Source organism: Streptomyces sp. NPDC091272 (assembly GCF_044757485.1).
Taxonomy (GTDB): domain Bacteria; phylum Actinomycetota; class Actinomycetes; order Streptomycetales; family Streptomycetaceae; genus Streptomyces.
In genome coordinates, this window is sequence record NZ_JBIVVC010000009.1 from 196457 (window position 1) to 254127 (window position 57671).

General features: G+C 72.2%; 44 protein-coding genes and 1 pseudogene (1 of these 45 cut by a window edge). 31 read left to right on the plus strand and 14 right to left on the minus strand.

The features are described from left to right. Positions 1–263 precede the first annotated feature (263 nt). A pseudogene (locus ACIQM4_RS24700) lies at positions 264–445 on the minus strand (hypothetical protein); the annotation flags it as partial. 206 nt (positions 446–651) lie between these two features. On the opposite strand from ACIQM4_RS24700, the gene ACIQM4_RS24705 reads away from it, so the two are divergent. From ACIQM4_RS24705 to ACIQM4_RS24735, 7 genes are all read left to right on the plus strand, one after another. Continuing rightward, a complete protein-coding gene (locus ACIQM4_RS24705) occupies positions 652–2166 on the plus strand; it encodes a gamma-aminobutyraldehyde dehydrogenase (protein WP_401595450.1) in 1515 nt (504 codons plus the stop codon). Positions 2167–2346: 180 nt separating this feature from the next. Next, complete coding sequence (locus tag ACIQM4_RS24710; protein WP_401595688.1) at positions 2347–3498, plus strand: PotD/PotF family extracellular solute-binding protein; 1152 nt, start codon at positions 2347–2349, stop codon at positions 3496–3498. A gap of 200 nt (positions 3499–3698) precedes the next feature. Continuing rightward, positions 3699–4850, plus strand: a complete 1152-nt coding sequence (locus tag ACIQM4_RS24715) for an ABC transporter ATP-binding protein (protein WP_401595453.1) — start codon at positions 3699–3701, stop codon at positions 4848–4850. Next, a complete protein-coding gene (locus tag ACIQM4_RS24720; protein WP_401595456.1) occupies positions 4847–5770 on the plus strand; it encodes an ABC transporter permease in 924 nt (307 codons plus the stop codon). Before ACIQM4_RS24715 ends, ACIQM4_RS24720 begins: the two co-directional genes overlap by 4 nt. Continuing rightward, complete coding sequence (locus tag ACIQM4_RS24725; RefSeq protein ID WP_401595459.1) at positions 5770–6573, plus strand: ABC transporter permease; 804 nt, start codon at positions 5770–5772, stop codon at positions 6571–6573. The genes ACIQM4_RS24720 and ACIQM4_RS24725 overlap by 1 nt, the downstream gene beginning before the upstream one ends. A gap of 31 nt (positions 6574–6604) precedes the next feature. Continuing rightward, on the plus strand, positions 6605–8026 hold the full coding sequence (locus tag ACIQM4_RS24730; protein WP_401595462.1) for an NAD(P)/FAD-dependent oxidoreductase: 1422 nt from the start codon (positions 6605–6607) through the stop codon (positions 8024–8026). A 228-nt stretch (positions 8027–8254) separates the two neighbouring features. Next, entirely contained in the window at positions 8255–8728 is a 474-nt protein-coding gene (locus tag ACIQM4_RS24735; RefSeq protein ID WP_401595465.1) for a hypothetical protein, read from the plus strand. Here the strand turns inward: ACIQM4_RS24735 and ACIQM4_RS24740 are convergent. Continuing rightward, positions 8643–9275: a phosphatase PAP2 family protein gene (locus ACIQM4_RS24740; RefSeq protein ID WP_401595468.1), complete on the minus strand. Its 633-nt coding sequence runs from the start codon at positions 9273–9275 to the stop codon at positions 8643–8645. The two genes, ACIQM4_RS24735 and ACIQM4_RS24740, sit on opposite strands and share 86 nt — an antisense overlap. Positions 9276–9672: 397 nt before the next feature. Continuing rightward, positions 9673–11016, minus strand: a complete 1344-nt coding sequence (gene gabT / locus ACIQM4_RS24745) for a 4-aminobutyrate--2-oxoglutarate transaminase (protein ID WP_401595471.1) — start codon at positions 11014–11016, stop codon at positions 9673–9675. A gap of 240 nt (positions 11017–11256) precedes the next feature. Here gabT and ACIQM4_RS24750 point away from each other — a divergent pair, with 240 nt between their 5' ends. The 4 genes from ACIQM4_RS24750 (at position 11257) to ACIQM4_RS24765 (ending at position 18882) form a co-directional block, all read left to right on the plus strand. After that, positions 11257–13611, plus strand: a complete 2355-nt coding sequence (locus tag ACIQM4_RS24750) for an ATP/GTP-binding protein (protein ID WP_401595474.1) — start codon at positions 11257–11259, stop codon at positions 13609–13611. 125 nt (positions 13612–13736) lie between these two features. Then, positions 13737–15329, plus strand: coding sequence for a PucR family transcriptional regulator (locus tag ACIQM4_RS24755; RefSeq protein ID WP_401595477.1), 1593 nt, complete (start codon positions 13737–13739; stop codon positions 15327–15329). Between the two features lie 723 nt (positions 15330–16052). Further along, on the plus strand, positions 16053–17498 hold the full coding sequence (locus ACIQM4_RS24760) for an aldehyde dehydrogenase family protein (RefSeq protein ID WP_401595480.1): 1446 nt from the start codon (positions 16053–16055) through the stop codon (positions 17496–17498). 40 nt (positions 17499–17538) lie between these two features. Next, positions 17539–18882 carry an ROK family protein gene (locus ACIQM4_RS24765; protein ID WP_401595483.1) on the plus strand — a complete coding sequence of 448 codons (1344 nt, stop codon included), beginning with the start codon at positions 17539–17541 and terminating at the stop codon, positions 18880–18882. A 50-nt stretch (positions 18883–18932) separates the two neighbouring features. On the opposite strand, the gene xylA is transcribed toward ACIQM4_RS24765, so the two are convergent. After that, positions 18933–20102 carry a xylose isomerase gene (gene xylA, locus ACIQM4_RS24770; protein ID WP_401595486.1) on the minus strand — a complete coding sequence of 390 codons (1170 nt, stop codon included), beginning with the start codon at positions 20100–20102 and terminating at the stop codon, positions 18933–18935. A gap of 235 nt (positions 20103–20337) precedes the next feature. Here xylA and xylB point away from each other — a divergent pair, with 235 nt between their 5' ends. From xylB to ACIQM4_RS24820, 10 genes are all read left to right on the plus strand, one after another. Then, complete coding sequence (gene xylB, locus ACIQM4_RS24775; RefSeq protein ID WP_401595489.1) at positions 20338–21843, plus strand: xylulokinase; 1506 nt, start codon at positions 20338–20340, stop codon at positions 21841–21843. After that, a complete protein-coding gene (locus tag ACIQM4_RS24780; protein WP_401595492.1) occupies positions 21840–22037 on the plus strand; it encodes a hypothetical protein in 198 nt (65 codons plus the stop codon). Before xylB ends, ACIQM4_RS24780 begins: the two co-directional genes overlap by 4 nt. A gap of 190 nt (positions 22038–22227) precedes the next feature. Then, the gene (locus ACIQM4_RS24785) at positions 22228–24204 is read left to right on the plus strand and encodes an acyl-CoA dehydrogenase family protein (RefSeq protein ID WP_401595494.1); all 1977 of its coding nucleotides are present in this window, start codon (positions 22228–22230) and stop codon (positions 24202–24204) included. A gap of 67 nt (positions 24205–24271) precedes the next feature. Next, positions 24272–24991: a hypothetical protein gene (locus tag ACIQM4_RS24790; protein WP_401595497.1), complete on the plus strand. Its 720-nt coding sequence runs from the start codon at positions 24272–24274 to the stop codon at positions 24989–24991. A gap of 240 nt (positions 24992–25231) precedes the next feature. After that, the gene (gene dxr / locus ACIQM4_RS24795; protein ID WP_401595499.1) at positions 25232–26527 is read left to right on the plus strand and encodes a 1-deoxy-D-xylulose-5-phosphate reductoisomerase; all 1296 of its coding nucleotides are present in this window, start codon (positions 25232–25234) and stop codon (positions 26525–26527) included. Beyond that, positions 26524–27825, plus strand: coding sequence for a M50 family metallopeptidase (locus tag ACIQM4_RS24800; RefSeq protein ID WP_401595501.1), 1302 nt, complete (start codon positions 26524–26526; stop codon positions 27823–27825). Before dxr ends, ACIQM4_RS24800 begins: the two co-directional genes overlap by 4 nt. A 179-nt stretch (positions 27826–28004) precedes the next feature. Continuing rightward, positions 28005–29159 (plus strand): flavodoxin-dependent (E)-4-hydroxy-3-methylbut-2-enyl-diphosphate synthase, encoded by a 1155-nt coding sequence (gene ispG, locus ACIQM4_RS24805; RefSeq protein WP_401595503.1) that lies wholly within the window; start codon positions 28005–28007, stop codon positions 29157–29159. 236 nt (positions 29160–29395) lie between these two features. Continuing rightward, entirely contained in the window at positions 29396–30241 is an 846-nt protein-coding gene (locus ACIQM4_RS24810; RefSeq protein WP_401595506.1) for a GNAT family N-acetyltransferase, read from the plus strand. A gap of 24 nt (positions 30242–30265) precedes the next feature. Beyond that, complete coding sequence (locus ACIQM4_RS24815; protein WP_401595509.1) at positions 30266–30808, plus strand: GNAT family N-acetyltransferase; 543 nt, start codon at positions 30266–30268, stop codon at positions 30806–30808. Positions 30809–30899: 91 nt separating this feature from the next. Then, positions 30900–32594, plus strand: a complete 1695-nt coding sequence (locus ACIQM4_RS24820; RefSeq protein ID WP_401595512.1) for a proline--tRNA ligase — start codon at positions 30900–30902, stop codon at positions 32592–32594. A gap of 194 nt (positions 32595–32788) precedes the next feature. Here the strand turns inward: ACIQM4_RS24820 and ACIQM4_RS24825 are convergent, their stop codons facing one another. The 3 genes from ACIQM4_RS24825 to ACIQM4_RS24835 are packed head-to-tail and all read right to left on the minus strand — an operon-like array spanning position 32789 to position 34648. Further along, the gene (locus ACIQM4_RS24825; protein WP_401595514.1) at positions 32789–33688 is read right to left on the minus strand and encodes an aminoglycoside phosphotransferase family protein; all 900 of its coding nucleotides are present in this window, start codon (positions 33686–33688) and stop codon (positions 32789–32791) included. A gap of 31 nt (positions 33689–33719) precedes the next feature. Next, positions 33720–34154: a ferritin-like domain-containing protein gene (locus tag ACIQM4_RS24830; RefSeq protein ID WP_401595517.1), complete on the minus strand. Its 435-nt coding sequence runs from the start codon at positions 34152–34154 to the stop codon at positions 33720–33722. Then, complete coding sequence (locus ACIQM4_RS24835; RefSeq protein ID WP_401595520.1) at positions 34151–34648, minus strand: hypothetical protein; 498 nt, start codon at positions 34646–34648, stop codon at positions 34151–34153. The genes ACIQM4_RS24830 and ACIQM4_RS24835 overlap by 4 nt, the downstream gene beginning before the upstream one ends. A gap of 153 nt (positions 34649–34801) precedes the next feature. Between ACIQM4_RS24835 and rimP the strand changes: the two genes are divergently transcribed. The 9 genes from rimP (at position 34802) to ACIQM4_RS24880 (ending at position 46761) form a co-directional block, all read left to right on the plus strand. Next, positions 34802–35341, plus strand: a complete 540-nt coding sequence (rimP, locus tag ACIQM4_RS24840) for a ribosome maturation factor RimP (protein WP_401595522.1) — start codon at positions 34802–34804, stop codon at positions 35339–35341. A 2-nt stretch (positions 35342–35343) separates the two neighbouring features. Further along, a complete protein-coding gene (nusA, locus tag ACIQM4_RS24845; RefSeq protein WP_401595525.1) occupies positions 35344–36396 on the plus strand; it encodes a transcription termination factor NusA in 1053 nt (350 codons plus the stop codon). A gap of 120 nt (positions 36397–36516) precedes the next feature. Further along, entirely contained in the window at positions 36517–36807 is a 291-nt protein-coding gene (locus ACIQM4_RS24850) for a YlxR family protein (RefSeq protein ID WP_401595527.1), read from the plus strand. A 155-nt stretch (positions 36808–36962) separates the two neighbouring features. Continuing rightward, positions 36963–40118 carry a translation initiation factor IF-2 gene (infB, locus tag ACIQM4_RS24855; protein WP_401595529.1) on the plus strand — a complete coding sequence of 1052 codons (3156 nt, stop codon included), beginning with the start codon at positions 36963–36965 and terminating at the stop codon, positions 40116–40118. 177 nt (positions 40119–40295) lie between these two features. Further along, positions 40296–40589, plus strand: a complete 294-nt coding sequence (locus ACIQM4_RS24860; protein ID WP_401595532.1) for a DUF503 domain-containing protein — start codon at positions 40296–40298, stop codon at positions 40587–40589. 26 nt (positions 40590–40615) lie between these two features. Continuing rightward, positions 40616–41065 carry a 30S ribosome-binding factor RbfA gene (rbfA, locus tag ACIQM4_RS24865; RefSeq protein ID WP_401595535.1) on the plus strand — a complete coding sequence of 150 codons (450 nt, stop codon included), beginning with the start codon at positions 40616–40618 and terminating at the stop codon, positions 41063–41065. Next, positions 41062–41964 (plus strand): tRNA pseudouridine(55) synthase TruB, encoded by a 903-nt coding sequence (truB, locus tag ACIQM4_RS24870; RefSeq protein ID WP_401595538.1) that lies wholly within the window; start codon positions 41062–41064, stop codon positions 41962–41964. Before rbfA ends, truB begins: the two co-directional genes overlap by 4 nt. 125 nt (positions 41965–42089) lie before the next feature. Then, positions 42090–45725, plus strand: coding sequence for a trypsin-like peptidase domain-containing protein (locus ACIQM4_RS24875; RefSeq protein WP_401595540.1), 3636 nt, complete (start codon positions 42090–42092; stop codon positions 45723–45725). 85 nt (positions 45726–45810) lie between these two features. Continuing rightward, positions 45811–46761 (plus strand): bifunctional riboflavin kinase/FAD synthetase, encoded by a 951-nt coding sequence (locus tag ACIQM4_RS24880; protein ID WP_401595543.1) that lies wholly within the window; start codon positions 45811–45813, stop codon positions 46759–46761. Positions 46762–46887: 126 nt separating this feature from the next. Here the strand turns inward: ACIQM4_RS24880 and ACIQM4_RS24885 are convergent, their stop codons facing one another. Beyond that, the gene (locus tag ACIQM4_RS24885) at positions 46888–48840 is read right to left on the minus strand and encodes a flavin monoamine oxidase family protein (protein WP_401595546.1); all 1953 of its coding nucleotides are present in this window, start codon (positions 48838–48840) and stop codon (positions 46888–46890) included. A gap of 193 nt (positions 48841–49033) precedes the next feature. On the opposite strand from ACIQM4_RS24885, the gene ACIQM4_RS24890 reads away from it, so the two are divergent. Continuing rightward, positions 49034–49237 carry a CsbD family protein gene (locus ACIQM4_RS24890; RefSeq protein ID WP_401595549.1) on the plus strand — a complete coding sequence of 68 codons (204 nt, stop codon included), beginning with the start codon at positions 49034–49036 and terminating at the stop codon, positions 49235–49237. A gap of 105 nt (positions 49238–49342) precedes the next feature. Here ACIQM4_RS24890 and ACIQM4_RS24895 read toward each other — a convergent pair whose 3' ends face one another. The 6 genes from ACIQM4_RS24895 to ACIQM4_RS24920 form a co-directional block, all read right to left on the minus strand. Then, a complete protein-coding gene (locus tag ACIQM4_RS24895; RefSeq protein WP_401595552.1) occupies positions 49343–50356 on the minus strand; it encodes an oligopeptide/dipeptide ABC transporter ATP-binding protein in 1014 nt (337 codons plus the stop codon). Continuing rightward, complete coding sequence (locus ACIQM4_RS24900; RefSeq protein ID WP_401595691.1) at positions 50353–51573, minus strand: oligopeptide/dipeptide ABC transporter ATP-binding protein; 1221 nt, start codon at positions 51571–51573, stop codon at positions 50353–50355. Before ACIQM4_RS24900 ends, ACIQM4_RS24895 begins: the two co-directional genes overlap by 4 nt. Before the next feature lie 5 nt (positions 51574–51578). Beyond that, the gene (locus ACIQM4_RS24905; protein ID WP_401595554.1) at positions 51579–52505 is read right to left on the minus strand and encodes an ABC transporter permease; all 927 of its coding nucleotides are present in this window, start codon (positions 52503–52505) and stop codon (positions 51579–51581) included. Further along, positions 52502–53578, minus strand: coding sequence for an ABC transporter permease (locus ACIQM4_RS24910; RefSeq protein WP_401595557.1), 1077 nt, complete (start codon positions 53576–53578; stop codon positions 52502–52504). The genes ACIQM4_RS24905 and ACIQM4_RS24910 overlap by 4 nt, the downstream gene beginning before the upstream one ends. A 66-nt stretch (positions 53579–53644) precedes the next feature. Continuing rightward, positions 53645–55651: an ABC transporter substrate-binding protein gene (locus ACIQM4_RS24915; protein WP_401595560.1), complete on the minus strand. Its 2007-nt coding sequence runs from the start codon at positions 55649–55651 to the stop codon at positions 53645–53647. A gap of 303 nt (positions 55652–55954) precedes the next feature. Further along, positions 55955–57671, minus strand: partial view of an SCO5717 family growth-regulating ATPase gene (locus ACIQM4_RS24920; RefSeq protein ID WP_401595563.1) — the end only. It continues 1973 nt past the right edge of the window; 1717 of the gene's 3690 nt are visible here — the last part of the coding sequence; the start codon falls outside the window, past its right edge; its stop codon occupies positions 55955–55957.

A 57671-nucleotide genomic window follows, 5' to 3' on the forward strand; every position in this document is an offset into this window, starting at 1 on the left:
CGCGATCAGCCACGACGCGCCCGCGCGAAGGGAACGTCGCGAGAGGGGGCACGCGAAGGGGTGTGCTCCGCGCGAGGGGCCGCCCCCTTGCCCACCCGTCCCGCCCCCGGGGGGCGGCCCCGCTGCCCAAGGGAGCTGGGGGCGGGGAGCGTGAGAGAGCGACAGGAAGGGCGGCCCCGCTGCCCAAGAGGGCTGGGGCTGGGAGCGTGAGAGCGCGTTAGGAAGGGCGGCCCGCCGCCCAAGGGGCTGGGAAGCTCGCCTCACCAGCACCCAAGGTCGAAGTCGCGCACCAAGCGGCCCGCCCTCTTTGCCGCCGACGGTCCCCACTGGCTGAAAATGCTTGCGCTCAGGAGCCGTTCGGTCGCGGACCGTGACCCCAGAAATGCAGGAACTTGACCCGCTCGCCGCGGTCGACCTGCGCCGCGAGCTCTTCGATCACCCCCATGCATGCGAGTGTGTCATCCGCCACTGACACTCCGTACGGAATTTCCGCGCCAACTCGACACACGGTCGACCGAATTCGTCGCGTAACCAAAAGGCAACAACGGAATCACTTGTTGGCCGCGTACCGCTCTGTCAGGATCGGCAATCAAATCAAGCTGGAGCTACGCCGTCCTCCGTATGACGGGGTGAACGGCGGAGGAGAGCGTCATGGGCAACCGCTTCCAGGTGCGGGACCGCTTCGAAGGCGGCGCACAGTACATCGGCGGGCAGTTGCGGCCCGGTACGTCGGGTCGTACTCACACGGTCGTGAACCCCGCCACCGGCGAGGGGGTCTACACGTACGAGCTGGCCGGAAGAGACGACGTGGACGCCGCGGTGGCCGCGGCCAAGGCGGCTTTTCCCGGCTGGTCGGGGGCCACCCCCGGCGAGCGCTCCGACGCGATGCACAAGTTCGCGGCCGTACTCGCCGAGCAGGCCGAGGACTTCGCGTACGCCGAGTCGCTCCAGTGCGGCAAGCCGATCAAGCTGTCCCGGGAGTTCGACGTACCCGGCACGATCGACAACGTCGCCTTCTTCGCGGGCGCGGCCCGGCATCTGGAGGGCAGGTCCGCGGGTGAGTACGACGGCGACCACACCTCGTACGTCCGCCGCGAGGCGATCGGTGTGGTGGGCTCGATCGCGCCCTGGAACTACCCGCTCCAGATGGCCGCGTGGAAGGTCCTGCCGGCCATCGCCGCGGGCAACACCATCGTGCTGAAGCCCGCCGAGACGACCCCGTTCACCTCGATCATGTTCGCGCAGGCCGCGAAGGAGGCCGGGCTGCCCGACGGTGTCGTCAACATCGTCACCGGCGCGGGCAAGGACGCGGGCGAGCACCTGGTCGGCCACCCGGACGTCGCCATGACCTCCTTCACCGGCTCCACCCCGGTCGGCAAGCGGGTCGCCGAGATCGCCACCTCGACGGTCAAGCGACTGCACCTGGAGCTGGGCGGCAAGGCCCCGTTCGTCGTGTTCGACGACGCGGACCTGGAGGCTGCGGTCAACGGCGCGGTCGCCGGCGCCCTCATCAACACCGGCCAGGACTGCACCGCCGCCACCCGCGCCTACGTCCAGCGCCCGCTGTACGACGCCTTCGTCAGCGGCGTCGCCGAATTGATGGAGTCCGTGCGCCTCGGTGACCCGTTCGAGGAGACCACCGACCTCGGCCCGCTGATCAGCCTCGCCCAGCGCGAGCGCGTCGCCGCCGTCGTCGACCGGGCGCGTGCGTACGCCCGGGTCGTCACCGGCGGCGAGGCACCCGGCGGTGACCTCAAGGACGGCGCCTACTACCGCCCCACCCTGATCGCCGACGCACCCCAGGACAGCGAGGTCGTCCAGGACGAGATCTTCGGACCGGTCCTGGTGGTACTGCCCTTCGACAGCGACGACGAGGGCATCGCGCTGGCCAACGACACCCCGTACGGCCTGGCCGCCTCCGCCTGGACGCGCGACGTGTTCCGCGCGAACCGCGCCACCCGCGAGATCAAGGCCGGCTGTGTGTGGGTCAACGACCACATCCCGATCCTCAGCGAGATGCCGCACGGCGGCTACAAGGCCAGCGGCTTCGGCAAGGACATGTCCGCGTACTCCTTCGAGGAGTACACCCAGGTCAAGCACGTGATGTTCGACAACACCGCGGTGGCCCGCAAGGACTGGCACCGCACGATCTTCGGGGACCGATAGAGAGTCCGCCTCACCGCGGCAACCCACCCGAAAGGGCACTTGCGCATGGAGAAGTTCCAGAACGGGTCACCTTCCGCAGCGGGCAGCACGGACGCCGTGGCGGGCAGCACGGACGCCGTGGAGCGGGCCGTGCGGCGCAGCGTCACGAGCGGACGGGGCGCACTCACCCGCCGTTCGCTGATGCGCGCCGCGGGCGGCGGCGCCCTCGCCCTCGGCGGCGTCGGAGCACTGAGTGCCTGTGGCATTCCGGCCGCGGGCGGCAAGGACAAGGCGGCGGGGGTCTCCGACGACTTCTCGGCCGAGGAGAAGCGGGTCGTCTTCTCCAACTGGACCGAATACATGGACGTCGGTGAGAACGACAAGGGCTATCCGACCCTCGAAGCCTTCACCAGGCGCACCGGGATATCCGTCAAGTACACGGCGGACATCAACGACAACAACGAGTTCTTCGGCAAGATCCAGCAGCAGTTGCAGAACGGCCAGGACATCGGCCGTGACCTGATCTGTGTCACCGACTGGCTGGCCGCCCGGATGATCAGGCTCGGCTGGGTGCAGAAGCTGGACCCCGCCCACCTGCCGCACGCGTACGCCAACCTCAGCGCCCAGTTCCGCAGCCCCTCCTGGGACCCCGGGCGGGCCTACTCGTACCCGTGGACCGGCATCTCCACGGTCATCGCCTACAACGAGAAGGCGACCGGCGGCCGCAAGGTCGACTCCATAGCCCAGTTGCTGGACGATCCCAAGCTGAAGGGGAAGGTCGGCTTCCTCTCGGAGATGCGCGACACCGTCGGGATGACGCTGCTCGACCTCGGCAAGGACCCGGCGGACTTCACCGACGACGACTACGCGGCGGCCGTCGCCCGGCTGCAGAAGGGCGTCGACAGCAAGCAGATCCGCCGCTTCACCGGCAACGACTACACCGCCGACCTGGAGAAGGGCGACCTGGCGGCCTGCGTCGCCTGGGCCGGGGACGTCGTCCAGCTCCAGGCGGACAACCCGAGCGTCAAGTTCGCGATTCCCGAGGCCGGTTACATCTCCTCGTCGGACAACCTGCTGGTCCCCGCGAGGGCGCGGCACAAGACCAACGCCGAGAAGCTGATCGACCACTACTACCAACCGGGGCCCGCGGCGCAGCTCGCCGCGTACATCAACTACGTCTGCCCCGTCGAAGGCGTCCGCGAGGAACTCGCCAAGATCGACGAGGCACTGGCCGCCTCCCCGCTGATCCTGCCGGACAAGGAGATGGCGGCCAAGGCGCATCAGTTCCGCACGCTGACCGAGGCGCAGGAGAAGGCGTACGAGGAGAAGTTCGCCAAGCTCATCGGCGCGTAGGCACTCGGCGCGTAGACACTCGGCGCGTAGACACTCGGCCGGTAGGCACTTGGCGCGTAGGCGCGCCGGCCTCTCGGCGCGACGGGCCGGCCGTACGTGCGCCACCGCTCACCTCACCGCGTACACGTCCGTCACGCCCCCGCACCCTGCCCCCCCCGCAATCCCTGCCGCACCCCGACTCCCCCCTGGGACCGCAACCCATGACTCAGAAGACCGAAGGCGGCGACGTCCGCCTCGCCGGGATCAGCAAGACCTACGGCTCCTTCACCGCCGTGCACCCGCTCGACCTGACCGTCCCGCAGGGCTCCTTCTTCGCCCTGCTCGGCGCGTCAGGATGCGGCAAGACGACGACGCTGCGGATGATCGCCGGCCTGGAGGACCCCTCCACCGGCACCGTCTCGCTGGGCCCCACCGACGTCACGCACCTGCCGCCGTACAAGCGCCCGGTGAACACCGTCTTCCAGAGCTACGCGCTCTTCCCGCACCTCGACATCACCGAGAACATCGCCTTCGGGCTGCGCAGGCGCGGCATCAAGTCGGTCAAGAAGCAGGTCGACGACATGCTGGAGCTGGTCCAGCTCGGCCAGTTCGCCAAGCGCAAGCCGCACCAGCTCTCCGGCGGCCAGCAGCAGCGCGTCGCCGTCGCCCGCGCCCTGATCAACCACCCCCAGGTGCTGCTCCTCGACGAGCCGCTGGGTGCCCTGGACCTCAAGCTGCGCCGTCAGATGCAGCTGGAGCTCAAGCGCATCCAGACCGAGGTCGGCATCACCTTCGTGCACGTCACCCACGACCAGGAGGAGGCCATGACGATGGCCGACCAGGTCGCGGTCATGAACGGCGGCCGGGTCGAGCAACTGGGCGCCCCCGCCGACCTGTACGAGAACCCGCGGACCACCTTCGTCGCCAACTTCCTGGGCACCTCCAACCTCATCGAGGCCCAGGTGGCCTCGACCGCCGCCGACGTCATCACCGTGACCTGCGGCGACTCCAGGCTGAAGGTGCCGGGCGAGCGATGTCAGGCGCAGACCGCCACCGGCGACAAGCTCCTGGTGGGTGTGCGCCCGGAGAAGGTGTCGATCACCCACGCGGACAACGCGGGCACGGTTGCGGACGGCCGCAACCGCATCACCGGGCGCATCCTCGCCTCCAGCTTCATCGGCGTCTCCACCCAGTTCGTCGTGGACAGTCCGACCTGCGCGGACTTCGAGGTGTACGTGCAGAACGTCGAGCGCGACGTGCGGCTGGTGCCCGGCACCGAGGTCGTCCTGCACTGGAACCCGGAGCACACCTTCGGGCTCGACGCCGGCCAGGCCATCGACGCGGGCGTGCAGTCGGTGGAGGACGCCTCGTGACCGTCGCCGAAGCGCCCGTGAAAACGGCCGAGGTGCCTCCGGTGCACAAGGCGTCGACGCGCAAGCGCCTCGTCCCGTACTGGCTGCTGCTGCCCGGCATCCTGTGGCTCGTCGTCTTCTTCGCGCTGCCGCTGGTCTACCAGGCCTCGACCTCCGTCCAGCAGGGATCGCTGGAGGCGGGCTTCAAGGTCACCTGGCACTTCCAGACCTACTGGGACGCCCTCACCGAGTACTGGCCGCAGTTCATCCGCTCGCTGCTGTACGCCGGCACCGCCACCGTCCTGTGCCTGCTGCTCGGCTACCCGCTCGCCTATCTCATCGCCTTCAAGGCGGGGCGCTGGCGCAACCTGGTCCTCGTACTGGTCATCGCGCCTTTCTTCACCAGTTTCCTGATCCGCACCCTCGCCTGGAAGACGATCCTGGCGGACGGCGGGCCGGTCGTCGACGTGCTCAACACGCTGCACGTCCTGGACGTGACGAGCTGGCTCGGCTGGACCGAGGGCGGCCGGCTGCTGGCCACCCCCCTCGCGGTGGTCTGCGGTCTGACGTACAACTTCCTGCCCTTCATGATCCTGCCGCTCTACACCTCGCTGGAGCGGATCGACGGCAGGCTGCACGAGGCGGCGGGGGACCTGTACGCCACCCCGGCGACGACCTTCCGGAAGGTGACCTTCCCGCTGTCCATGCCGGGAGTCGTCTCCGGCACGCTGCTGACCTTCATCCCGGCGGCCGGTGACTACGTCAACGCGGAACTCCTCGGCTCGACCGACACCAAGATGGTCGGCTCGGTCATCCAGTCGCAGTTCCTGCGGGTGCTCGACTATCCGACGGCCGCCGCGCTGTCCTTCATCCTGATGGCGATCGTGCTGATCATGGTCACCGTCTACATGCGCAAGTCCGGGACGGAGGACCTCGTCTGATGGCGGCTCTCAAGTGGTTGCGGCGCAATCTCGTGGTCATCGCGGGGCTGCTGACCCTCGCGTACATGATCCTGCCGAACGTCGTCGTGATGGTGTTCTCGTTCAACAAGCCGAACGGGCGCTTCAACTACGCCTGGCAGCAGTTCTCCACGGAGGCCTGGCAGGACCCGTGCGGCGTCGCCGACCTGTGCGGCTCGCTCTCCCTCTCGCTCCAGCTCGCCGCCTGGGCGACGCTGGGGGCGACCGTGCTCGGGACCATGATCGCCTTCGCGCTGGTCCGCTACCGCTTCCGGGCACGCGGCGCGATCAACTCGCTGATCTTCCTGCCGATGGCGATGCCCGAGGTCGTGATGGCCGCCTCGCTGCTGACGCTGTTCCTCAACATGGGCGCCCCGCTCGGCTTCTGGACCGTGCTCATCGCCCACATCATGTTCTGCCTCAGCTTCGTCGTGACCGCGGTCAAGGCACGCGTCATGTCGATGGACCCGAGGCTGGAGGAAGCGGCCCGCGACCTGTACGCGGGCCCCGTCCAGACCTTCGTACGGGTCACCCTGCCGATCGCCGCCCCCGGCATCGCGGCCGGTGCGCTGCTCGCCTTCTCGCTGTCGTTCGACGACTTCATCATCACGAACTTCAACGCGGGCTCGACCGTCACCTTCCCGATGTTCGTGTGGGGCTCCGCACAGCGGGGCACACCCGTACAAATTAACGTCATCGGTACGGCGATGTTCGTCATCGCCGTGCTGGTGGTCCTCGGCGGTCAGCTCGTCGCGAGCCGCCGCAAGAGCGCAAGCCCCAAGTAGACCCAGCAGTTCCTTGAAGGAGTTGGAAACCATGGCCCCGGTAGCCATGCGTAGTGCCGCACAATCCCTTTCCGGCGCGAAGCCGCTCTCGTACTGGCTGGACGACCCCGCCAGGCCCGCCGCCGAGCAGTCCCTCACCGGGGACGAACGCTGCGACCTGCTGGTCGTCGGCGGCGGGTACAGCGGGCTGTGGACCGCGCTGATCGCCAAGGAGCGCGACCCGCAGCGCGACGTCGTGCTCATCGAGGCCAACGAGGTGGGCTGGGCCGCCTCCGGCCGCAACGGCGGGTTCTGCGCCGCCTCGCTCACCCACGGCCTCGGCAACGGCATCGCCCGCTGGCCCGACGAGATCAAGAAGCTCGAAGAGCTCGGCGAGCGCAATCTCGACGCCATCGAGGCGGCCGTCGGCAAGTACGGCATCGACTGCGCCTTCGAGCGCAGCGGCGAGATCGACGTCGCCACCGAACCGCACCAGCTCGAAGAGCTCCAGGAGATGTACGAGGAGGCCGCAAAGCTCGGTCTCGCCGACCACATGGAGCTCCTGGACGCGGACGCGATGCGCGCCCAGGTCGATTCGCCCACGTTCATCGGCGGCCTCTGGGACCGGCGCGGCGTGGCCATGCTCAACCCGGCGAAGCTGGCCTGGGGCCTCAAGCGGGCGTGCCTGGAGCTGGGGGTGCGCGTCTACGAGAACACCAAGGCCACCCAGCTCGCGTCGGACGCGGGCGGCACGGCGGTCCGCACCTCGTACGGCCGGATCTTCGCCCGCCGGGTGGCGCTCGGTACCAACGTCTTTCCCTCGCTGGTGAAGCGGTTGCGCGCGTTCACGGTGCCGGTCTACGACTACGCGCTGATGACCGAGCCGCTCAGCGAGGAGCAGCTCGCCTCCATCGGCGGCTGGACGAGCAGGGCCGGGCTCGGGGACAGCGCCAACCAGTTCCACTACTTCCGGATCTCCGAGGACAACCGGATCCTGTGGGGCGGCTACGACGCCGTCTACCACTTCGGCGGCAAGCTGAGCGGCGAGCTGGACTCCCGCCCGGAGACCTTCCTCAAACTGGCCGAGCACTTCTTCACCTGCTTCCCGCAGCTCGCGGGCCTGCGCTTCACCCATGCGTGGGGCGGCGCCATCGACACCTGCACCCGTTTCTCCGCCTTCTTCGGCACGGCGCACGCGGGCAAGGTGGCCTACGCGGCCGGCTACACGGGGCTCGGGGTGGGCGCCACCCGCTTCGGCGCCGAGGTGATGCTCGATCTCCTCGACGGGAGGAAGACCGAACGCACCGAGCTGGAGATGGTGCGCAGCAAGCCGCTGCCGTTCCCGCCCGAGCCGGTCGCCTGGGCGGGCATCGAGATCACCAAGCGCTCGATGGCCCGCGCCGACGACAACGGCGGCAGGCGCAACCTGTGGCTGAAGGCCATGGACAAGGTGGGCCTGGGCTTCGACAGCTGAGCCGGCCGCGGTGGTCCGCGGTGCGTGCGGTGCGCGCGCCACGTGCGGTGGGGCGGTGTGCGCGGAGTGCTGGTGCGCCCCCGGTCGAGCCGGGGGCGCACCACCGCGCTCTTTGTGTGACCCGCCGCGCCGCAGAAAGACGGCGGAACCCGCGTCATGATCGAGCTCCGGCTCCCTCTCCTCCGTGTACGCACTGTGCACAGGTAACGGAGAAGGAGGCCGAGCACGATGGCTGGCTCGGAAGCGAAGACCGCGGTGGAGTGGCTGGTCTCGGTGGCCCCGGACCCCGACGCGTGCCGGTGGGAGTGGGAACGCAACCCCTTGGGCGTCGCGTTGCTGCCGGCGGGCCGCCGCTGGGACGTGCTGATCCTGCCGGGCGCACTCGGCTCGCCCGCCCTCGACATCCTGTCCCGGCTGGTCGACCGGCCCGGCCCGGTGCTGGCCGACCTCGGCGACTCCCGGCTGGGGTTCTTCGTGCCGGCGGGCACGGCCGCCCGCTGGCTGGGCACGGGGGTACGGGGCGCGGGGCACGGCACCTGGATCGTGGTGCCCTACCCGGGCCGGGCGCCCGCCGGCGGCGTCCGCTGGCTGGTCGCCCCGGACGGCCACGGCACCCTCACCGACCCGGCGCTCCTGGAGCTCGCGATGCACGAGGCGGCGAGCCGGGCGGGGGGCGGCCGGCGAAACGGCCTCGACGGCTGAGCCATCCGGTGGGCGCCAGCAGCAGGACGGCCAGGCACCAACTGGCGAGCACGTCCAACGGCCAGTGGTAGCCGCGCAGTACGAGGCCGACACCGGTCACGACGGTGAGCGCGAGCGCGACGGGCGCCGGCCATCGGCCGCGTACACAGAGGTGCAGCAGGAGCGCGGCACCGCAGTACGCGACGGCCGCTGTCGCCGCGTGCCCGGACGGGAAGAAGCCGGTGTCCGCGGGGTCCACCGGGGACTCCCTGGCGACCAGCGCCTTCAGCGGTACCACCACGGCCGGGACCGCCGCCGTCGCCAGGGCGACGCTGAGCACCGGCAGCCGCAGGCCGCGCCACAGCGCGTACCCGAGCGCCATGGCCAGGACCGGGAGCGCGACCTGCGTGTTGCCCAGGTCGGCGAGGAACTCGGTGAGCGGGCGCGGCCCGCGGCCGACGAGGTGCTGGTCCAGACGTGTGTCGGCGCGCAGCAGGGGGCCCCGCACCACCACCTGCCAGGTGATCAGCGCGAACAGCAGCGCGCCGGTGAGAACCGCACACCACAAGGCCGACCGCCCCGGAGCAGGGGGGGAGGCTCCGGGGCGGTCGGCGGGACCGGCGGGGCGGCTGCCCCGGGGGGTGTGGGGCGCGCCGCTGTCCGATCGTTGAGGATTTCCGGAACCAGAGGCTCCGGGGGTGGTGTGCGCGAAGGCACGGCCAGGGAGGTGCTGGGGAAGCTCAACCCTGGACTCGCCCGCAGTCCCCTGCGGGCGGGGTGTTTCTCTCATCTGCCAGGAACCGTACGACAGGAAGAAGGGGACCGACAGCGGGAGTACGATCCCGCCATCGGCCCCCCACACGTTCTTCACAGGGACATGATCGCCCAGATCCCGGCTGATGCGACCGGAGCCCGGCGAACGCGCTCAGATCCCGGCGGACGCGCTCAGATCCCGGCGCACGCGCTCAGATCCCGGCGAACGCCGCCTCAAGGATGTCCAGGCCCTCGTTCAGCAGGTCCTCGCCGATCACCAGCGGCGGCAGGAAGCGCAGCACGTTGCCGTAGGTGCCGCAGGTCAGGACCAGCAGGCCCTCCTGGTGGCAGGCCTTGGCGAGGGCCGCGGTGGCCGCCGCGTCCGGGGTCTTGGCGCCGTCCTTCGTACCGGACTCGACCAGCTCGATGGCGATCATGCCGCCACGGCCGCGGACGTCGCCGATGACGTCGAACTTCTCCTGCATCGCGGTGAGGCGGCCCTTCATGACCTCCTCGATGCGCTTGGCCCTCGCGTTGAGGTCCAGCTCCTTCATCGTCTCGATGGAGCCGAGCGCGGCCGCGCAGGCCACCGGGTTGCCGCCGTAGGTGCCGCCGAGGCCGCCCGAGTGCGGGGCGTCCATGATCTCGGCGCGGCCCGTCACGGCGGCGAGCGGCAGGCCGCCCGCGATGCCCTTGGCGGTGGTGATCAGGTCGGGGACGACACCCTCGTCCTCGCACGCGAACCACTGGCCGGTGCGGCAGAAGCCGGACTGGATCTCGTCGGCGACGAAGACGATGCCGTTGTCGGTCGCGAACTTCGAGATCGCCGGCAGGAAGCCCTTGGCCGGCTCGATGAAGCCGCCCTCGCCGAGGACCGGCTCGATGATGATCGCGGCGACGTTCTCCGCACCGATCTGCTTGTTGATCATGTCGATGGCCTGGGCGGACGCCTCGGCGCCCGCGTTCTCGGCGCCGGTCGGCCAGCGGTAGCCGTAGGCCACCGGGACGCGGTAGATCTCCGGGGCGAACGGACCGAAGCCGTGCTTGTACGGCATGTTCTTGGCGGTCAGCGCCATCGTCAGGTTGGTACGGCCGTGGTAGCCGTGGTCGAAGACAACGACGGCCTGGCGCTTGGTGTACGCACGGGCGATCTTGACGGCGTTCTCGACGGCCTCGGCGCCGGAGTTGAACAGCGCCGACTTCTTGGCGTGGTCGCCGGGCGTCAGCTCGGCGAGCTGCTCGCAGACCTCGACGTAGCCCTCGTACGGCGTGACCATGAAACAGGTGTGGGTGAAGTCCTGGAGCTGGGCGGTCGCCCGGCGGACCACGGCCTCGGCGGACGCGCCGACCGAGGTCACGGCGATGCCGGAACCGAAGTCGATCAGACGGTTGCCGTCGACGTCCTCGACGATGCCGCCGCCCGCGCGGGTCGTGAACACGGGAAGCACGGACCCCACCCCACCGGCGACCGTGGCGCTGCGGCGGGCCTGAAGCTCCTGCGACTTCGGGCCGGGAATGGCGGTGACGACGCGGCGCTCCTGCGGAACTGCGCTCATGAGGGGCTCCTCGGGAAGGGGGTGGGGTGAAACGGGACGCTCCGGTACTTCCGTCCTTTCGCAGGCTAGGGGCGGCGGGACGCGGTGGGCATGTTCCGTCTCGGAGAAGTACGGGGGGTGTGTTGTCCGGTACGGACATAGCGGGCTCGGGGGTTCGGGAGCCCGGAACCGGGGGACCGGCCACTAGATTGGGCCGCTGTACGCAGTGGCGAGCTGGTTCGTGGGGACGAGGGGCAGCACATGAACACCGGTGACAGGCACGACGCCCGCTCCACCCGCGCGGGTGCGGTGCCCCGGCCGGCCGGTCCGCCGCCCGCCCATCTGCCACCCGTGCCGGCCGCCGCCCCGCCGCTCTCCCGGGTGGAGGACTGGCTGACCACGCCCCGCCCCGAGGCGGCGCCCGGAATCTGGCGGTACGGGCACGTGCCGCGCCCGGAGCGGCCCCACGAGGAGGCGGTCAGCGACCGCTCGCTGATGGTCGGCGCGGTCATCTCGCTGCTCTCCGGGCTGTTGATCTGGTCGCTCTGGTGGAACAACTACATCCCGTACTGGCTGGTCCCCATGAAGCTCGTCACGCCGAGCGAGTGGTGGAACGCGGGGATGTTCGGCGGCCCCCGCACCCCGGACGCCTACGAGGGCGTCGCCGTGTACACCGGGCTCTTCGGAGCGGCCCTCGTCTACTGGTTCGGCAGGCTCGGCAACTGGGCCGAGGTCTTCCGCCGCTTCGTCCGCAGCCGCGAACAGCCCTTCCGCGGGCTGTCCGCCGCCGGCCTCGCCGCCCTCGTCCAGGTCCTCACCTGGACCGGCACACTGCCCGTCGTCGACCCGGTGATGATCCTGCTGCCGGACGCCTGGCTCGGCGGTGGCGGAAACCGCTACGTCGCGGCGATCGTCGTCTACGCCGTCTACGCGCTGATCGTGCTCGCCCTGCTCTGGCCCTTCGCCCGGATGGGTGACTGGACGGGCGCGCTGCGCCGCAGGCCCGCGCCGAGCGCCGCCGCCGAGCCCGTGCACCCCGCCGCCGACCCCGCCCGCTGGCCCGAACTGCGGGCGGCGGGGGAGCAGGAGGCCGCCGACCTCCTCACCGGCGAGGTGCGCGGCGGGCGGATGAACGACCTCGACCTGGTACGGATCCGGCACGCCTGGGACCTGGCGGGCGACGACCCGCAGCGGCGCGCGCTGTTCACCGCCACCGTCCTGCGTGACGGCGCCGCCGCCTTCACCCACCCCTCCGGCGCCCGCGACCTGCCGCGCCGCTCCGCCACCCACGACCTGCTCGACGCACAGGTAAGGATCGGTACGTACGTCGACGACGAACCCAACCCGTACGCACGTAGGGGAGCGGGCACCGCCCTGGAGCCCGCGGTCCTCGCCACCTCCCTGCTCGCCGTCGGCCCGCCGGGCGCGGGCAAGACACGGCACCTGACCGCCCCCGTCGTCGAGTCCCTCGCCCTCCAGGCCCTCGCCGGGAAGTGCGGCGTGATCACCGTCTGCGCCGCGGGGACGCCCCTCGCGGGACTCGACGACGAGGCGTACGACGTCGTGGTCAAGCTCGGCGACCGGGGCTCCGTCCACGACCTCGACCTGTACGGCGGTACCGGCGACGCCGAGGCGGCCTCCACCGTCCTGGCCGAGGCGCTCGTCGGCGACCTCGACACCGTCGACACCGGGCGCGCGGCGACCGCGCTCGCCCAGCTGGTGGGCCCCTACCGCGCGGTGCACGGCCGCTTCCCCGCCGTTCCCGAGCTGTACGAACTCCTGCGCGCGGACCCCGCGGCGCTCCAGCGCCTCGCCGCGCAGCTGGACGCGGCAGGTGCCGACGCGATGCTGCGCGACCTCTCCTCCCGGGTCCGCCAGTCGGGCAGCGCCTCCGACCCCTGCGCTGCGCTCGCCGACCGGCTCGCCCTCCTCGACCGGCCCGCCTTCGCCGACTTCTTCGACACCTCGGCCACCGCCCGCCCCTTCTCGCTGCGCGCCCTCCAGCACCACCCCATGCGGGTCCGGGTCGAGCTGCCCGAACCCGGGCACACCGAGGCGTCCCGGGTCCTGGCCCGGCTGGTGCTGGCCCAGTTCCTGGCGGCCGTCACCGCCCGCGCCGACCGGTCGCTGTTCAGCTGTCTGGTCCTCGACGACGCGACGGGCACGCTCACCGCGGGGACGGTGCGCGGCATCAGCCGGCTCCGCGCCGCCAACGCCGGCGTCGTGCTGGGACTGCGTACCGTCGACGACGTCCCCGAGGCGCTGCACATCCCGCTGCTCGGCGCGGTCGGCTGCCACATGGCGTTCTCGGGGGTCACCACCTGGGACGGCCGCCGTTTCACCGAGGCGTGGGGCACCGAGTGGGTGGAGACCACCGAGGTCGCCCAGCACACCGTCTTCGCCAACCAGCCGCTGACCCGGGCCGTTCACTGGCTGCGCAAGCTCGTCACCGGCAAGGCGGTGGTCACCAGCGCCGTCACCGTCAAGAAGGTGGAACGCGAGCGCTGGTCCGCATCGGAGCTGGCCCGCGGGGTACCCGCAGGACACGCGGTCCTGTCGCTCACCTCGGTGCACGGAGGGCACGCCCCGCCGCTCCTCGTGGACCTGCGGGACTGACCCGGCGGCCCCGCGCGACCGAGCCCGTCCGGCCGGTGCGACGCTCCCCTTACGTACGCCCTGGCAGAATTGGCAGTGCCGTTCATACGGGACGGCACATTTCCCTTGAGAAGGTCCCGTCCTCGATGCCGCCCACGCTCGCCTCCCTCGTCCACCACTCCGCGCTCAAGCTCGTCGTGCGCGCGGGAGAGGACCGGCTGGAGACCCCGGTGCGCTGGGCGCACGTCAGCGAACTCGCCGACCCCGTCCCGTACATGGAGGGCGGCGAACTCCTCCTCATCACGGCGATGAAACTCGACGCCGAGAACCCGGAGGCCATGCGGCAGTACGTGCGCAGGCTGGCCGGCGCGGGGGTTGTCGGGCTCGGCTTCGCGGTCGGCGTCTCCTACGAGGACATCCCGCACGCGCTGCTCGCCGCCGCGAAGGAGGAGGGGCTTCCGCTCCTCGAAGTGCCGCGCCGCACCCCTTTCCTCGCCATCTCCAAGGCGGTGTCCGCCGCGATCGCCGCCGACCAGTACCGCGCCGTCACGGCGGGCTTCGAGGCCCAGCGCGAACTGACGAAGGCCGCGCTGACCGGCCCCGCGGAGGTGGTGGCCCGCCTCGCCTCGCACGTCAAGGGGTGGGCCGCGGTGTACGACACCTCCGGTGCGGTGGTCGCCGCGGCGCCCGACTGGGCGGCCAGGCGCGCCACCCGGCTCGTACCCGACGTGGAAAGGCTGCGGGAGCGTCCCGCACCGGCCAGTGCGGTGGTGGCGGGCCCGGCCGACGGCGGCGGCAGCGAGGACCGGGTCGAGCTCCAGTCCCTGGGCGCGGGCCGGCGAGCGCGCGGCACGCTCGCCGTGGGCACGGCGGCGCCGCTGGGCACCGCCGAGCGCTACGCCGTCCACTCGGCGATCGCGCTCCTCACCCTGACCACCGAGCGGACCCGGGCGCTCCAGGCCGCCGAGACGCGGCTGGGGGCGGCAGTCCTGCGGATGCTGCTGGCCGGTGAGCCCGACCACGCCCGCGCGGTCGCGGGCGACCTGTACGGCGGGCTGCTCGACGCGCCCTTCCGCGTACTGATCGCCGAGGCGGCCGGCGAGGGGGCGGACGCGGCCGAGCCCCTCCAGGCCCTCGTCGACGCGCTGGAGTCTGCGGCGGCGCGGGCGGGCGAGGTCATCCTGGTCGTTCCCGCGGGCGGACGCGTGGTGATCCTGGCCGCCGACGGCGGTGAGTCGGTCGCCGCGTGCGCGCTCCACACGGCGGTACGGCGCGGGGACGCGGCGCGGCCGATGGAACCGGCGGACGAGGGCGAACTCGTCGTCGGCCTGTCGGCGCCGGCGGGGCCGATCGCGGCGGCCACCGCCTTCAAACAGGCCGAACAGGCGCTTTCGGTGGCCCGGCGAAGGGGCCGCGCGCTCGTCGAGCACGAGGAACTGGCCACGGGCTCGGTGCTGCCGCTGCTCGCGGACGACGCGGTGCGGGCCTTCGCGGACGGAATGCTGCGGGCCCTGCACGACCATGACGCGACCGGGCGGGGCGACCTGGTGGCGTCACTGCGCGCCTGGCTCTCCCGGCACGGCCAGTGGGACGCGGCGGCGGCCCAACTCGGCGTCCACCGGCACACGCTGCGCTACCGGATGCGGAGGGTCGAGGAGATCCTGGGCCGCTCCTTGGACGACCCGGACGTCCGGATGGAACTGTGGCTGGCGCTCAAGGCGACTTCTACTGGGGCGTAGGGCGGGGCGGGGGGCTGCCGGGGGGTGGGCGGCACGGGTCGGCCCCTCGTGCCTGGCCCACCCCGGCCGCCTCGGGCAGCGGGGCCGCCCCCTTCCCCTTCCTACCCCAGCCCTCTGGGGCAGCAGGGCCGCCGCCTTTCCCCCACCAACTCCAGCCTCCTCGGGCAGTGGGGCTGTCCCTTCTTCACACCCCACCCTCACCCCCAGCCTCCTTGGGCAGCGGGGCCGCCCCCCGGGGGCGGGACGGGTGGGCAAGGGGGCGGCCCCTCGCGCGGAGCGCACCCTTTCGCGTGCCCCCTTGCCGGTGCGTTTCCTTCGCGCGGGTGCGTCGTGGCTGGTCGCGCAGTTCCCCGCGCCCCTGGGTGGTGCCCTCTGGGCGTGGGTGTGGCCGTGCGGGTGCGTCGTGGCTGGTCGCGCAGTTCCCCGCGCCCCTGGGAGGTGCCCTCTGGGCGTGGGTGTGGCCGTGCGGGTGCGTCGTGGTTGCTCGCGCAGTTCCCCGCGCCCCTGAAGGGCGCCCCCCCGGGCGTGGGGTGGGCCGTGCGGGCGCGTCGTGGCTGGGCGCGTAGTTCCCCGCGCCCCTGAGGGGCGCGGGGCCTGCCGGATCGGCAGGGGGTGGGGCGGGCAATGCTCCATCCCGGACAAACGACGCCCGGCGTCGTCGCCCCTACCGTGGGTCGCGTACCTGTACCCGTACCCACATTCCTCGGAAGGGCCGGACCTCCTATGACTTCCACCCACGCCTTCTGGCTCGCCGGCCGCCAGGCCACCGGTGACAGCACCTTCGACGTCACGTCCCCCTGGGACGGCCGCACGGTCGGTACCGTCTCCGTCCCCACCGACGCCCAGGTCGAAGAAGCCGTCGCCGCCGCGTACGCCGTCAAGGACGAGTTCGCGGCGACCCCCGCGCACGTCCGCGCCGCCGCCCTCAACCACATCGCCGACCGCCTCGTCGAGCGCACCGAGGAAATCGGCCAGCTGATCTCCGCCGAGAACGGCAAGCCCGTCAAGTGGGCCCGTGGCGAGGTCGGCCGCGCCGTCTCCGTGTTCCGGTTCGCGGCCGAGGAGGCCCGCAGGTTCAACGGCGGCGAGGCCCAGCGCCTCGACACCGACGCCGGCGGTGTCGGCCGGCTCGCCCTGACCCGTCGCTTCAACCGCGGCGTCGTCCTCGGCATCGCCCCGTTCAACTTCCCGCTCAACCTCTGCGCCCACAAGGTCGCCCCCGCGATCGCCGTCGGCGCGCCGATCATCCTCAAGCCGGCCCCCGCCACCCCCCTCTCCGGCCTGATCCTCGGCGAGCTGCTCGCCGAGACCGACCTGCCGGCCGGTTCCTGGTCCGTCCTGCCGGTCGCGAACGACAAGATGCCCGCCCTGGTCCAGGACGAGCGCCTGCCGGTCATCTCCTTCACCGGCTCCGACAAGGTCGGTTACGCGATCATGGACTCGGTGCCGCGCAAGCACTGCACCCTTGAGCTCGGCGGCAACGGCGCGGCCGTCGTCCTCGGTGACTTCTCCGACGAGAAGGACCTCGACTGGGCCGCGACCCGCATCGCGACCTTCTCCAACTACCAGGGCGGCCAGTCCTGCATCTCCGTGCAGCGGGTGATCGCGGACGCGTCCGTGTACGACCGCCTGGTCCCGAAGATCGTCGCGGCCGTCGAGGCGCAGGTGACCGGCGACCCGTCCGACGCCGCCACCGACGTCGGCCCGCTCGTCAGCGAGGACGCCGCCAAGCGGGTCGAGTCCTGGGTCGACGAGGCCGTCAAGGCCGGTGCCGAGCTGCTGACCGGCGGCAGCCGTGACGGCGCCAGCTACGCGCCGACCGTCCTCGCCGCCCTCCCGGCCGATGTCACCCTCGCCGGCGAGGAGGTCTTCGGCCCGGTGCTCTCCGTGCAGAAGGTGAACGGTGAGAAGGAGGCCTTCGAGGCGGTCAACTCCTCCAAGTACGGCCTCCAGGCAGGCCTGTTCACCCATGACATCCAGGCCGCCTTCCGCGGCCACCGCGCCCTGGAGGTCGGCGGCGTGATCGTCGGCGACGTCCCCTCGTACCGCGCGGACCAGATGCCGTACGGCGGCGTGAAGCAGTCCGGTGTGGGCCGCGAGGGCGTCCGCTACGCCATGGACGACTACACGTACGAGCGTGTGATGGTCCTGACGGGCATCGACCTCTAGCCGAGCGGCGCAAGGGGAGGCCAGTAGGCTCGTCAGCACCATGACGAGCAGCTCACCGGCCTCCCCCTCGGCCTCCCGTCCGGCCTCTCCGGAGCCCGCGGAGCCCCCGGCGCAGATCCTCCCGCCGCCCCCGGTGTCCGTGACGCCCTCCGCCGCCGCGGCGTCCCGGTCCCTCGGTGCCAAGGCCGACAAGGACACCGTCCGCCGGCACAACCTCAGCCTCGTGCTGCGCGCCGTGCACGACGAGGGCGAGATCACCCGGGCCCAGGTCGCCGCCCGCGTCGGCCTCACCCGCGCCGCCGTCTCCTCCCTCGTCGAGCAGCTCCTGGAGGGCGGCTTCCTCGCCGAGTCGGGCAAGACCTTCAGCGGACAGGCCGGCCGCCCCGGCACCGTCCTCCAGGTCGCCCGTACCGGCGCCGCCGGACTCGGCATCGAGATCAACATCGACTACGTGACCGTCTGCGCCGTCGACCTCGGCGGCAGCGACCGGGTCCGTCTCACCGAGCACCTCGACAACCGCGGCACCCCGCCCGCCGACGTCTTCCGCCGGGTCGCCCGCATCGCCGCACGCGCCACCGAGTCGGCGGCGGAACAGCAACTCCGTCTGGTGGGTGTCCAGTTGGCACTCCCGGGCCTGGTCTCCGGCGGAACGGTCCGGCACGCCCCCAACCTCGGCTGGAGCCGCGTCGCCGTCGAGGGCCTCTTCGCGCAAGCCCTCGCGGCCCTGCGCCCCGACCTCGGCCCGCTGCCCGTCAGCGCCGACAACGAGGCCAACCTCGCGGCCCTCGCGGAGCTCTGGTTCGGCGGACACCGCGCGGACCGCTCCTTCCTCTACCTCAGCGGCGAGGTCGGCGTGGGCGGTGCGCTCGTACTCGGCGGCCAACTCCTGCACGGTGCACACGGGTTCGCGGGGGAGATCGGACACGCGGTGGCGCACGCGGACGGGCCGACCTGCCGGTGCGGCGCCCGCGGCTGCCTGGAGCAGTACGCGGGCCAGCTCGCCCTGCTGCGCAACGCGGGCCTGGACGAGAACGCGGGCGTGCCGGGGGTGGCGGAACTGGAGCGAAGGGCCGCCGCCGGGGACGAGCCCGCCCTCGCCGCCCTGCGCACGGCGGGCGAGAAACTGGGCCTCGTGCTCTCCGGGGCGGTCAACCTGATCGACCCTGAGGCGGTCGTGCTCGGCGGCATCTACCGCGGCCTCGCGCCCTGGCTGCTCCCCGCCGTGGACCGCGAGCTGTCGCAGCGGGTGGTTTCCGGCCTGTGGGCGGCCGGATCTCCCCGGCTGCGGGCGTCCTCCCTCTCGGGCGACGCCGCACGAGGCGCCGCCGCGCTGGTGGTCCGCGCCGTCCTCGCCGACCCGGCCGGCTACCCGGCACCCCGCTAGACACCCGAGTGGGGCGGGCGGGGAGCTCCCCGCCCGCCCGCGGCCAACCGCTACCGCACCGCGAGCAGGTGCTCCATCGCCAACTGGTCCAGCCGCTCGAACGCCATCGACCGCTCAGCCGCCGCGGTCACGTCGAACTCCTCGTACGCACCCTTGTCCGCGAGGAGTTCCGCCAGGCCCTCGCCCGCCGTGGGCTGCGCGAGTTGGTCCAGCCGGGAGTCGAGCAGCGCCTGCTGGACCGCCGGGTCCGCCCGGAAGGCCGCCGCGCGGTCCTTGAGGATCAGGTAGTTGCGCATGCAGCCGGCCGCCGACTCCCACACGCCGTCGATCCCGTCCGTGCGCACGGGCTTGAAGTCGAAGTGCCGCGGGCCCTCGTAACCCGCCGTCTCCAGGAGATCGACCAGCCAGAACGCCTGGCGCAGGTCGCCCGCGCCGAAGCGGAAGTCCTGGTCGTACTTGATGCCGGTCTGGCCGTTCAGGTCGATGTGGAAGAGCTTGCCCGCCCACAGGGCCTGCGCGATGCCGTGCGGGAAGTTGAGCCCGGCCATCTGCTCGTGGCCCGTCTCCGGGTTGACGCCGACCAGTTCGGGGCGCTCCAGGCGCTCGATGAACGCGAGCGCGTGGCCGATGGTCGGCAGCAGGATGTCGCCGCGCGGCTCGTTGGGCTTGGGCTCGATGGCGAAGCGCAGGTCGTAGCCCTTCTCGACGACGTACTCGCCCAGCAGGTCGAAGGCCTCCTTCATCCGGTCGAGCGCCACCCGGACGTCCTTGGCGCCGCCGGACTCCGCGCCCTCCCGGCCGCCCCACGCGACGTAGGTGGTCGCGCCGAGCTCGACGGCCAGATCGATGTTGCGGATGGTCTTGCGCAGCGCGAAACGGCGCACGTCGCGGTCGTTGGCGGTGAAGCCGCCGTCCTTGAAGACGGGGTGCGTGAAGAGGTTGGTGGTCGCCATCGGCACCTTCATGCCGGTCGCGTCCAGCGCCTGCCGGAACCGCTTGACGATGGCGTCCCGCTCGCTGTCCTTCGCCCCGAACGGGATCAGGTCGTCGTCGTGGAACGTCACCCCGTGCGCGCCGAGATCGGCCAGCCTGCGCACCGACTCGACCGGGTCCAGGGCGGGCCTGGTGGCGTCACCGAAGGGGTCACGGCCCTGCCAGCCGACGGTCCACAGTCCGAAGGTGAACCTGTCGTCGGGGGTGGGGGAGTAGCGGTCCGCCATGGCCGGCACCTCTGTCCTCGCTCGATTTGTTTTCTGGCATTACTAATACTGCACGAGTTGACCGGTGCTGACCAGGACCGAGTACCGCACACCACCCGCCGACCGGATTTGTTCTCGGTACGATCAAAAGCCGTCCCCTCTGTGGAACGGTCCCGTGAACAGGTTCCGTGGAGCGGCCCCGTGAAACAGGCTCCGAGGAGCGGACCCGCAGTCCCCGCGAACAGAGAGATCAGCGATGGCATCCAGTGCGCACCCTCCCGTCGTCATCGGCGTGGACAGCTCCACCCAGTCCACGAAGGCCGCCGTCGTCGACCGCGAGACCGGCCGCATCCTGGGCACCGGCCGCGCCCCGCACACCGTCACCGGCGCCGACGGGGCCCGCGAGAGCGACCCCGGGCAGTGGTGGCACGCCCTCGCCGAAGCCGTGTCCGCCGGGCTCAAGGAGGCGGGCGTACGGGCCGCGGACGTCACCGCGATCGCCGTCGCGGGCCAGCAGCACGGCCTGGTTTCCCTGGACGCGGCAGGCCGTCCGGTCCGCCCCGCCGTCCTGTGGAACGACACCAGGTCAGCCCCGCAGGCCGCCGCACTCACCGAGGTGTACGGCGCCGACGGGTGGCTGGCCCGTACCGGATCGGTGCCCGTCGCCTCCATCACCGCGACCACCTGGCAGTGGCTGCGGGAGAGTGAGCCGTCCGCCGCCTCCGCCACGGCCGCCCTGCGCCTTCCGCACGACTACCTCACCGAACGCCTCGCGGGCGTCGCCGTCACCGACCCTGGCGACGCCTCGGGCACCGGCTGGTACTCCACGGCCACCGGCTCGTACGACCGGGAGATCCTCCAACTCCTGCACATCGAGGAGGAGATGCTGCCGGAGGTCGCGCGCACCGGCGCCACCCGCGCCGGCGCCCTCACCGCCGCGGCGGCAACCGCGCTCGGCCTGCCCGCCGGCATCGCCGTCGCCGCGGGAACCGGCGACAACATGGCCGCCGCCGTCGGCCTCGGCCTCGGCACCGAGGGGCTCCTCGACCACCCGGTCGTCTCGCTCGGCACCTCGGGCACCGTCTTCGCCGCCACCCGCGCCCGCCCCGCCAGCCCCGGCATCAACGGGTTCGCCGCGGCCGACGGCGCGTACCTCCCGCTGGGCTGCACCCTCAACTGCACCCTCGCCGTCGACAAGGTCGCCGAGCTGCTGCGGCTCGACCGCGAGGACGCAGTCCCCGGTGGCGCCGCCGTGCTCCTCCCCTACCTCGACGGCGAACGCACCCCCGACCTCCCGGCCGCCGCCGGCCTGCTGACCGGTCTGCGGCACGCCACCACCGCCCAGCAACTCCTGGGCGCCGCCTACGAGGGCGCCGCCTTCACCGTGCTCCGCGCCCTCGACGAACTCCTCGCCGCGTGCGGCGCCGACCCGCACGCCCCCGGTGCCGCGACGCGTCCGCTGCGGCTCATCGGCGGCGGTGCCAAGGGCCGTACGTGGGTGGAGACCGTGCGCCGCCTCTCCGGCCGGCCCGTGCTGCTGCCCGCCGCGACCGAACTGGTCGCCCTGGGCGCCGCCGCACTGGCCGCAGGCGCCGTCACCGAGGCGGACCCGGTCGCCGTCGCCACCTCCTGGGGTGCTGCCGAGGCCGTGGAACTGCCACCGGTGGAAAGGGACTTGGCCGCCTGGAACCGTATCGAGGACGTACTCGGGGAGCACCTGCTGGCCCCGGCGGCCCGCCGCGGTGCGAAGCTGGAGCCATGATTCCTCTCGTGCTGGTCGTTCTCCTGGTGGCCGCCGTCGGCGGGTGCGTGTGCGTGGTGTGGGCCGAGCGCGGCGGCCCCCGCTGGGCCCGCGCGGTCGCGGCCCTGACGCTGGGCGCGGGGCGCATGCTGCGCGGCGCCGGGAAGAACGACCGGAGGCGGTCCGTCGGCGGGTCGGGCGACGGCGCCGAATAGCGCGGTGCTGCGGGTCCGCCCCACCCCGCGTGCCTGAGGCACCGGCAGCCGTCGCCGCGCGAGGGCTGGTAGCGATGGGCAGGATGAGGTAGATACGAGTGGGTAGAACCGGTCGGTAGCCGTACCGGCCCATTGCGGCGGTACGGCGTCGTCCGGGTCCTTGATCCCGACTCGCGGCGAGGTGAGCCTCATGTCCGCACCACACGCATCCGACGCACCGCACGGCCCGAAGACCGACGTCACCGGCCCCAAAGTTTCCGAACGTGAGGCCCGGCAGGTCGCCGAGGCGGCCCGAGAGCAGGACTGGCGCAAGCCCAGCTTCGCCAAGGAGCTCTTCCTCGGCCGTTTCCGCCTCGACCTCATCCACCCGCACCCGATGCCGCCGACCGAGGACAGCGAGCGCGGCGAGGCCTTCCTCGCCGAGCTCCGGACGTTCTGCGAGAGCAGGATCGACGGCGCGCGGATCGAGCGCGAGGCCCGTATCCCCGACGAGACGGTGCGCGGGCTCAAGGAACTCGGCGCGCTCGGCATGAAGATCGACCGCAAGTACGGCGGCCTGGGACTCACCCAGGTGTACTACAACAAGGCGCTCGCCCTGGTCGGCTCCGCCAGCCCCGCGATCGGCGCGCTGCTCTCCGCCCATCAGTCCATCGGCGTACCGCAGCCGCTCAAGTTGTTCGGCACCCAGGAGCAGAGGGACACCTTCCTGCCGCGTCTCGCCCGCACCGACATCTCCGCGTTCCTGCTCACCGAGCCGGACGTGGGCTCGGACCCGGCCCGCCTGGCGACCTCCGCGGTGCCGGACGGCGACGACGCGTACATCCTCGACGGCGTGAAGCTGTGGACCACCAACGGGGTCGTCGCCGACCTCCTCGTCGTGATGGCCCGCGTCCCGAGGACCGAACGCGGCAAGGGCGGCATCACCGCGTTCGTCGTCGAGGCGGACTCGCCGGGCGTCACCGTCGAGCACCGCAACACCTTCATGGGCCTGCGCGGTTTGGAGAACGGCGTCACCCGCTTCCACCAGGTGCGCGTCCCGGCGGCCAACCGGATCGGTCCTGAGGGGGCCGGGCTCAAGATCGCGCTCACCACGCTCAACACCGGGCGGCTCTCCCTGCCCGCCATGTGCGTCGGCGCGGGCAAGTGGTGCCTGAAGATCGCCCGCGAGTGGTCGGCGGTGCGCGAGCAGTGGGGCAAGCCGGTCGCGCACCACGAGGCGGTCGGGGCGAAGATCTCCTTCATCGCCGCCACCACCTTCGCCCTCGAAGCCGTGCTCGACCTGTCCTCGCAGATGGCCGACGAGGACCGCAACGACATCCGGATCGAGGCGGCGCTCGCCAAGCTGTACGGGTCCGAGATGGCGTGGCTGATGGCCGACGAGCTGGTGCAGATCAGGGGCGGGCGCGGCTTCGAGACCGCCGACTCCCTGGCCGCCCGCGGCGAACGCGCAGTACCGGCCGAGCAGATCCTCCGCGACCTGCGCATCAACCGGATCTTCGAGGGCTCCACCGAGATCATGCATCTGCTGATCGCCCGCGAGGCGGTCGATGCCCACCTCAAGGTGGCAGGGGACCTGATCGACCCCGACAAGACCCTCGGTGACAAGGCTCGGGCAGGCGCACAGGCCACCGGCTTCTACGCGCGCTGGCTGCCCAAGCTGGTCACCGGACCGGGGCAACTGCCGCGCAGTTACGGCGAGTTCCACCCGGCCGGCCACCCCGACCTGTCCGGGCACCTGCGTTACGTCGAGCGCACCTCCCGCAAACTGGCCCGCTCCACCTTCTACGCGATGTCCCGCTGGCAGGGCCGGATGGAGACCAAGCAGGGCTTCCTCGGCCGGATCGTCGACATCGGCGCCGAACTGTTCGCCATGAGCGCGGCCTGCGTACGGGCGGAACTCCTGCGCTCCACCGAGGAGTACGGCCGCGAGGCGTACCAGCTCGCCGACGCCTTCTGCCACCAGTCCCGCATCCGTACCGAGGAACTCCTGGGCAGGCTCTGGAGCAACACCGACGACCTCGACCGCAAGGTCGTCAAGGGCGTCCTCTCCGGCACCTACACCTGGCTGGAACAGGGCATCGTCGACCCCAGCGGTGACGGACCGTGGATCGCCGACGCGACACCGGGCCCGGCCAAGGAGGACAACGTGCACCGCCCGATCCGCTGACGCCCCCCGGAGCACGCCGGTCCCGGAACCGCTGACAGCGCGACTTCCCGTGCCCCACGATGAGCACATGAACAAGGGGTACGGGAAGAAGCACTCGGCGCTGCGAACGATCCTGGCGGTGGTGTCCTGCACCGCCGCCCTGACGGCATGCGGCGGCCCCGCCGAGCCCGCCGCCGGCGCCGACGGCAAGCCGGGCGCCGCTCCCGCGCCCCTGTCCCAGGCCGCCCTCACCGCGCGCGCCCTCGCTCCCGGCGCCGCGGTCGGCCCGTACCGCACCGGTGAATTCACCGTCTCCGGGGGCCCGTTGAGCGACGACTACACCGCCGCTCCGGCCTTCTGCCAGCCCCTCGTCGGGGTGCGCGCGACCCGCGGCGGTCCCACCGCCCAGGTCCACCGCCGGCTCACCGACCCGGCGAAACCCCAGGGCGCCGACGTCGCCGTGCAGTTGCGCAGCTACGCGCCGGGGCGGGCGGCCGTCGTGCTGGCCGACCTGCGCGCCGCGGGGCGCAGGTGCGCCGGCGGGTTCGCCGAGCTGCGCGGGGGGCCGGCCAGGGGGACGTACACCGCGGTGGGGAGTGTGCCCGCCCCGCCGGGGATCGGCGACGAGGCGCAGGCGTTCCGGCTCACGCTGCTGGACGGCGAGGGCGGCACCCCGTCGTACGAATACCTCACCGTCGTGCGGTCCGGGGCGAGTGTGCTCTCCTTCCGGGCGCAGGCCCTCCAGGACGGGGACCTCGGCGGTGTGCCGAGGGAGATCGTGGACGCGCAGTGGGAGAAATTCAGCTGACGGACACCGGGAAGGGGGAATCGGCCGGCTTCCTGTTCCTCCCGGCGGCCGGGGCAGGCCAGGAAGGCGGCGCGGGCCCGGGAGACCGCCAGGACGACGGCCACCTGCGGTTCCGTGCCCCCGGCACGGACACCGGGCACGCCGTTGTCGCCCGCCGCCCCGCCGCCGGGGGCGCCGGCGCCGCACAACGAGCGGGGGCGCGCTGTCCACAGGCCTCCGCGCGCGGGACACAATGGGGGGATGACCGACAGTCCAGCCCCTCTCGCCGACCCGCACCTCCGCTACGGAGCCGTGACCGAAGGCCCGCGCGACGTCGTGGTCCTCGGCTCCACCGGGTCGATCGGCACCCAGGCCATCGACCTGGTGCTGCGCAACCCCGACCGCTTCCGGATCACCGCGCTGTCCGCGGCCGGCTCCCAGGTGGACCTGCTCGCCGACCAGGCGCGGCAGCTGAAGGTCCGCACCGTGGCGGTGGCCCGCGAGGAGGCCGTGCCCGCCCTGCGCGAGGCACTGCGCGCGAGGTACGGCACGGAGCCGCTCCCGGAGGTCCTGGCCGGCCCCGACGCCGCCACCGACCTCGCCGCGTCCGACTGTCACACCGTTCTCAACGGCATCACCGGTTCCATCGGTCTCGCGCCCACGCTCGCCGCCCTGGAAGCGGGCCGCACCCTGGCGCTCGCGAACAAGGAATCGCTGATCGTCGGCGGCCCCCTGGTCAAGGCGCTCGCGAAGCCCGGCCAGATCATCCCGGTCGACTCCGAGCACGCCGCGCTCTTCCAGGCGCTGGCCGGCGGCAAGCGCAGCGACGTGCGCAAGCTGGTCGTCACCGCCTCCGGCGGCCCCTTCCGCGGCCGTACGAGGGCCGAGCTGGCGCACGTGACTCGCGAGGACGCCCTCGCCCACCCCACCTGGGCGATGGGCCCCGTGATCACCGTCAACTCCGCGACCCTCGTCAACAAGGGCCTGGAGGTCATCGAGGCGCACCTCCTCTACGACATCCCCTTCGAGCGCATCGAGGTGGTCGTCCACCCGCAGTCCTACGTGCACTCCATGGTGGAGTTCGTGGACGGCTCCACCCTCGCCCAGGCCACCCCGCCCGACATGCGAGGCCCGATCGCGCTCGGTATCGGCTGGCCCGAACGGGTACCCGACGCGGCCCCCGCCTTCGACTGGACCAAGGCGTCCACCTGGGAGTTCTTCCCGCTGGACACCGAGGCCTTCCCCTCCGTGGGACTCGCCCGTCAGGTCGGAACGCTCGCGGGCACGGCCCCGGCGGTGTTCAATGCCGCGAACGAGGAATGCGTGGACGCGTTCCTCGCGGGACGGCTGCCGTTCACAGGAATCGTGGATACGGTCGCCGAGGTGGTCGCCGAACACGGCAAGCCGGTGTCGGGAACCTCCCTGACGGTCGCGGACGTCCTGGAAGCAGAATCCTGGGCGCGCACCCGCGCCCGCGAACTGGCACGCAAGAAGTCGGCGAGCGTCACGACCGCCCGCCCGGCGCAGACAGCAGAGACGGCGGAGGCCCGCGCATGACGTCCATCCTGTTGACGGTCCTCGGGATAGTCATCTTCTTCGTCGGGCTGCTCATCTCCATCGCCCTGCACGAACTCGGGCACCTCTCGTTCGCCAAGCTGTTCGGCGTCCGGGTGCCCCAGTACATGGTCGGCTTCGGCCCCACCGTCTGGTCGAGGAAGCGGGGCGAGACCGAGTACGGCATCAAGGCCATCCCGCTCGGCGGCTACATCCGGATGATCGGCATGTTCCCGCCCGGCGCCGACGGCCGGATAGAGGCCCGCTCCACCTCGCCGTGGCGCGGCATGATCGAGGACGCCCGCTCGGCGGCGTACGAGGAACTCCAGCCGGGCGACGAGTCGCGGCTGCTCTACACGCGCAAGCCGTGGAAGCGCTTCGTCGTGATGTTCGCCGGCCCCTTCATGAACCTGATCGTCGCGTTCGTGCTCTTCCTCGGCGTGTTCATGGTGATCGGGCAGAACAAGCAGACCACCACCGTCGACAACGTCGTGCCGTGCGTGGTCTCGCAGAGCGAGAACCGCGAGTGCAGGGCCGCCGACCCGCCGTCGCCCGCCCAGGCGGCCGGGCTCCGCAAGGGCGACAAGATCGTCGCCTTCCAGGGCAGGGCCGTGCCCGACTGGGCGGCCCTCTCCGACCGCATCCGAGAGTCCAAGGGCCAGGTCAGCATCACCGTCGAGCGCGACGGCGCGCAGAAGGTCCTCACCACCAAGGTGCTGACCAACAAGGTCCTGGCCAAGGACTCCGACGGCAACCCGATCAAGGACCAGTACGTCGAGGCCGGCTACCTCGGCTTCGGCCCCTCCGCCGCCGTCACCCCGCTCACCTTCGGCGAGTCCATCGACCAGATGGGCACCATGTTCAAGTCCGGCGTGGACTCCCTCGTCGCGCTGCCCTCCAAGGTCCCCGACCTGTGGAACGCGGCGTTCAACGGGGAGGAGCGCAAGGCCGACTCCCCGATGGGCGTCGTCGGAGCGGCCCGCGTCGGCGGCGAGATCATGGGGCTGGGCCTGCCCACCGACACCACCATCGGCTTCATGCTGACGCTCGTGGCGGGCTTCAACCTCTCGCTCTTCCTGTTCAACATGCTGCCGCTGCTCCCGCTGGACGGCGGGCACATGGCGGGAGCCCTGTGGGAGTCGCTGCGCCGGAACCTGGCCAAGGTCTTCAAGCGGCCAGACCCGGGCCCCTTCGACGTCGCGAAGCTCATGCCGGTCGCGTACGTCGTCGCGGGCCTGTTCATCTGCTTCACGGCACTGGTGCTGATTGCGGACGTGGTGAATCCCGTCCGTATCTCCTGACCCGTCGGTGCCCCCCGGAAACCGGCGCCCCACGGGGGCGCCGGTTTCTGCTCTCCAATGAGTGGATTTGTCGACGGGGTGTATTCCGGTCTTTCCCGGTGACGTACGCTCGAAGACCGACAGACCGGAGCCCGCCGATCGTCCCGGGACCTAGATCCACACTTGGGGTTGCACAGCAGATGACTGCAATTTCTCTCGGAATGCCCGCCGTTCCGACGAAGCTCGCCGACCGGAGGGTCAGCCGCAAGATCCAGGTCGGTACCGTCGCGGTCGGCGGGGACGCACCCGTGTCGGTGCAGTCGATGACGACCACCCGTACGTCCGACATCGGCGCGACGCTCCAGCAGATCGCCGAACTCACCGCGTCCGGCTGCCAGATCGTCCGTGTCGCCTGCCCGACGCAGGACGACGCCGACGCCCTCGCCACGATCGCGCGCAAGTCGCAGATCCCGGTGATCGCCGACATCCACTTCCAGCCGAAGTACGTCTTCGCCGCCATCGACGCGGGCTGCGCGGCGGTCCGGGTCAACCCCGGCAACATCAAGCAGTTCGACGACAAGGTGAAGGAGATCGCGCACGCGGCGCGCGACACCGGCACCCCGATCCGGATCGGCGTCAACGCGGGCTCCCTCGACGCCCGGCTGCTGAAGAAGTACGGCAAGGCCACCCCGGAGGCCCTCGTCGAGTCCGCCCTGTGGGAGGCCTCCCTCTTCGAGGAGCACGGCTTCGGCGACATCAAGATCTCGGTCAAGCACAACGACCCGGTCGTGATGGTCAACGCCTACCGCCAGCTCGCCGCCCAGTGCGACTACCCGCTGCACCTCGGCGTCACCGAGGCGGGCCCGGCCTTCCAGGGCACCATCAAGTCCGCCGTCGCCTTCGGCGCGCTGCTCTCCGAGGGCATCGGCGACACCATCCGCGTCTCCCTCTCGGCCCCGCCGGTCGAGGAGATCAAGGTCGGCCTGCAGATCCTGGAGTCCCTCAACCTCAAGCCGCGCCGCCTGGAGATCGTCTCCTGCCCGTCCTGCGGGCGTGCCCAGGTGGACGTCTACAAGCTCGCCGAGGAGGTCACGGCCGGGCTCGAAGGCATGGAGGTGCCGCTGCGCGTCGCCGTCATGGGCTGTGTCGTCAACGGCCCCGGCGAGGCCCGCGAGGCCGACCTCGGCGTCGCCTCGGGCAACGGCAAGGGCCAGATCTTCGTCAAGGGCGAGGTCATCAAGACCGTCCCCGAGTCGAAGATCGTCGAGACCCTCATCGAAGAGGCGATGAAGATCGCCGAGCAGATGGAGCGCGACGGCATCGCCTCCGGCGAGCCCGAGGTCTCCGTCAGCTGACCCGTACGCCCGCCGGGTCGGCTCTCCGTCCCGCCCGGCGAGCCGGAGGTCTGCGCCGGCTGACCCGTACGCCCGCCGTACGTGGCCGTGCTCTGCGCCGGCCGGCCCGCCCCCGCTGTCCGAAACCCCGTCTCCGGCCCAACCGTCGCAGGCGGGGTCCTTCGATCCGGCTGGGCGCTTTCGAACGCGCCGGGTACAGTTCGGAGATCAGCGATCCGTACGGTGAGGCCCTCTACGTGTTGACGACGACCAACTGCCGCGTCCTCGCCCCCGGCGATCTGGGCGAGGCCCTCGCCCTGCTGGAGAGCGAGCCCGTCAACAACGCGTTCGTCGCCTCCCGGGTACAGGTCGCCGGGCTCGACCCCTGGCGCCTCGGCGGCGAGATGTGGGGCTGGTACGAGGACGGCAAGCTGCGCAGCCTGTGTTACTCGGGAGCCAACCTCGTCCCGATCTGCGCCACCCCCGACGCCGTCCGCGCCTTCGCCGAACGCGCCCGCCGCACCGGTCGCCGCTGCTCCTCCATCGTCGGCCCCGCCGAGGCCACCGCCCAGCTCTGGCGGCTCCTCGAACCGGGCTGGGGCCCCGCCCGCGACGTCCGGACCAACCAGCCGGTGATGGTCACGCAGACGCTCCCGCCCGACATCACGCCCGACCCGCTCGTCCGCCGGATCCGCAAGGACGAGATGGAGACGATCATGCCGGCGTGCGTGGCGATGTTCACCGAGGAGGTCGGCGTCTCCCCGATGGCGGGCGACGGCGGCCTGCTCTACCAGGCCCGCGTCGCCGAACTGGTCGCCGCGGGCCGCTCGTTCGCCAGGACGGAGAACGGCAAGGTCGTCTTCAAGGCCGAGATCGGCGCCGCCACCCCCGCCGCCTGCCAGATCCAGGGCGTCTGGGTCGCACCCGAACACCGGGGGCGCGGTCTCTCCGTCACCGGCATGGCCGCCGTGCTGCGCTACGCGCTCGCCGACGTCGCCCCCGTCGTCAGCCTCTACGTCAACGACTTCAACGCCCCGGCGCGGGCGTCGTACCGGCGGGTGGGCTTTCGCGAGGTCGGCGCGTTCATGAGCGTCCTGTTCTGAGAACGGTGCGGCTAGGGTTCGCCCATGACGGATGACGTACGGGTCGGCCCCCTGGACCTCGCCGCGCACGTGGACGAGGCGCTCGCCGTGCAGGCGCTCGCCTTCGGTCTCGGCCCGGACGAGGTGGGCGTACGGCGCCACATCGTCCTGCGGCACGTGACCAACCCGGGCGCGCGCGCACTGGGCGCGACCACGCGTGAGGGCCGGCTGGCCGGCTTCGTGTACGGGATGCCGAACGACCGCACCCACTGGTGGTCGACGGTCGTCGAGCCGTATCTGCACCGCACCGGACAGGACGGGTGGCTCGACCACTCCTTCGTCATCACGGAGCTGCACGTCCATCCGGACTTCCAGGCCAGGGGCATCGGCCGCGCCCTGATCACCGCGATCACCGACACCGCGTCCGAACCGCGCTCGATCCTCTCCGCGATCGACATCGAGAGCCCGGCACGGCGTCTCTACCGCTCGCTCGGCTATGTCGACCTGGCCCAGCAGGTGCTCTTCCCGAGCGCGCCGAGGCCGTACGCCGTGATGGGGGCACCGCTGCCGCTGGCGCGCAAGGCGTAGGGGCCCGGGGTGGGCGGCGAAGAACCGATTTCCGCCCGCCCCCACCCCCCGGCTAACCTCCTGACATCACCCTTCCGAGCAGGAGTTCACCATGGCCCAGGTCCAGCGCATGTCCCGTTTGATGGTCAAGACATTGCGTGACGACCCGGCGGACGCAGAGACCCTCAGCCACAAGCTGCTGGTCCGCGCCGGATACGTGCGCCGCAACGCCGCCGGCATCTGGACCTGGCTGCCCCTCGGCAAGAAGGTCCTGGACAACATCTCGCGCGTGGTGCGCGAGGAGATGGACGCCATCGGCGCCCAGGAGGTGCTGCTCCCCGCCCTCCTGCCCAAGGAGGCGTACGAGGCCTCCGGCCGCTGGGAGGAGTACGGCGACCTCCTCTTCCGCCTCAAGGACCGCAAGGGCGCCGACTACCTCCTGGGCCCCACCCACGAGGAGATCTTCACCCAGACGGTCAAGGACCAGTGCACGTCCTACAAGGACCTGCCGGTGATGCTCTACCAGATCCAGACCAAGTACCGCGACGAGGCCCGTCCCCGTTCCGGTGTGCTGCGCGGCCGTGAGTTCCAGATGAAGGACTCGTACTCCTTCGACACGACGGACGAGGGTCTGGCGGAGTCGTACCGCCTGCACCGCGAGGCGTACATCAAGATCTTCAACCGGCTCGGCCTGGACCACCGCATCGTGTCCGCCGTATCCGGCGCCATGGGCGGCTCGGCCTCGGAGGAGTTCCTGGCCCCGGCCGCCGCCGGTGAGGACACCTTCGCCGACTGCCCGAAGTGCGACTACGCCGCGAACACCGAGGCCGTCACCTTCGAGCTCAAGGCGGTCGACGGCTCGGCCCTCCCCGCCGCCGAGGACATCGACACCCCCGACACCCCCACCATCGAGACCCTCGCCGCCCAGCTCGGCGTCGACGCCTCCGCGACCCTGAAGAACCTCCTGGTCAAGGTGGACGGCGAGATCGTCGCCGTCGGCGTCCCCGGCGACCGCGAGGTCGACCTCGGCAAGCTGGGCGAGCACCTCGCCCCGGCCCTCGTCGAACTGGTCACCGCCGAGGACTTCGAGGGCCGCGACGACCTCGTACGGGGCTACGTCGGCCCGCAGGGCCTGGCCAAGGTCCGCTACATCGCCGACCCCCGCGTCGCCCCCGGCACCGCCTGGATCACCGGCGCCAACAAGGTCGACACCCACGCCAAGAACGTCGTCGCGGGACGCGACTTCGAGGTGGACGACTACCTCGACGTGGTCGTCGTCGAAGAGGGCGACCCGTGCCCCCGCTGTGGCACCGGCCTCAAGCTGGACCGCGCCATCGAGATCGGCCACATCTTCCAGCTCGGCCGCAAGTACGCCGACACGTTCTCCCTGGACGTGCTGGGCCAGCAGGGCAAGCCGGTCCGCGTGACCATGGGTTCGTACGGCATCGGCGTCTCCCGCGCCGTGGCGGCCCTCGCCGAGCAGTCCGCCGACGACAAGGGCCTTTGCTGGCCCGCCGAGATCGCCCCGGCCGACGTGCACGTCGTCGCGGCGGGCAAGGCGCTCCAGACGGAGCTGGCCGTCGAGGTCGCCGAGAAGCTCGGACAGGCCGGGCTGCGCGTGCTGGTCGACGAGCGCCCCGGCGTCTCGCCCGGCGTGAAGTTCACCGACTCCGAGCTGATCGGCGTCCCGAAGATCCTCGTCGCGGGCCGCAGGGCCGCCGACGGCGTCCTGGAGCTGAAGGACCGCCGCACCGGGGAGCGCGAGGAGCTGACGGTGGACGAGGCGATCGCCCGCCTGACGGCCTGACGGCCTGATACGTACGGTTCGAGCGCCGGGCCCCGTACTCCTTCGCGGAGTACGGGGCCCAGCCCCTGCCGGGGAGCCGGGGCGGTTGAGTGCCCGCAGGTGCGTCGTGGCTGCTCGCGCAGTTCCCCGCGCCCCTGAAGGGGCGCAGTTTCCCGCGCCCCTGAAGGCGGCCCCGGGCCGCCCCGGGGAGCCGGCTACAGCCAGCTGGCGAACTCCAGGAGCATCTCGCCGTCCTGCTTGCGCCCCGCCGCCATCGCCCGTACCCCCGACTCGACCGCGCGGAACAGCGTCCAGCCGTGCAGCCGCGCCCGGTCCACGTCCAGGGAGTCGGCGAGGCGGTTGACCCGGCGCCGGGTGGCGGGGGAGCCCGCCGCGGTCGCGATCTGGTCGTCGATACGGTCCCTGACCAGTCGCGCCAGGTCGTACGCGCGCTCGCCCACCAGCGGATCGGGGCCGACCGCCAGCCACGGCGCGCGGTCGCCGCCGAGCACCTTGCCCTGCCGGAAGTTGCCGTGCAGCAGGAGGAGTTCGGAGCCCGAGGCCACCAGCTCGTCCCGCGCCGCGAGGGCCGCGTCGACCAGCGGGGCCAGCTCGGCGGGAGCCTCCCGCATGGCCGCCGTCTGCCGCGCGGTACGCGCCTCGGCGGTCTCGAAGGGGTGGTCCGCCGCCGGCTCGACCCACAGCTTCCGTACCACCCCCGCCGCCTCCAGCAGCGCCTTCGCCTCCGGGAGCGAGCGCAGCGACACCTCGCAGTGCAGCCGCTCCAGCAGCAGCGCCCCGTCCTCGGCGGCCGGGTCCTCGGCGAGCTGCACCGCGCCCCAGCCGTTCCAGTGGGCCAGGGCCGCCCGCTCCCGCTCCGGGTGGGCGGCCGAGGGGGCGAGCTTGAGCGCGCCCTGGGCGCCGTCGGGGCGGCGCACCAGCACCACCATGCTGCTCCGGCCGCCCGGCGCCTGCACCCGCTCGACCGTCAACTCCCGGGCAGCCACGGCCTCCTGGGCCAGCGCCGGCACCCGCCCCAGCCAGTCGGCGGCAGCCGCTTCCCCCTGCGCCTCGCCCAGAGCCTTCACCAGACGCCCAGACGGTTCGAAAGCCATAGGTGGGGTGTTCTCCTTCGATTCGTAAGGCTCACACGCCTTCGCGTACCGAAGTGGTCAGTTCGGCGAGCCCAGGAAAGGCTACGCTCCTGCCCCGCCAGCGGACGGCCCGCACCGCCGCCTCGCGCAGCGCCCCGGCCGCCTCCCGCCGCAACGGCCCCTCCACGGCGCGCACCAGGTCGGCGTAGACCCCGGCCACCCGGTCCTCCAGGACGGCGGCGAGCTGCGCCGCGGTCGCCGGGTCCGGCACCGGGAACGGCAGCGCGTACGCGGCCTCCGCGACCGCGGGCCTGCTGCCCAGGTCGTGCACCGTGCGGGCCAGTGCGTCGCGCCTCGCGCGGTGCGCGTCGTACGCCTCGCGGGCCTCGCCGCGCCGGTCGGCGCCGATCCGGCCGCCCACCACCCCGTAGCCGTAGACCGCCGCGTGCTCGGCGGCGAGTGCGGCCTGCACCGCGGTCAGCGTCACTTCCGGTCCCCGTCCGTCAGCAGGTACACGTGCACGGCGCCCGCGGCGGCCACCGAGGCCAGCAGCCTGGCCAGCTCCGGGGTGGCCCGGACCACCGCGGCCAGGTGGGTGTCCGAGGCCCGCTGCGCCGCGTCGGCCAGGTCCCGTACCGCCGCGTCCCGCTCGGCCGGCACGGTCACCGGCGCGGTCCCGGGCGCGGCCCGGCCCGTGCCGCGCAGCACCTTCGCCTGCCGGGCGACCTCGGCGCGCAGCGGTGCCAGCCGGTCGGCCTCGCCGGGGTGCTTCTTCAGCACGGCGTCGTAGTGGGCCAGCAGGTCGTTGCTCGTACGCGCCGCGCCCTGACGCAGGCGCAGCGCCGCCTGCCGCAGGACCGGGCTGTGCTCCGTACCCAAGGAGCCGGCCGAGCTGTCGCCGTCCGAGCAGCCGGCCAGCAGGCCCGCCGCGGCGGCCCCGCTCCAGGCCAGCGCACGTCTGCGAGTGGTGGGCGTGCGCACTGTGTCCGTCTCCCTCGGTTCCCGGGTGATCACCGCAGGCGAGCGTACCCGCGCCGGGTCCGGGACGGACGGCAACACCCCTTCGGACCGGATACCCTTTGACCTGACACAGACGAAACAGACAACAGCACACGCGGCCGAGGAGTCACCCGGATGAGCACCACCCAGAGCGACAGGCTGCGCGAACTGCTGGAACCGCTGGTCGCCGCGAAGGACCTGGATCTGGAAGAGATCGAGGTGTCCCGGGCAGGCCGGCGCCGCATGCTGCGGATCGTCGTGGACTCCGAACAGGGCGTCGAGCTCGACGCGTGCGCCGAGGTCAGCCGCGCCATCTCGGAGAAGCTCGACGAGAGCGACGCGATGGGCGACGAGGAGTACGTCCTCGAAGTGAGCTCCCCGGGCGCGGACCGCCCGCTCTCGGCCCACCGCCACTACGTACGGGCCACCGGCCGCCTCGCGAAGCTGACGCTGGGCGACGGCGCCGAGCTCGTCGCGCGGATCCTCGCCGTGGACGAGGACGGGCTGGACCTGGAAGTGCCGGGTGTGAAGGGGCGCAGGCCCACCGCCCGCCGGGTGGAATTCGCCGACATCGCCAAGGCGCGGGTCGAGGTCGAGTTCAACCGCAAGGACAGAGACGCAGAAGCAGACGCAGACGTGAACGACGAGAACGACGAGAAGGAAGAGGAGGCGTAGCCGTGGACATCGACATGAGCGCCCTGCGGGGTCTGGTACGGGAGAAGGAGATCTCCTTCGAGGTACTGGTCGAGGCGATCGAGCAGGCGCTCCTCATCGCCTACCACCGCACCGAGGGCAGTTTCCGCCGGGCCCGCGTGAAGCTCGACCGCGAGAGCGGCTCGATCACCGTGTGGGCGAAGGAGGACCCGGCGGACCTGGAGGAGGGCCAGGAGCCGAAGGAGTTCGACGACACCCCCGACGACTTCGGCCGGATCGCCGCCAGCACCGCCAAGCAGGTCATCCTGCAGCGGCTGCGGGACGCCGAGGACGACCAGACCTTCGGCGAGTACGCCGGCATCGAGGGCGACGTCGTCGTCGGTGTGGTCCAGCAGGGCAAGGACCCGAAGAACGTGCTGGTCGACATCGGCAAGCTGGAGGCCATCCTGCCGGTGCAGGAGCAGGTCCCCGGCGAGGAGTACACGCACGGCCTGCGCCTGCGCACCTTCGTCGTCCGCGTCGCCAAGGGGGTGCGCGGTCCGTCCGTGACCCTCTCGCGCACGCACCCCAACCTGGTGAAGAAGCTGTTCGCGCTGGAGGTCCCGGAGATCGCCGACGGGTCGGTGACCATCGAGGCCATCGCCCGCGAGGCCGGCCACCGCACCAAGATCGCGGTCCGCTCCACGCGCTCGGGCATCAACCCCAAGGGCGCCTGCATCGGCCCGATGGGCAGCCGTGTGCGCAATGTCATGGCGGAGCTGCACGGCGAGAAGATCGACATCGTCGACTGGTCCGACGACCCGGCCGAGATGGTCGCCAACGCGCTGTCCCCGGCCCGGGTCTCCAAGGTCGAGGTCGTCGACATGTCGACCCGCTCGGCCCGGGTGACCGTGCCGGACTACCAGCTCTCGCTCGCCATCGGCAAGGAGGGCCAGAACGCCCGCCTGGCCGCCCGCCTCACCGGTTGGCGCATCGACATCCGCCCCGACACCGAGGAGCTCGGCGAGGGCGAGGAGCCGGGTGAGTACCGCCGTGACAGCGGTGAGGCCCGGGAGCGCGGGAACGACCGCGGCTGAGCGGGCCGCAGGTGATGGTGTGTGCCCGGGTGAGACCCGGGCCACATCGGTTTTTGGACCAACGGGTGTTCGATTCTTGCCCCAAAGGGGTGAGGTCGGTGCGGGGAGGTAGACTTAGCCGTGTCTGGCCAAACGCATACCAACGCATGCCCTGAGCGAACCTGTGTGGGTTGCCGGGAGCGAGCGGCCAAGAGCGATCTGCTGCGCATCGTGGTGGTCGAGGGTGAATGTGTCCCCGATCCTCGCGGTACGCTGCCCGGCCGGGGTGCTTACGTACACCCCGCCTCTGCCTGTTACGCCCTGGCGGTCCGCCGCCGGGCGTTTCCCCGGGCCTTTCGGGGCCAGGGTCCGTTCGACACCGCGCCACTGGAGAAATACGTGGCGCGGTACGCGGAGCAGGCGACACCGTAAGACGTAACAAACGAACGGCACGGGTCCCCGTGCGGTCAGGTACCTCGCGAGTTGGAAGTAGGTCGAGATTGCGATGAGCACTCGATGAGTACGCGATGAGTACGCCCATGAAGTAGCGACGGTCCGGCGTTCAACCCGGACCTAAAAGGAGCGAAGTGGCTAAGGTCCGGGTATACGAACTCGCCAAGGAGTTCGGTGTTGAGAGCAAGGTCGTCATGGCCAAGCTCCAAGAACTTGGTGAATTCGTCCGTTCGGCGTCCTCGACGATCGAGGCGCCGGTTGTACGCAAGTTGACTGACGCACTGCAGGGTCCCGGCGGCAACGCCGGCAAGTCCGCAGCAAAGCCCGGCGCGCCCCGCAAGGCGACGCCGGCCAGGCCCGCGGCACCGTCCGCGGCGACCCCGGCACCGGCGGCGGGCCCCCGCCCCGGCGCCCCCAAGCCCGGCGCACCGGCCCCCAAGCCGGCCGCCGCCGAGGCACCCAAGAGCGAGCCCACGGCCCCCGCCGCGACCCCGGCCCCGGCCGCCGGTCCGCGTCCGGGCCCCAAGCCCGCGGCGGCCAAGCCGGCCCCGGTCACCCCGGTGCCGCAGGCCGACTTCTCCGCGCCCCCCGCGCCGGCCCAGAACGCTGCCCCGGCAGCGCCCCCGGCCGCGCGTCCCGCAGGCGCCACCCCCGGCCCGCGTCCGGCCCGTCCGGCCCCGGCCCAGCGTGACGGCGGCCAGCAGGGCGGCCAGCGCGACAACCGTGGCGGCGAGCGCGGCGGCGACCGCCCCGCACGTCCGGCCGGCCAGGGCGCCCCGCGCCCCGGAGGTGCCCGTCCCTCGGGTCCCCGTCCCGGCAACAACCCCTTCACCTCCGGCGGTTCCACCGGCATGGCGCGCCCGCAGGCGCCCCGTCCCGGTGGCGCTCCCCGGCCCGGCGGTGCCGGTGCTCCCGGTGGCGCCCCGCGCCCGCAGGGCGGCCCCGGCGGCGCTCCGCGTCCGCAGGGCGGCCAGGGCGGCGCAGGCCGTCCGAGCCCCGGTGGCATGCCCCGCCCGCAGGGTGGCGCACGTCCCAACGCCGGTGGCCCCGGCGGTGCTCCCAGCGGTAACCGCCCGAACCCGGGCATGATGCCGCAGCGTCCGGCTGCCGGTCCCCGTCCTGGTGGCGGTCCCGGTGGCGGCGGTCGCGGTCCGGGTGGCGGCGCAGGCCGTCCGGGTGGCGGCGGCGGTCGTCCCGGTGGCGGCGGCGGCTTCGCCGGTCGTCCCGGTGGTGGCGGCGGCGGCTTCGCCGGCCGTCCGGCCGGTCCCGGTGGCGGTGGCGGCGGTTTCGCCGGTCGTCCCGGTGGCGGCGGCGGTCGTCCCGGCTTCGCCGGTCGTCCGGGTGGTCCCAACGCACGTGGTGGCACGCAGGGCGCCTTCGGCCGCCCCGGCGGTCCCGCGCGTCGCGGTCGCAAGTCGAAGCGTCAGAGGCGCCAGGAGTACGAGGCCATGCAGGCCCCGTCCGTGGGCGGCGTGATGCTGCCCCGCGGCAACGGACAGACCGTCCGCCTGTCGCGCGGTGCCTCGCTCACCGACTTCGCCGAGAAGATCAACGCCAACCCGGCGTCGCTCGTCGGCGTGATGATGAACCTCGGCGAGATGGTCACTGCCACGCAGTCCGTCTCCGACGAAACGCTCAAGCTGCTCGCGGACGAGATGAACTTCATCCTCGAGATCGTCAGCCCGGAGGAGGAGGACCGAGAGCTTCTCGAGTCCTTCGACATCGAGTTCGGCGAGGACGAGGGCGGCGAGGACATGCTCGTCTCCCGTCCGCCGGTCGTGACCGTCATGGGTCACGTCGACCACGGCAAGACCCGCCTCCTGGACGCGATCCGCAAGACGAACGTCGTTGCGGGCGAGGCCGGTGGCATCACGCAGCACATCGGTGCGTACCAGGTCGCCACCGAGGTCAACGGTGAAGAGCGCGCCATCACCTTCATCGACACCCCCGGTCACGAGGCGTTCACCGCCATGCGTGCCCGTGGTGCGAAGTCCACCGACATCGCGATCCTCGTGGTCGCGGCCAACGACGGTGTGATGCCGCAGACGATCGAGGCGCTCAACCACGCCAAGGCCGCCGGTGTCCCGATCGTCGTCGCGGTCAACAAGATCGACGTCGAGGGTGCCGACCCGACCAAGGTGCGCGGTCAGCTCACCGAGTTCGGTCTGGTGGCCGAGGAGTACGGCGGCGACACGATGTTCGTCGACATCTCCGCCCGTCAGAGCCTCAACATCGAGGCCCTGCTGGAGGCCGTGGTCCTCACGGCCGACGCTTCGCTCGACCTCCGGGCGAACGCGGAGATGGACGCACAGGGCATCGCGATCGAGGCCCACCTCGACAAGGGCCGTGGTGCTGTCGCCACCGTCCTCGTCCAGCGCGGAACGCTGCGCGTCGGCGACACGATGGTCGCGGGCGACGCTTACGGCCGTGTGCGCGCCATGCTCGACGACAACGGCAACAACGTGCAGGAAGCGGGTCCCTCGACCCCCGTCCTGGTGCTGGGTCTCACCAACGTCCCCGGCGCCGGCGACAACTTCCTCGTCGTCGAGGAGGACCGCACGGCCCGGCAGATCGCCGAGAAGCGTGCCGCCCGCGAGCGGAACGCGGCGTTCGCCCGCCGTGGCGTCAGGTTCTCCCTGGAGAACCTGGACGAGGCCCTCAAGGCCGGTCTCGTGCAGGACCTCAACATCATCATCAAGGGTGACGCGTCCGGTTCGGTGGAGGCCCTCGAGTCCTCGCTGCTCCAGCTCGACGTCTCCGACGAGGTCGACATCCGCGTCCTGCACCGTGGTGTGGGTGCGGTCACCGAGTCCGACATCGACCTGGCGACGGGTTCCGACGCCATCGTCATCGGATTCAACGTCCGTGCGGCCGGCCGTGCTCAGCAGATGGCCGAGCGCGAGGGCGTCGACGTCCGCTACTACTCGGTGATCTACCAGGCCATCGAGGAGATCGAAGCAGCGCTCAAGGGCATGCTCAAGCCGGAGTACGAGGAGGTCGAGCTCGGTACCGCGGAGATCCGCGAGATCTTCCGCTCGTCCAAGCTCGGCAACATCGCGGGTGTGCTCATCCGCTCCGGCGAGGTCAAGCGCAACACCAAGGCGCGCCTCGTCCGCGACGGCAAGGTCATCGCCGAGGACCTCAACATCCAGGGTCTGCGCCGCTTCAAGGACGACGTCACCGAGATCCGCGAAGGGTTCGAGGGCGGTATCAACCTCGGCAACTTCAACGACATCAGGGTCGACGACGTCATCGCGACGTACGAGATGCGGGAGAAGCCGCGCGGCTGACAGCTGCGCAGCGACACCGTGCACCTGGGGCTGAGCCCCTGATGGACAGTGGTCGGGGCCGCTCGGCGGAGATTATTTCCGTCGAGCGGCCCCGGCCGTTGCGTGTACGGTTCTGGTGTCCCTGCCAAGCAGTGGCAGCGGCACATGAACCCGAACCGGCGGGACATCCGGACACACATGTATGTGGGGACCCTGTCCTTCGACCTCCTGCTCGGCGACGTACGGTCGCTGAAGGAGAAACGCTCCGTGGTGCGGCCGATCATCGCCGAACTGCACCGCAAGTTCGCGGTCAGCGTGGCGGAGGTGGGGAACATGGACCTGCACCGCAGGGCCGAGATCGGACTCGCGGTGGTGTCCGGCGACACGGGGCACATTGACGACGTACTCAGCCGGTGCGAGCGCATGGTCGCCGCCAGGCCAGAGGTGGAGCTGCTGTCGGTACGGCGGCGGCTGCACAGTGACGAAGACTGAGCAAGAACACACAAGGAGAAGGACCAGTGGCCGACAACGCTCGGGCGAAGAAGCTGGCGGACCTCATTCAGCAGGTCGTCGCCGAGAAGCTCCTGCGCGGGGTCAAGGACCCGCGTCTGGGGACGCACGTGACGATCACGGACACCCGCGTCACCGGTGACCTGCGGGAGGCCACGGTCTTCTACACGGTGTACGGCGACGACGAGGACCGTGCCAACGCGGCGGCGGGGCTGCAGAGCGCCAAGGGCGTCCTGCGCTCGGCGGTCGGGCAGGCGGCGGGCACCAAGTTCACGCCGACCCTGACCTTCGTGGCGGACGCGCTCCCGGAGAACGCCAAGACGATCGAGGACCTCCTCGACAAGGCGCGGGCCACCGACGCCAAGGTGCGCGAGACCTCTTCCGGCGCGAAGTTCGCCGGCGAGGCCGACCCGTACAAGAAGCCCGGTGACGACGACGAGGACGACGCCGCCGTATGAGCAATGCTCCAACGAAGACGCCGGACGGCCTTGTCATCGTCGACAAGCCGTCCGGCTTCACTTCGCACGACGTCGTCGCCAAGATGCGCGGGATCGCCAGGACCCGCCGGGTCGGCCACGCCGGCACGCTCGACCCGATGGCGACGGGGGTCCTGGTCCTCGGCGTCGAGAAGGCGACCAAGCTGCTCGGCCACCTCGCGCTGACCGAGAAGGAGTACCTGGGCACCGTCCGGCTCGGCCAGGACACCGTCACGGACGACGCCGAGGGCGACATCATCAGCTCCACCGACGCCTCGGCGGTGACCCGCGAGGGCATCGACGCGGGCGTCGCCGCGCTGTCCGGCGCGATCATGCAGGTGCCGTCCAAGGTCAGCGCCATCAAGATCGACGGCAAGCGTTCGTACAAGCGGGCCCGCGAGGGCGAGGACTTCGAGATCCCGGCGCGTCCGGTGACCGTCTCCTCCTTCCAGGTGTACGACGTGCGCCCGGCGGTCGCCGAGGACGGCACGCCCGTGGTGGACCTGGTGGTCTCCGTGGTCTGCTCGTCCGGCACCTACATCCGCGCCCTCGCGCGCGACCTGGGCGCGGGCCTGGGCGTCGGCGGCCACCTCACCGCGCTGCGCCGCACCCGGGTGGGCCCCTACGGACTGGACGCGGCGCGCACCCTGGACAAGCACCAGGAGGAACTGGCCGTGATGCCGATCGCGGACGCGGCGGCGGCGGCCTTCCCGCGCTGGGACGTCGACGAGAGGCGGGCCGCTCTGATCATGAACGGCGTCCGCATCGAGATGCCGGCGCACGAGCGCAGCCCGGTGGCCGTCTACGGACCCGACGGGCGCTTCCTGGCGCTGGTCGAGGACCAGCGCGGCAAGGCCAAGAGCCTGGCCGTCTTCGGCTGACCGGGTACCCCCCCCGGCGGGGGCGCTCGGAGTGAATACGGGGAGTGACAGGGGGCGCTTTCGTCAGGCGTTCTTCTGCGGCTGATCATCCTCTGCCTACGGTCGTGGGCAGGGGGTGATCTTCCATGGCGGCGGACGACGGGACCCGGCCCGGGGCGGGAGCCGCCGACGGCACGGGTGCCGGCGCCCGCGCCGCGGCGCCCGCCCCGCCGGTCGTCCTGGTGCGGATCTGCGACCTGGCCGGCCGGGTGCGCGGCACCGGCTTCGTCGCCGACGACCTGGGCACGGTGGTCACCAGCCACGAGTGCGTCGACGGGCTGACCCGGCTGGCCCTGCACGCCCCCGGGGGCGGGACCTGTCTTGCCGGAGCCGACGCCATCACCCCGCTGCCGGAGTCCGGCCTCGCGCTCGTACGCACCGAGGGGCTCGGCGTGCCCCCGCTGCCGGTGACCGGGCGGACCCGGATCGCGGCCGGGACGTACGTTCGGCTGGCCGCCGGCGGGTGGCGGGAGGGACGGGTGCTGGGGGCGGCGCCCGTGACGTACACGGCGACCGACCGCTACCACCTCCTGGACGCCGCCATGGAACTGGCGACGGGAACGGCCGGGAGCGACGCGCTGCGCCTCGGCGGCGGCGCGGCCGGGGGGCCGGTGCTGGACGCGCAGAGCGGGGCGGTACTGGCGGTGCTCGCCACCGCGCTGCTTCCCCGGACGCTCCGTCCCGCCGAGCCGGGGGACGCGCCCCGGGCGCCCCGCGCGGCCGGTTACGCGGTGCCGCTCACCGACGCCGGGAACGCTCCGGGAAGCCCCTTGCGGGAGCTGCTGCGGCGGAACGCCGCGTGCGTGCCCGCGTACGGGGAGGACCTGAACCTGGCGGGGGCCCTCCAGCTCACCGCCACGTCGCTGGGGTCCGCCGGTGGGCCGGACAGCTGGCAGGACCCGGTCGAACGCGGCGCGCTGGTGCGGGAGTTCGCGCGGTTCACGGACCCCGCGCAGCCGGCGGGCGGCGCCGCGGTGCTCGCCCTGGTGGGCGCGCCGGGGACCGGCAGGACCACCGAGCTCACCGCGCTGGCCGCACGGCGGGCACGCGGGGCCGCGCCCGCGCCGACGGTGTGGCTGCGCGGGGCCGATCTGCGGGACGCCGACACCTCGGTGGCGGACGCGGTGGGCCGGGCGCTGGGCCGCGCGGGGCGGATCGTCGCCGCGTCGGGGGCCCTCGGCGACATGGGCGCGGCCACGCCGGAGCGGGTGGCGCGCCTGGCCCGGGACGCCGGCCGCCCCCTGCTCGTACTCCTGGACGGGCCGGAGGAGATGCCGCCCCGGCTCGCCCACCGGCTCCGGCAGTGGACGGCGGGGACGGCTGCCTGGCTGCGGGCGTGCGGCGCGCGGCTGGTGGTCGCGTGCAGGCCGGAGCACTGGGAGCAGGCCGGAGCGCTCTACCCGCCGGAAATCCTGTATCCGGCGCGGACCGAGCGGCTGCCCCCGGCAGTGCTCATCGGCGATCTGGACGGGACGGAGGCGGCCTGCGCCCGGGAGCGTTACGGCATCGAGGACGGGGCCCTCGCCGAGATGGACGCCCGGCATCCGCTGACGCTGCGGCTGCTCGCCGAGGTCCGGGCCGCGCTGCCTGCCGGCGGCGCCCCGGGCTGCCCCACCCGGGAGGAGGTGTTCGAGGCACACCTGGGACTCGTCTGTCTGCGGATCGCGGTACGGGTGGCTGCCGCCGGACGCCCGGCCCCGCGGGGCAGCGCGGTGCGGCGGCTGGCGGCCGAGGTCTCGGGCCGGGTGCACGAGGCGGCGCGGCGCTGCCTGGGCCCCGGCCAGGGAGAGCTGGCCAGGGACGCCTTCGAGGAGATCTTCCCGTGGCGTACGGGCTGGGCGTCGGCGGTACTGACGGAGGGTGTGCTGGTACCGGCGGGAGCCGGCTACCGGTTCGCGCACGAGGAGGTGGCGGACTGGGTGCAGGGCGCGCACCTGGACCTGACGGAGGCGCTGGGGACGCTGGTGCACAAAGGGGCGGGGAGTTCGGCGGGCGCCTCGGGTGCCGCGCGGGTGCTGCCGGTGCCACGGCACCGGATCGGGCCGGTGATCGAGGCCGTGCTGCTGCTGGGACGCACCGCGGGAGCGGACGCGCTCGCGGTGCGGCTGCGCGGGCTGATCGCTGCGCTGGAGGAGCCGGCGGACGAGGAGGAGGACGCCGACGCCCTGTGGTGGGCCGCCCAGTTGCTCGCGGAGACCCTGCTGCGGGTGCCCGACGCCGACGCGTACGGCGCGGTGCTCCAGGAGCTGGCCGCCGCGGTCACGGCGCGTTCGCTGCGGGCGGGCGGGCCGTCGGGTCTCGGCGGTCTCGGCCGGTTCGGGCCCTGGTTCTGGGAGCGGGTCCGGGTCGGCCACGCCGAGCGGGTCGACCTGCTGCGGGTGCTCGTGCTCGCGGACGGGGCCCCGCGGCCCGCGCCCGCACCGGGCGGCGCGGGGCCCCGGTACCTCGACGCCCTGGTGCGCCTGCTCGTCGCCGACGTGCGCCGCACGCAGGTGCTGCTGTGCGGCTGGTTCACGGACGGGCGGGTGCTGCCGGGGGAGGCCGGGCTCACCGTCGCCGAGGTCGCCCAGGCCGTGCTGCACACCCACCGGGCGCTCGCCGTCGACGACCTCGTGGAGACCCTGGCGCAGGCGGGGCACGCCCGAGCTGACGAGTTGCTGCATGTGCTCGCCGCCGACGAGCCGGCCGCACTGTGCCGCGCCGTCGACCGCTGGGCGCACGACACGAGGGCCGAGCGTCGGGTGGCCGCCGCCTCCTACGGATGCGTGGTGGCCAGGAGCGCGACGCGGGACGCGGACCGGGAACTGCTGCGCTTCGCCGCGCTCGCGCTGCTGGCCAGGCCGGAGGACGTGAGCCTGCACGGGGCGGCGCTGGCACTTCTCGTACGGGATCCGGCGTCGCGGTCGCGGTTCCTGCCGCGCGCCCTGGCCGCGTTCGTCGTCGGGGAACCGCGGGTGCCTGCCGACGCGCTCGTCGCCGCGGCGAGCACCCACCCGGAGCCCGTCCTGGCGGCGCTCGGTACCGCACTGCACGCCGCCGACCCCCGGGGCGGCGAGGTGGTGCGCGCACTGGCGCAGGTGCACCCGCCCGGCCCCGCCGGCCGCGCGGCCGCACTCGTCGACGGCTACGCGGCGCGGTGCCCGGCAGGCGCGGACCACGTGGCGGCCTTCGCCGGCATCCGGCTGGAGAGCGGTCCCGAGGCGCGGGCCGCACTGCGTGCTCAGGTGTGCGGGATGTTGCGGGAGGGCCCGTGGCAGCTGCGGGCGGCGCTGGCGCCGGTGCTCGCGGCGCCGGGGACCGCGGAGTCAGGCGCGCTGCGCGCCGAGCTCCTCGACGTACTCCTGGCCGGGGAGGAGGCACGGGCACGCGCTACGGGGGAGGGGCCCGCCGTGCTGGAGGCGGTGCTCACGGCCGTCGCGCACGGGGCGAGGGGCCGGGCGGGCGAGCGGACCGCGGAGCTGGTGCGACGGGTCGCCCACCTGCTCGTCCGTACGCCCGAAGGCGCCCTGTGCTTCGACCGGCGGCTCGTCGCCCTGGCACGTGAGATGCCCGGTTTCGCCCGGCTGCTCGGCGGGTGGCTGGCCGACGCGCCGGAGCAGTGGGCGGCCCTGGTCGGCCCCAGCTCGCGGCGGACGGTACGGACGCTGGCCGGGGCCGTCCCGCCCCGGCGGGAGGACGGGGGCACCGATGCGGGGCACCGGGCGTGGGCATGGCAGTCTTAGACCTGCGTAAGAGCAGGCTTCGGGGTCCGGCAGGGCCGCCGGGCAGCCCACATCACGTACCAGAGACGTACAAGGAGCGGTCACAGTGCAGCGCTGGCGCGGCTTGGAGGACATCCCCCAGGACTGGGGACGCAGCGTCGTCACCATCGGCTCCTACGACGGCGTGCACCGAGGGCATCAGCTGATCATCGGACGGGCGGTGGAGCGGGCCCGTGAGCTGGGCGTGCCGTCGGTCGTGGTGACCTTCGACCCGCACCCCAGCGAGGTCGTCCGCCCCGGCAGCCACCCGCCGCTGCTCGCACCGTACGACCGGCGCGCCGAGCTGATGGCGGAACTGGGCGTGGACGCGCTGCTGATCCTGCCGTTCACCGTGGAGTTCTCGAAGCTCTCGCCCGCCGAGTTCGTGGTGAAGGTGCTGGTCGACAAGTTGCACGCACGGCTCGTCGTGGAGGGGCCGAACTTCAGGTTCGGGCACAAGGCCGCGGGGAACGTCACCTTCCTCGCCGAGCTGGGCCCGACGTACGACTACGGCGTCGAGGTCGTCGACCTGTTCGTGAGCGGCACGGCCGGCGGCGGCGAACCGTTCTCCTCCACCCTCACCCGGCGCCTCGTCGCAGAGGGCGACATGACCGGCGCCGCCGAGATCCTGGGCCGTCCGCACCGCGTGGAGGGCGTGGTCGTACGCGGCGAGCAGCGCGGCCGCGAGCTGGGCTACCCGACGGCCAACGTGGAGACCCTGCCGCACACCGCGATCCCCGCCGACGGGGTGTACGCGGGCTGGCTGACCGCCGACGGCGAGCGGATGCCCGCGGCGATCTCGGTGGGCACCAACCCGCAGTTCGAGGGCAAGAAGCGGACGGTGGAGGCGTATGCCATCGACCGGGTGGGTCTGGATCTGTACGGGCTGCACGTGGCCGTGGAATTCCTGGCGTACGTGCGTGGGATGGCGAAGTTCGAGTCGATCGACGCGCTGCTCGAAGCGATCGCGGACGACGTGAAGCAGTCGCGGTCCCTGACCGCGGACGCGGACGCGTAGGTAGAAGGGGGCCGGTGGCGAACACCGGCCTGGGAGGGATCCGGTGGCGAACACCGGCCTGGGAGGGATCCGGTGGCGCACCGACCCGGGAGGGGCCGGTGGTGAACACCGGCCCCTCCCGCGCACTCAGCCCGTGTGCACCTCAAGTGCCGTGCGCACCGCGGACTCCAGCGCCCCCTCGATCCAGGCCGGTTTGACCGACGTGTGGCAGCCCGCGAAGTGCAGTCTGCCCTCGGCCGCCGGGATGTCGGGGAACAGCTCCGTGTGCTGGCCGGGCAGCAGCACGGACGCCTCCCCGTACGCATACGGGTCCCGCATCCACGACTGCGTCCTGCCGACCCCCGTGTAGAACACCTCGATCCGCTGCCCGTACACGTCCTGCACCCCGCCCAGCGCCCGCGGGTAGCGCTCCTCGTCGTCGAAGGAGTCCCACTTCAAAGCGTCGTCCGCCCAGCTGTAAGAGGCCAGCAGCACTCCGCCCGCGCTGCCCGGCACCGGGTGCGAAGGCTCGAACATGAACCGGTTGGGGTTGTCGGACATCGACCCGCCGCCGATCACCTGCGCCGCCTCCGGCTGGTCGGGCATGTTCGCCCGGTGCGCCGCGTAGTGCACCCGCTGGCTCTGCGAGATGTGCCCCTTCGGCACGGAGGGGTGCGCACCGAGCAGCGAGCCGTCCGCGGGCGCCCCGCCGCGCCGGTAGGCCTCGTACAGACCGGGTCGGACCGCCTCCAGCTCACGCTTCCAGTCCGCCTCGGAGAATTCCCACCAGCGGCGCGAGAATTCGAGCAGCACCTTGGTCGCCGAGTCGTAGTGCACCTCGGTGACCGTGCGCCGCTTCCGGTACGAGAGGGCGGGCGTGAAGGTGACGTGGCGCAGCCCGCTGAACGGCACGGTGAGGATCACCTCGTCGCCGCGGAAGGTCTCCCGCACCACCTCCGCGCCGTCCCGGCCCTCCGAGACGGTGTGCACGCTGACACCCCGCCCGCCGTGCTCGACCCGCACCGCGCGCCGGTCGAGCCGTACCGCCTCGCGCACATGGGCGTAGAGCGCGTCGGCGAACGTCGCGGTGCCGCCGGGCAGTTCGTAGAACGCGGTGTCCGGGCTGATCAGCGCCGCCGACAGGAAGCTGTGCAGGAAGGCGAGGTGCAGCCGGGACGTCATGTTCTCGACCGTGCCGATCAGGTCGATCGTCGCGTCGTCGAGCCCCGCCTCCTCGGTCAGGTACCGGTACATCGACCAGTGGCCGTACCTCTCCAGCACCGTCGCCCAGCCCTCGACCAGCTCCTCGCCGCTCCTGCCGTCGATCAGCTCACGGGCGGGCGCGAGCGCGGCGCGCACGATGTCCGCCGCGGGCACGTTCTCGTACTGCGCGGGGACGCCGAAGGACCGGTTCACCTCGCGGGGGTCGGCGCGGTAGTCGGCCCGGCGCGCCCGGACGCCGTTGACCAGGATCCAGGTGCGCAGCGCGGGCTTGCCCGAGGCGTCCACGTCGGTGAGGTGGAAGCGGCGCCGCCGCAGCCCGAGGGAGTCCATCAGCCCGGTGACCAGGGGATGACTGCCGGGGATGCGCATCGCGCCGGCCTCGGCGTACTGCTGGGGGTCGGCGAAGGGCTGGGCGGCCTGTTCGTGGCCGCCGGTGCGGAAGGTCTTGATCCGGCCGCCCACCCGGTTGCCGTTCGCCTCGATGACGGTGACCTTGTGCCCGGCCTGGAGGAGGAGGTGTGCAGCGGTCATCCCGGCCGGTCCCGCGCCGACGACCAGCACCTTCTTGGGGGCGCGGCGGCTGCGCGGCAGGCCGTCGCCGAACAGGATCCGACCGTAGCCGGGGACCAGGGGCTGGTTGTCGCCGTCGAGTACGAGGATGGCGCGGGCCACCGCGAGGCAGACGTCACGGGGCGCGCCGCCCCCTTCGGCGGCCCGGCCGGCCCGGGTGGGCCGCGGCGCGGGCAAGGAGGGCGGGGTTGCGGGAGCGGCGAGCGCGGTGCCGGGCAGCGCGACGGCTGCGGCGCCGGTCGCGGCGATGACCGTACGCCGCGAAGGCCGTGCGTTTTCAGGGGCTTCGTAAGGGGTGGGTGTCATTTGGCCTACGTTCGGGCCCGGCGGGTCCCACGGGGACGGAAACACTCGAACGAGGGGATCGGTTCACCCGTTCCGCCCAGCGCCCGGAGGCGCTCTCCACATGCGGAAGCGGGGCGGCTGCGGCAACGTGGTCAGCGATCCGTACCCGCGGCGAAGCGGTCGGAGATCCGTACCCCTGTGAAAGGCAGAACCCGTGACTGACAACGAGAGCACTTTCGACAAGCTCAAGGGCAAGGCCAAGGAGATGGGCGGCAAGGCCACCGGCAACGACCGGCTGGAGGCCGAGGGCAAGGCCGACCAGGCCAAGGGCAAGGCCCAGGAGATGGGCAACAAGGCCAAGGACAAGGCCGAGGGCATCAAGGACTCGTTCAGCCGCGGGGACGACGACAAGCGCTGACGCCCCGCGTGCGGTGACGGAGCGGGCCCGGGTGCACCCGGGCCCGCTCCGGCGTTCCGCGCCCGCCCCCTACGGGGCCCGCTCCGGCGCTCTGCCGGGAATGGGCTACGGCTGCTCGGTGGCCGTCGCCCAGTGGCAGGCGACCTGCGCGGTGTCGCTCCCCGCGGGCAGTACCGGCAGCGCTTCGGTCCTGCACCTGTCCGCCACCCCCGCCGCTTCGGCCCGGCCGGATGCGAGTACCTGGCAGCGGGCGTGGAAGCGGCAGCCGGACGGGATGCGGGACGGGTCCGGCGGCTCGCCGGTGAGGACGACGGGCGCCCCCGCCGCCTCCGGAAGAACCGACAACAGCGCCTGGGTGTAGGGGTGTCGCGGCGAGGTCAGGACGTCCTCGACCGGTCCGCTCTCCACGATCCGGCCCAGGTACATGACCGCCACCCGGTCCGCGATGTTCCAGGCCAGGCCGAGGTCGTGAGTGACGACGAGGGCCGACAGGCCCAGTTCGTCGCGGAGTTGCAGGAGCAGCGCGAGGATCTCACCGCGCACCGACGCGTCGAGGGAGGCCACCGGCTCGTCGGCGACGATGAGTTCGGGACCCAGCACCAGCGCCCCCGCGATCACGACGCGCTGGCGCTGGCCGCCGGAGAGCTCGTGCGGGTAACGCAGGAAGAACCGCTCGGGCGGGCGCAGGCCGGCCCGGGACAGTGCCTCGGCGACGGCGGCGCGCTCGTCCCCGTCGAAGCCGTGGATACGCAGACCCTCGGCGACGGCGTCGTACACGGTGTGCCGGGGGTTGAGCGAACCGCTGGGGTCCTGGAGGACGAGCTGGACGCGCTTGCGGTACGCCTTGAGCGCGCGCGAGCGGTAGTCGAGGGCGGCCCCCCCGAAGGCGACCTCGCCTGAGGTCGGCCTGGCGAGACCCAGCAGGGTGCGGGCCAGGGTGGTCTTGCCGCAGCCCGACTCGCCGACCAGGGCGAGGATCTCGCCGGGCGCCAGCGCGAGGTCGACGCCGTCCACCGCCCGGGCGGGAGGGGCGCCGCGGCGGCCGGGGAAGGTGAGGCGCAGGTCGCGGGCCAGGAGGAGGGGCGCGGCGGGCGCGGTGGAGGCTTCGGCGGTGGTCATGGACGCTCGGTCCCTTCCTCGGGGCGGGCAGGGGCCGCGGTCGGGGGCGGGGCAGGAGGGATGTCCCCGCCCGGGGACTGGGCAGGGGGCACGACATCGCCCGCGGACCGGGCAGGAGGCATGACCCCGCCCGGGGGCTGGGCAGGGGGCACGACCTCGCCCGGGGGCGTGGTCCGGTCGGCGGCCGGGGGCCCGGGCGGGGCGGTGGTCCCCACCGGCCCGGGCGGGGCGGTGGTCCCCACGTGCACGCATGCCGCCCGGTGGGACGGCCCCGCGGCCCGCAGCGGCTGGTCGTCCGTGGTGCAGGAGGCCAGTGACACCGCGCACCGGGGATGGAACGTGCAGCCGGACGGCAGACCTGCCGGGTCCGGCGGGTCACCGGGCAGTCCGCGCGGCGCCCGCCGGGACGCCAGGTCGCCGACGCGGGGGAAGGCGGCGGACAGGGCGCGCCCGTAGGGGTGCTGGGCCCGGGTGAGGACGTCCCCCGCCGGGCCCTCCTCCACCACCCGCCCGGCGTACATCACGGCCAGCCGGTCGCAGGTGTCCGCGAGCACCGCGAGGTCGTGGCTGATCATCAGCAAGGAGATGTTCTGGTCGGCCACCAACCGCTCGATCAGGCGCAGGATCTGGGCCTGGATCATGACGTCGAGCGCGGTCGTCGGCTCGTCGGCGACGATCAGGTGCGGGTCGCAGGCCAGTGACATGGCGATCATCACGCGCTGGCGCTGACCGCCGGAGAGCTCGTGCGGATACGCGTCCGCGCGGGCGGCGGGCAACCCGACCTGTTCGAGGAGCGCACCCGCGCGCCTGCGGGCCGCGGCCGGGGTGGCCTGCCGGTGGGTCAGAACGGGTTCGGCGATCTGGTCACCGATGCGGTGCACCGCGTTGAGCGAGTGCATCGCCCCCTGGAAGACGATCGAGGCGCCCGCCCAGCGGACCGCCCGCAGCCGGCCCCACTTCATGGTGAGGACGTCCTCACCGTCCAGCAGGATCTCCCCGGTCAGCTTCGCGCTCGCCGGCAGCAGCCGCAGCAGCGCCAGCGCGAGGGTCGACTTGCCGCAGCCGGACTCGCCGGCGACACCGAGCTTCTGCCCGGCCGCGAGGGTGAGGTCAACGCCCCGTACCGCATGGACGTCCTGGCCGTAGGTGACGTGCAGGTTCCGCAGTTCCAGCACCGGTGCCGTGGTCGGCGTGCCCGGGGAGCCGGGCGGTTTCACGGTCTTCAACGGGACGCCCCCAGCTTCGGGTTGAGCACGGACTCCACGGCCCGGCCGCACAACGTGAACGCGAGGGCGACCAGGGCGATGGCGAGGCCGGGCGGCGCCAGGTACCACCAGTGGCCCGAGGACACCGCGCCCGCCTCCCGTGCGTCCTGGAGCATTCCGCCCCACGAGACCACGTCGGGGTCCCCGAGGCCGAGGAACGCGAGCGTGGCCTCGGTGAGGATCGCGCTGGAGATGCCGAGGGTGGTCTGGGCGAGCACGAGCGGCATGACGTTGGGCAGCACGTGCCGGGTCATGACATGGCCGTGGCCGCCGCCGAGCGCCCTGGCACGTTCGATGTACGGGCGGGACTCGACGGCGAGGGTCTGCGCCCGCACCAGCCGGGCGGTCGTCGGCCAGGAGGTGACGCCGATCGCCAGCACCACCGTCCAGATGCTGTGCGAGAGCACGGTCGCCAGGACGATCGCCAGCACCAGGGACGGCATCACCAGGAACCAGTCGGTGACCCGCATCATGACGGTGGCGAACCAGCCGCCGAAGTGCCCCGCGAGGATCCCGACCAGGGTGCCGATGGCGACGGACAGGGCCGCCGCCATCAGCCCGACGGCCAGCGAGACCCGCGCCCCGTACAGCAGCAGCCCGAGCAGGGAGCGGCCGAACTGGTCGGTGCCGAGGGGGAACCGGCCGCTCGGGGATTCGAGGGCGTCGCCGGGTGCGTTCGTCACGTTCTGCACGTCGGAGCCGACGAGGAGCGGGGCGGCCAGGGCGAGCACCGCGATCAGGGCGAGCCCGGCCAGGCCGATCAGCCCGGCGCGCCCGGCCCGGTACTGCTTCCAGAACCGGGCGGCGGACTCGCGCCGGCGGGTTCGCGCGAGGGACTTCGCCGTGGCGGTGCGTACGGGCGTGGCTTCGGTTTCGGCGGTCATCGGCCCACCCGGGGATCGAGCAGCGGATACAGCAGGTCGGCGAGCAGGTTCATCAGGATCATCGCCCCCGCGAAGACCACGAACAGCCCCTGTACGAGCGGCAGGTCGGGCACGCTGAGGGCCTGGTAGAAGAGGCCGCCGAGGCCGGGCCAGGAGAAGACCGTCTCGACGAGGATGGAACCGGCAGCCACATGGCCCAGGTTGATGAAGATCATGGTGACGGTCGGCAGCAGGGCGTTCGGCACGGCGTGCCTGCGGCGTACGAGCGAGTCCCGCAGGCCCTTCGCGCGCGCGGTCGTCAGGTAGTCGCTGCCCATCTCGTCGAGCAGTGAGGAGCGCATCACCAGGAGCGTCTGCGCGTAACCGACCGCGACCAGGGTGAGGACGGGCAGCACCATGTGGTGGGCGACGTCCAGGACGTGGGCGAACCCCGTCTCTTCGCCCGACTCCATGCCGCCGGTCGGGAACATGCCAGGGATCGGCCCGACGCCCACCGAGAACACGATGATCAGCAGCAGCCCGAGCCAGAACGCCGGGATCGACCAGAGGGTGAGCGCCACGCCGGTGTTCAGCCGGTCACCGAGCCCGCCGTGCCGCCATGCGGAGCGGGTACCCAGCCACAGCCCGAGCGCCGAGTAGACCAGGACCGCGACACCGGTCAGCAGCAGCGTCGCTGGGAACTTCTCCGCGACGAGCTCACCGACGGGCGCGTGGAACTGGTAGGAGGTGCCGAGGTCTCCCGAGAGCGCCTTGCCGCAGTAGTCGGTGAACTGCTGCCACATCGGCTGGTCGAGGCCGAACTGCCTGCGCAGTGCCGCCAGTTGTTCCTCGGTGACCTGGCGGCCGTGCGTCATCTTCCGTACTGGGTCGCCGGGGATGATCCGGAACAGGAAGAAGCTGGTGACCAGCACCGCGAAGAGCGAGACGGCGGCGCCACCCAGCTTCCCCGCGACGAACAGCAGATAGGCGGTCCTCGGCCCTGCGGCGCGCGCGAGGGCGCGGCGCGGCGGCCCGGACCTCACCGGGCCGCCGTCGGGCTCCCGCACCACGGCGGGGGTGCTTGCGGTGCTCATGGTGGGGTGGGGTCCTCCGGATTGTTCGCGGAACTCGGTGGCTTCGCCGCGGCCGTCGAAGGCCCGCTATTCGCGGTCCTCGGCGGTGGAGCGGCGGCGCACGGCGGTGACGACGGCGATACCGGCCACCATCAGGACGCCGATGCCGAAGACGATCCAGACGGCGGGCGAGCTGCCGCCGTCCTCCCCCTCGGAGCCTGCGGTGGCCGCCACGGGCTCCGCCGACCACCAGCTCCAATATCCGTCCTGGCCCCAGATGTTGCCCGCCTGCTGCGGCATCGTCAGGATGGACTTGATCTGGTCGGTGCGGTAGGCCTCCACCGCGTTCGGGTAGACCATCACGTTCATGAACCCGGTGTCGTACAGCCGCGACTGCATCCGCTTGACGAGGTCGGCGCGCTTGGCCTTGTCGTACTCGACGGTCTGCTTGCCGTAGAGGTCGTCGAACTGCTTGTCGCAGATGAAGTTGTCGGTCTGGCCGCTGACGTCGGGCGAGCTGGGCAGTACGCCGCAGGTGTGGATCGACAGGACGTAGTCGGGGTCGGGGTTGACCGAGTACCCGTCGAAGGCCAGGTCGTAATTGCCCTTCTGCCAGGGGTCGGTGACATCGTCGAGGCACTCGACCTTCAGACCGACGCCGAGCTCTCCCCACCACTCCTGGAGGTACTTGCCGATCGCCTTGTCATTGGGGTCGATGGCGTGGCACAGGATGCGGAAGTCGAGCGGCTTGCCGTCCTTGCCGACGCGCTTGCCGGCCGCGTTCTTCTTGTAACCGGCGTCGTCGAGGGTCTTGGCGGCCGCTGCCGGATCGTAATTGATCTTCTGCTGGGCGGTCGGCTGCCAGTGGTAGTCGGCGAAGCGCGGCGGGATGTAGCCCTGCCCCTCGACGGCGTGCCCCTGGTAGACCTTGTCGACGATCGTCTTGCGGTCGACGGCCTGGAAAAGCGCCTTGCGGACGGCCGGATCGAGCAGCGCGGGGTGCCCGTCGCCGAACTTCCGCCCGGACTTGTCCTTGGCGCCCGGGTTGGTGGCCAGGGCGAAGAAGCGGCGGCCCGGCGCGTCGTTCACCTTGATGTCCGGCTCGGACTTGAGGGACGCGGCCTGCGCGGGGGTCAGGTTCTGTACGAAGCCGACCTCACCGCGGCGCAGGGCGGCGACCGCCGCGTCACCGTCCTTGTAGTACTTCAGGGTCAGCTCCTCGAACTTCGGGGCGCCGCGCCAGAAGTCCTTGTTGGCCTTGAGCTTCACGTACTGGTCGGTCTTGTACTCGGTGATGATGTACGGCCCGTTGCCGACGATCGGGAACTTGTCGTCGTTGTTGAACTTCGAGAAGTCGCCGACCTTCTCCCAGATGTGCTGGGGCACGATCGGCACGTCCAGCGCCGTCATCGTCGCCTGCGGCTTCTTCAGCTCGACGACGAGGGTCTCGGGGTCGGGCGCGGTGACCTTCTTGAAGTTGGCGGTGAAGCTGCCGTTGGCGGTGGCGGCGCCCTCGTCCGTCATCATCTTGTTGAAGGTCCACGCCGCGTCCTTGGCGGTCGCCTGCTGCCCGTCGGACCACTTGGAGTTCTTGCGGATCTTGTACGTCCACGTGAGCTTGTCCGGGGAGGACTTCCACTCGGTGGCGAGGGCGGGGACGGTGTGCGCGTCCTTGACGTCGTAGTTCGTCAGATAGTCGTAGACGAGGCGCAGCAGGGTCGTGCTGGAGAGCCGGGTGGCCAGGAACGGGCTGAGTGAGTCGACGCTCTGGGCGATGGCGACGGTGAGGTTCTGGCCGTCGGCCGCGGCCCGGGTCCCCAGCTGGTTCTTGACCTGGGACACGGGCGCGGCCTGGGCCGCCGAGGCGGCCGGACTCAGCGGGCTGGCGGCGCCGGCCAGCAGGGCGAAGGCCGCGGCGCCGGTCGCAAACAGACGGCGCGCGGGGCGGCGGCGCGTGCGGCGACTGCGGGCTCGGGGGGTGGAGCCGTCGACGGAACCGCCGACGGAACCGCTGACGGAACCGTCGACGGATCTGCCGGCGGCGCTGTAGCCGGCGCCGTTCGTGGGGCCGTTCGTAGTGCCCTGTGTGTCCATGGACAGAGACCTCGCGTCGTCACTTGCGCGTCACTTGCTCGTACGTGCCCGGGAAGCGGGTGGATCATGGGCCGGGCAGAGTGGTGTGGCGAAGGTCTACCAGCGCCCTTCCGGACATGTCAACGGCAGGCAGGCGCACCGCCATCGGGCCGTCAAGTGCCGTTTGCGCTGCGGGAATACGTGACGGGCTGGCGGGGCGCACGTGTTCGAGCACGCGCGAAGGGCCCGCCCCGCGGCCATGTCACGGGGACATGGAACTCACGGAACGGGCCCTCATTGGTCTCGACCTCTGAAGCCCTACTGCTAGGGGGCTGGCGGGGCCGAAGGAGGCTGCTGCGGCGGCCAGTTGGCGGGGGGCAGGGGGGCGGCCTGGGGTGGCGCCTGCGGATCCTCGGGAGGAGCGGACTGGACCACTGGTTGGCCGGGCAGGGGCTGCGCCTGGTGCTGTGCTTGGGGTTGTCCGGTGAACTGAACTTGCGAGAAGGCGGGTTGGCCCGGGATGCCGTGGGTGGGTGCGGGTGCGGGTGCGGGTGCGGCATGCCCGTGGGGGGCCGGAGCCGGAGCCGTTGCGGGCGGTTGCTGGGGCCAGCCGCCGGGGGACTGGGGCGGCTGGGGCTGCGGGTAGGGCTGAGGTTGGCCCTGAACGGGGGCCGGTCCCTGGCCATGCCCCTGCTGCTCGTGTGCCGGACCCTGCGGGTGGGGCAATTGGCCTGGCTGCGCCGCCGGTTCGCCAGGCTGGGGCTGCTGCCAGGGTGCGCCGGGCTGCCCGCCCTGGTGAGGCTGTTGGGGCGCGTACGGCTGACCGGGGCCACCTTGAGGTGCGGCGGGGGAGCCTGGGTGCTGCGGGGCGTACTGGAATCCGGGCTGACCCTGTTGGCCGGGGTGGCCGGGCTGCTGGCCGGGATGGCCGGGATGGCTCTGCTGGCCGGGCTGGTCTTGCTGGCCGGGGTGGCCGGGCTGGCCTTGCTGGCCATGCTGCTGGGGTGCGTACGGCTGTTGGTACTGCCCGGGAGTGTGCGGCTGTCCGGGGAACTGCTGCCCGGGTGCGTGCTGCTGACCGGGGATCTGCTGCCCGGGGACGTGCTGCCCCGGGAACTGACCTGGCCCCTGGTGCTGGCCCTGGGCCGGTCCCTGAGCCTGCCCCTGGCCCGGACCCTGTCCGTGGCCCGGCATCGGCGGAGCCTGGTGCGGCGGCGGGTTGCCGTTCGCCGTCCACAGACCCTGCACCTGCTGTGCCCGTACGAAGTCCTCCGCGACCAGCGACGAGAGGTGGAAGTACGCCTCCCGCGTCTTGGGCCGCATCATGTCGAGGTCGACCTCCGCGCCCGCCGACAGGTGCTCGTCGAACGGCACCACGACCACGCCCCGGCAGCGCGTCTCGAAGTGCTGCACGATGTCGTCGACCTTCACCATCTTGCCGGTCTCGCGCACGCCGGAGATGACGGTCAGCGAACGCTGCACCAACTCCGCGTACCCGTGTGCCGACAGCCAGTCCAGCGTCGTCGAGGCACTGCTCGCGCCGTCCACCGAGGGCGTCGAGATGATGATCAACTGGTCGGCGAGGTCGAGCACCCCGCGCATCGCGCTGTAGAGCAGCCCGGTGCCTGAGTCGGTGAGGATGATCGGGTACTGCTTGCCGAGCACGTCGATCGCGCGCCGGTAGTCCTCGTCGTTGAAGGCCGTGGAGACGGCCGGGTCGACGTCGTTGGCGATGATCTCCAGGCCGGACGGCGCCTGCGAGGTGAACCGCCGGATGTCCATGTAGCTGTTGAGGTACGGGATCGCCTGCACGAGGTCGCGGATCGTCGCCCCGGTCTCGCGCCGTACGCGGCGGCCGAGCGTACCGGCGTCCGGGTTGGCGTCGATGGCCAGGATCTTGTCCTGCCGCTCGGTGGCGAGGGTCGCGCCGAGGGCGGTCGTCGTCGTGGTCTTGCCGACGCCGCCCTTGAGGGAGATCACGGCGATGCGGTAGCAGGACAGGACGGGGGTCCGGATGAGTTCGAGCTTGCGCAGCCGCTCG

What these genes read in the sequence shown, in the direction of transcription:
- ACIQM4_RS24705 (WP_401595450.1), top strand. Translation starts at nt 652, where the DNA reads ATGGGCAACCGCTTCCAGGTGCGGGACCGCTTCGAAGGCGGCGCACAG.
- ACIQM4_RS24710 (WP_401595688.1), top strand. Translation starts at nt 2,347, where the DNA reads ATGCGCGCCGCGGGCGGCGGCGCCCTCGCCCTCGGCGGCGTCGGAGCA.
- ACIQM4_RS24715 (WP_401595453.1), top strand. Translation starts at nt 3,699, where the DNA reads ATGACTCAGAAGACCGAAGGCGGCGACGTCCGCCTCGCCGGGATCAGC.
- ACIQM4_RS24725 (WP_401595459.1), top strand. Translation starts at nt 5,770, where the DNA reads ATGGCGGCTCTCAAGTGGTTGCGGCGCAATCTCGTGGTCATCGCGGGG.
- ACIQM4_RS24730 (WP_401595462.1), top strand. Translation starts at nt 6,605, where the DNA reads ATGGCCCCGGTAGCCATGCGTAGTGCCGCACAATCCCTTTCCGGCGCG.
- ACIQM4_RS24735 (WP_401595465.1), top strand. Translation starts at nt 8,255, where the DNA reads ATGGCTGGCTCGGAAGCGAAGACCGCGGTGGAGTGGCTGGTCTCGGTG.
- gabT (WP_401595471.1), bottom strand. Translation starts at nt 11,016, where the DNA reads ATGAGCGCAGTTCCGCAGGAGCGCCGCGTCGTCACCGCCATTCCCGGC.
- ACIQM4_RS24750 (WP_401595474.1), top strand. Translation starts at nt 11,257, where the DNA reads ATGAACACCGGTGACAGGCACGACGCCCGCTCCACCCGCGCGGGTGCG.
- ACIQM4_RS24755 (WP_401595477.1), top strand. Translation starts at nt 13,737, where the DNA reads ATGCCGCCCACGCTCGCCTCCCTCGTCCACCACTCCGCGCTCAAGCTC.
- ACIQM4_RS24760 (WP_401595480.1), top strand. Translation starts at nt 16,053, where the DNA reads ATGACTTCCACCCACGCCTTCTGGCTCGCCGGCCGCCAGGCCACCGGT.
- ACIQM4_RS24765 (WP_401595483.1), top strand. Translation starts at nt 17,539, where the DNA reads ATGACGAGCAGCTCACCGGCCTCCCCCTCGGCCTCCCGTCCGGCCTCT.
- xylA (WP_401595486.1), bottom strand. Translation starts at nt 20,102, where the DNA reads ATGGCGGACCGCTACTCCCCCACCCCCGACGACAGGTTCACCTTCGGA.
- xylB (WP_401595489.1), top strand. Translation starts at nt 20,338, where the DNA reads ATGGCATCCAGTGCGCACCCTCCCGTCGTCATCGGCGTGGACAGCTCC.
- ACIQM4_RS24780 (WP_401595492.1), top strand. Translation starts at nt 21,840, where the DNA reads ATGATTCCTCTCGTGCTGGTCGTTCTCCTGGTGGCCGCCGTCGGCGGG.
- ACIQM4_RS24785 (WP_401595494.1), top strand. Translation starts at nt 22,228, where the DNA reads ATGTCCGCACCACACGCATCCGACGCACCGCACGGCCCGAAGACCGAC.
- ACIQM4_RS24790 (WP_401595497.1), top strand. Translation starts at nt 24,272, where the DNA reads ATGAACAAGGGGTACGGGAAGAAGCACTCGGCGCTGCGAACGATCCTG.
- dxr (WP_401595499.1), top strand. Translation starts at nt 25,232, where the DNA reads ATGACCGACAGTCCAGCCCCTCTCGCCGACCCGCACCTCCGCTACGGA.
- ACIQM4_RS24800 (WP_401595501.1), top strand. Translation starts at nt 26,524, where the DNA reads ATGACGTCCATCCTGTTGACGGTCCTCGGGATAGTCATCTTCTTCGTC.
- ispG (WP_401595503.1), top strand. Translation starts at nt 28,005, where the DNA reads ATGACTGCAATTTCTCTCGGAATGCCCGCCGTTCCGACGAAGCTCGCC.
- ACIQM4_RS24815 (WP_401595509.1), top strand. Translation starts at nt 30,266, where the DNA reads ATGACGGATGACGTACGGGTCGGCCCCCTGGACCTCGCCGCGCACGTG.
- ACIQM4_RS24820 (WP_401595512.1), top strand. Translation starts at nt 30,900, where the DNA reads ATGGCCCAGGTCCAGCGCATGTCCCGTTTGATGGTCAAGACATTGCGT.
- ACIQM4_RS24825 (WP_401595514.1), bottom strand. Translation starts at nt 33,688, where the DNA reads ATGGCTTTCGAACCGTCTGGGCGTCTGGTGAAGGCTCTGGGCGAGGCG.
- rimP (WP_401595522.1), top strand. Translation starts at nt 34,802, where the DNA reads ATGAGCACCACCCAGAGCGACAGGCTGCGCGAACTGCTGGAACCGCTG.
- ACIQM4_RS24860 (WP_401595532.1), top strand. Translation starts at nt 40,296, where the DNA reads ATGTATGTGGGGACCCTGTCCTTCGACCTCCTGCTCGGCGACGTACGG.
- truB (WP_401595538.1), top strand. Translation starts at nt 41,062, where the DNA reads ATGAGCAATGCTCCAACGAAGACGCCGGACGGCCTTGTCATCGTCGAC.
- ACIQM4_RS24875 (WP_401595540.1), top strand. Translation starts at nt 42,090, where the DNA reads ATGGCGGCGGACGACGGGACCCGGCCCGGGGCGGGAGCCGCCGACGGC.
- ACIQM4_RS24885 (WP_401595546.1), bottom strand. Translation starts at nt 48,840, where the DNA reads ATGACACCCACCCCTTACGAAGCCCCTGAAAACGCACGGCCTTCGCGG.
- ACIQM4_RS24895 (WP_401595552.1), bottom strand. Translation starts at nt 50,356, where the DNA reads ATGACCACCGCCGAAGCCTCCACCGCGCCCGCCGCGCCCCTCCTCCTG.
- ACIQM4_RS24905 (WP_401595554.1), bottom strand. Translation starts at nt 52,505, where the DNA reads ATGACCGCCGAAACCGAAGCCACGCCCGTACGCACCGCCACGGCGAAG.
- ACIQM4_RS24910 (WP_401595557.1), bottom strand. Translation starts at nt 53,578, where the DNA reads ATGAGCACCGCAAGCACCCCCGCCGTGGTGCGGGAGCCCGACGGCGGC.
- ACIQM4_RS24915 (WP_401595560.1), bottom strand. Translation starts at nt 55,651, where the DNA reads ATGGACACACAGGGCACTACGAACGGCCCCACGAACGGCGCCGGCTAC.